We start from the raw sequence: 57671 nt of genomic DNA, 5'->3' as shown, positions 1-57671 counted from the left end.
AAGGCTATACCTTCCAAAGCCGCCCTACAAACATGTGCCTTGGTGTGATTATTAAGGTTGATGTTGACCAGTCTGGTTCCAATATCCTTATTGTTGAGCATACGCTCTGCTCCGTTTCCAAAAGGAATTAGACCTACTCCGTCAGAGCCCACCGGAATTTCTGAAGCCAAGGAGTTCATTTCCTCGTAAGAATCCACATCCAGATTGTTCAATAGCCAGCGGTACTGAATTCCAGCACCATTGATATTCAGTAATTTCCCTACTCTTGGATTCTGCTTGCTGTAGTTGACGTGGGCAAAATTATTCACCCTGGTGCTTTCCTTTCCCGATAGACTATCGGTAACCGCATAGACCACTCCGGAGGTACCTCCCGTGGCCGCAACTTCACCTGGATTGAACACATTAAGGGCCAAGGCATTATTGGGTTGATCCCCTGCCCTGTATAATATAGGTGTGCCTACTGCCAAGCCACTTTCTTCCGCTCCCTTGGCATCAACTTTGGATTGAAGCCCAAATGTATCCACAATATCCGGGATAAAGGACTTGGGAATACCATAATGCTCCAAAAGCAGATCTGCTACCGCATCTTCTTTGAAATCCCAAAGGATACCCTCCGATAATCCGGAAATAGTAGTATTGATAACATTGGAAAAACGAAAAGCTATATAATCTCCCGGCAGCATTAGTTTGTCTGCCATCTTATATAGTTCTGGTTCATTTTCCTTTACCCATTTTAATTTAGAAGCGGTAAAGTTTGCTGGGGAATTCAACAAATGGGACTTACAGATGTCCTCCCCAATGTCAACATAGGCCTTCCGTCCTATTTCCACTGCACGACTATCGCACCAAATAATAGATTTCCGTACGGGCTCTCCCTGCTTATCTACCAATACCAGTCCATGCATTTGATAGGCAATGCCTACCCCTGTGATCTGATCCTTATCAATTTGGTACTTTTGTTTTATTTTTTTAATGCCCTTACAAACATGTCCCCACCATTCTTTGGGATCCTGTTCTGCCCAGCCATTTTTCAACGCCAACATTTCCATTTCCGTTTCCGGCTCCTGTACTACCCCAACACTTTTTCCAGTAGCCATCTCCACCAAGGCCACTTTTATTGAAGAGCTACCAATATCCAATCCCAAATAATACATATATCCCAATATTTTAGAGGATAAATTTCCAATATGAAAATTTATGAAGATCCAATCAAATATATTAAAATCTATATCACCGTCTTCATTTTTTCCCACGAGGAGTAAAAATTCACAGCAATAAAACAAGACTATAAACCAGAAAATTTAATTGTAAAAATCTATTAAACAATTAGTTACATAATTTTCGTAAATGTGCGAAACTTTTCGAAAACGCTTTCGTAGAATTTGGGATTGCCGGTGAGCTTTAATCCTTTAACAGTATTGGATTTAGTCTTTAAAAACCTACCTTTTGAATTTATTTCTCCTTCTTGCCCACCAATCCTTTGGTGAACTCGTTCAAGGTTTCCACTTTTTCCTCGAAGTCGCCTTTTATTGTTTTCCTGAATTCATTTAAATTTTTCACCAGATCATCTATATTCTCAGGAATTACATCCTCAAAAAACTGTCTCAGTCGTTTGGCGGTTGTAGGCGACTTACCATTGGTGCTAATGGCTACTTTTACATTGCCCTTGGTCACTATTCCGCCCATGTAAAAATCACAAAAAGGCGGGTTATCTGCCACATTCACAAGAATATTCCTTTCCCGACAATCGTAATAAACCTGTTCATTGACCTCCACTTTATCTGTAGTGGCAATGACCATATGCCGCCCATCCAAGTACGATTTCCTATAGACATCCTTAGTTATTTTCACTTGATGCTTTTTGGCCAGTTGCAAAGTATCATCCAAGAATTCCGGTGCTACCATTTCGACCTGGGCATGGGGGCTTGATTTTAGCATAAAAGTCAGTTTTTCCAAACCAACATTACCCCCTCCTACAATAAGTATGTTTAGCTGAGATACCTTTAAAAAAATAGGGTACAATTCATTCCTTTCCATAGTTCCTTCAGTATTATTCATTTTAAATTGTTCAATACAATGGCTTTGACCTTTAAAACGGCGTTCTCCATAGTTAGTAAGCAATCCCTTCAAAGATAAGGCACAAAATCAAAGTCAATCTTATAATTTTGACAGATTTTATATCAGGAATCCGTCCTTTTGTTAATAGAGTGGAATATCCGGGATTTTTTTTTAATTCCATTGGCAAAAGCCCTACTTTCGATTTCCAAAATTAAACTCAACAAAATAAGGGCTATTTCACTATTACCTGCCTAAATATTAATAGTCTAATACGTGCTGATTACAACTCGACTAAAATGATGAACTACATTAAAATGAAAAATCAAATTCTATCCCTCTTGCTACTTAGCACCTGGATAATTAACGCACAAGAACCCGTAGATTACGTTAACCCCTTGGTGGGCACTGATTCCAAGCCGAGCATGTCCAACGGAAATACTTATCCGGCCATAGCCATGCCATGGGGTATGAACTTTTGGACCCCTCAAACTGGAAAAATGGGAGATGGCTGGGCCTATACTTATGCGGCCGATAAAATAAGAGGCTTTAAGCAGACCCACCAACCTTCCCCTTGGATGAACGACTACGGTCAGTTTGCCATTATGCCACTTACCGGAAAATTACGCTTTTCGGAAGACGATAGGGCCAGTTGGTATTCGCATAAATCCGAGATTGTAAAGCCTCATTACTATAGTGTTTATTTGGCCGATCATGATATCACCACTGAAATAACCCCTACCGAGAGAGCTGCCATGTTTAGGTTCACCTTTCCGCAAAATGATAATTCACATGTAGTAATCGATGCCTTGGACAAAGGTTCCTTTGTGAAAATTATCCCGGATGAACGCAAAATAATAGGATACACTACCAAGAACAGCGGTGGGGTACCTGATAATTTTAAAAACTATTTTGTGATGGTCTTTGATAAGGATTTCGAAGCCACCAAGACTTTTAGTGGAGAGCAACTTCTTGAAGGTCTGGATATTGAAACCGACCATGCAGGTGCCATCGTAAGTTTTAAGACAAAGAAGGGCGAAGTTGTGATTGCCAAAGTAGCCTCTTCTTTTATTAGCTTGGACCAGGCCGAATTGAATTTAAAGGAGCTTGGCACCGATAATTTCGACGCCCTAAAGGAAAAAGGACGGACTGCTTGGAACAAGGAGTTGGGAAGAATTAGGGTAGAAGGTGGTAGTATTGACCAATTCAGAACCTTTTATTCCTGTTTGTATAGATCATTATTGTTCCCCAGAAAGTTCTTCGAATATGACGCTAGCGGAAATGTAGTGCATTACAGCCCTTATAATGGAAAAGTATTGCCAGGTTATATGTTTACGGATACAGGGTTTTGGGACACCTTTAGGGCCCTTTTCCCCTTTCTCAACCTTATGTACCCCGAACTCAACTCCCAAATACAAGAGGGATTGGCCAATGCCTATAAAGAAGGTGGCTGGTTGCCTGAATGGGGAAGTCCTGGCTTAAGAAATGTCATGGTCGGTAACAATTCCGCTTCCGTTGTAGCAGATGCCTATTTAAAAATTGGGAACCACCAAAAATATGACATTGCAACCTTGTACGAGGCCTTGATCCATGGTGCCAATAATGCCGGTCCCCTAACAGCTGTTGGACGTGCAGGTGTAGACTATTACAACAAACTGGGTTATGTGCCTTATGATGTGGACATCAATGAAAATGCAGCAAGGACCTTGGAATATGCCTATGACGATTTTACGATCTATCAATTGGCAAAAGCCCTGAACAAGCCTAAAAAGGAAATCAACCTATACAAAAAACGCAGCCTAAACTATAAAAATCTTTTTGACCCAGAGACAAAATTGATGCGGGGGAAAAATGAGAACGGTGATTTTATGGATCCCTTTAATCCTTTTAAATGGGGGGACGCCTTTACCGAGGGCAATAGCTGGCATTACACTTGGTCCGTATTTCACGATATTCAAGGCTTGGCAGATTTAATGGGCGGTAACCTGGCCTTTGCCGCTAAACTGGATGAAGTTTTTTCACTACCTCCTGTTTTTGACGAGAGTTATTATGGCTTTGTAATCCACGAAATACGGGAAATGCAGGTGGCCAATATGGGGCAATATGCCCATGGCAACCAACCCATACAGCACATGCCCTATTTATATAATTTTGCAGGCCAACCTTGGAAGACCCAATATTGGGTGAGGGAAACTATGGATAGGATGTACACCCCAGCACCCGATGGCTATTGTGGCGATGAGGATAATGGCCAGACCTCGGCCTGGTATGTTTTTTCCGCTATGGGCTTCTATCCAGTATGCCCTGGAACAGATCAATATGTTTTGGGCGCACCCTTGTTCCAAAAAACAACCCTATTGCTGGAAAATGGCAAGGAAATCAATATCAATGCTCCAGACAACAGTGTCGACAACAAATATGTAAATAGTCTAAATGTGAACGGAAAAGCACATTCCAAAAACTGGTTGAGCCATAAGGAATTGACGCAGGGAGCGGTTTTGGATTTTGACATGACGGATACTCCCAATAAAACTAGGGGAACCCAGACATCCGATTTCCCATATTCCCTATCGAATGAAAAATAAAAGACACATTAAAATTGAAAGAGCATAAGGGTCAACTCAAAACTGTCTTCTACCAGGTATAGATAGACATTTTTAATTTAATATTTTTTTGAATTAGGATTTTTGGAAAAACTTAGCACCAAGTTAATTTCCGACCCATTTATGTTTTGTGTTTGTCCCGTCTTGAGAAATCAAAAACGGCGGCCCTTTTAAATAGCATTAATTGCAAAAGGACCGCCGTACCGATATCTCTCCCCTATAGCGGGGTACTGGATTTTTTATGATGTTCTTACCTGTCCATTGCCAAAGACATAGTATTTATTGGTAACCAATTGTTCCAAGCCCAATGGTCCCCTATGGTGCAATTTGTCCGTACTAATGGCCAATTCTGCACCCACTCCCATTTGGCCACCATCGGTAAACCTAGTGGAGGCATTGTGATACACAGCCGCACTGTCCACTTGGTTCATAAATTCCATGGCCAGGTCGTTATTTCTAGTCATGATGGTCGCCGAATGGCCTCCTGAATATTTATTGATCTTTTGCACTGCTCCGTCAAAATCCTCTGCAGCACCTACAACGCATTTCATCGCCAAAAATTCCTCATACCAGATAGATTCATCATCAATAATCGTTGAATCGGTAAGTACCTCAGCCACTTTTTCATCCACTAGAACAGAAACACCTTGGTCTTTCAGAATTGTTTCGAGTTCCTTAATTTTATTGGAGTAACCATCTATATTAACATCCACCAGTATTTTATCCAGTGCATTACAAGCCGAAATCTTATGGGTCTTTGCATTAAGGATTACCTCCAAACTTTGTGCCCAGTCGGCCTCTTTGTCTACATATAGGAAATTATTTCCCCTACCACTTACCAATACCGCACATTTGGCATGTTCCTTAACGAAAGAGATCAACCGTTCGCCTCCACGAGGAACGATCAAATCCAACTTTTCCGTAGGATTCCTCAAGAACTCTTGGGTTTCCTGCCTATTCATATGCAGTAGTTGGATCCAATCGGCTGCCAAACCATTTTCTTCCAAGGCCAAGTGCCAGCATTTCTCCAAGATAATATTACTATTAATAGCCTCTTTTCCTCCCTTCAACAAAATCCTATTATTGGCTTTAAAGGCTAAAACCGCAGCTTCAATGGTTACATCGGGTCTGGATTCATAAATAATCATTATGGTGCCAAAAGGAGCTGTTTTATTTTCAATTTTCAGTCCGTTTTCCAGGGCTTGTTCCGATTTTACTTTTCCAACCGGATCATCTTGCTGTAGAACCTCCTTGATAGCTGCTATCATTCCATCTACCTTTTTATCGTCCACAATCAGCCTATCGTACATGGCCCTGTCCTCTTTGTCAAAAAGATCAAGATCTTTCTGATTGGCGGCTATTATTTCTTTCCTTTTGCTATCCAAAATCTGCATCATGGATTGCAATACTTTATTTTTAATATCTGTATTTAATAATTTCATGCGATTAATTTTTCGTTAGCTTATGTTATACCGTAATCTTGGTTCCCACGCTCTTTCCTTCCACGATATCCAAAATAACCCGCTTTCGTTTACCATTGGCAATATAGGTCGGGATATTCTTTGAAGCGGTCTGCTTAGCTATGTTAAGCTTGGAACCCATGCCCCCTCGACCTTCTGCTTCACCTTTGTCTATGGTTTTAATATATTTTTCCACATTTTCGTCTACGCTTACATTCTTTATCACTTCCGTATCCTTATCATCGGGATGCCCTGTAAATAATCCGTCTGTATCGGTTAAAATTATCAGTTTATCCGCTTTTGTAAGTTCCGCAACAAGACTTGCCAATTCATCGTTATCAGAGAACATGGAGTTGGTCAAGGAAACAGCATCATCTTCATTGGCTATCGGCACTACACCTTCCGCCAATAGGCCTTCATAACAGTTGATCATATTATCGCGATGGCTTCCAGGGTTAAAATCCCTTTTTGTAGCCAAAACCTGGGCACACTTCATTCCATAATCCTGGAATATATTGTAATAGTGGCGCATCATTCTGGGTTGCCCAATGGCCGAATACACCTGTCGTCTGGTGGCCTTGTCCGTAATATGGCTCTCGCCCATGACTTCCATTCCGGCAATTACCGATCCTGATGAAACCAAAACCGACATTATATTGCGTTCGTACAATTCTGCTATTTGTTGTACCAAATGATCCAAGACAGGCTTAACTATCCTATTGTCTTTATTGGTCATTACATTGGTACCTACTTTTATAACTACTCTCTGTTTATACATATTATTTGTCTTTGCCTAGTTCAACTGCTCTGTTAAAAGCAGAATAGGCCGCTTCTTTTATCAGTTCCTTTACATTATTGTCTTCCATGGAATCCAATGCAGCCCTAGTGGTCCCTCCCTTGGAAGCTACTCTTTCCATCCAAGAATTGGGAGAAAGGTCGGATTGATTGAATAAATCTACTGCACCTTCAAATGTCTGACTGACCAACACCTTGCTATCATTGGCCGAAAAGCCCATTTTTAAGGCCGCCTCCATCATACTTTGCATAAAGTAAAAAACATAGGCCGGACCACTCCCGGAGATTCCCGTGGAGGCGTCTATGAATTTTTCCGAACTTACCAAAATAGATTTACCTGTTGTATCCAATAAATTTTCAATGGTCAATAATTCTATTCTTGATACTTCGCTGGAAGCCGTATAAGAGGTTACCCCCTTACCTATTTGTGCCGGAAGGTTCGGCATAGCCCGGACAATTTTATTGATCCCAAGCCCCTCTTGCATCGATTTTATAGTCACACCGGCCATAATTGATATAACAATTTGCCCGCCCTTGACCAAATTTTTCATTTTCTTAAATAAATCCTCACTATGGTAAGGTTTAACCGCAATAAAAATTAAATCTGCTTTGGGTACGCAATCCTCTAAATTTTCATGAACTTCAAAATGTAGGATCTTTTTTAAGGACAGAGTCTTTTCCTGGGAACTGTCCAAAATCATTAAATTTCTTTTCTTCAACAGTTTTGATTTCGACATAGATTCCGCATAGGTCAAGCCCATGTTTCCCGCCCCAATTACTAATACTTTCATGTATTGTTTTTAAGTTTATATTTAAATTACACCCCCAATTGTACAATAACCATGCGATTACCCCATTAAGATTATAGAGTTTTACTGTTGATCCTTCTTTGTCATAGATAAAATCTATACTCTGGCGATAACCTAAGCTATACTGAGGATTGGGATTTCCGAAAAAAACAAAAAAAATTAGGGATTTGGGCCTATAGACAAATAATGTACTCTTTTAAGACCTGACAAAATGGTGTCAAAACAAGACATGGCAGGGTGGGAAACAACCAAAACCAAATATTGAAATTTGCAATAGTCGCCAGCAATAGGTTTATTTATCCGGAATGGATAAAATATCATTTTTTGGAGGAATATAGCATTCACCCCCAAGCCCTAAATACTCATGAGATCTATACTATTTAATGCAGGAAGTAAATTTTCAACATAATTGCCTGCTCATTGAACTCATTGGAAACGCCATGGGGAATAGAGCCATCAAAATAAAGTAGATCTCCTTTTTCCAATAACACCTTGTCCTTTTTAAGCAGGTAATTAACCTTACCACCAAGTACATAGATGAGTTCATTGGCATTGGTTGAGATTGGCTTTCGATAAGCACCAGCAGCAACACTAACAATGTAAACCCTAATACTACTATCGGAAGAAGGAGTAGATAGTAGGTGCGTATACTCAAGATTAACGGAATCTTCCCTGTCTTCCTTTATCCCTGTTCCATTTTTGATTACGATGTAATCTCCAGTAACATTGGACGATAGGTCCAGCTCGGACAGATCTATACTAAGCGTCTGCATTATTTTTAATAGCACTGGTAAAGATGGCGTGGTTCTTAAATTTTCAATTTTAGAAATAAGCCCAGCGCTAACACCAGTTCTTTTTGCCACCTGTTGCAAGGTCAAATCCCTCTTCTGGCGGGCCAATTTTAATTGCCTACCTATGTTTATTAGAATGTCATCCATTTAGCTACTATTGGTCATTTGCAGGCATCAATTTGCCACAATGACATTTAATATAGCAAAAATAGACAATTAATTCAATTGAAAAACACTAAAAACAGCTGCGTGATCCGAAGGGAACATAACTGGGTGGTAATCGATTACTTTGGATTCCAAAACGTTCAAACCTTTTCCTTTATAATAAATATAGTCGATTCTATCCCTTAGTCCGTATTTGTCCGAAGAGGTGGCGGCTCTTGGAGTCCATGTAAACCCGGGATCCAGTAAAGGATTAATGTGCAATTCACGATAACTATCTTTAAATCCGGCAAGGTACATTTCCTTACTCTCTGGCCATTCCACTACCTTTCCACAATGGAGATCCTTGGTTTCCTTTATCCAATCAAGATGTGACCCCATATTAAAATCGCCTACCATAATTACAGGGGTTTCAGCTGTATTTTTTAGATACGGTGTTATACTTTTTAAAATTTCCTTTATTTCACCGTGGCGTGTATTTTTCTCATCCGCTATCAAGTCTTTTGGACTTTTGTTCTCTGTTATAATGCTTTTGCTATAATCAGGCAAATAATGCAGCCAGGTATCAAAAAAGATCAATTCTTTGGAAGTGCCCATATTTAATTTAACCCCACCAAAATTAAATGGCTTAAAAATTTTAATGGTTTCAGTAATAGGATAACGACTCATTATAGATAAGTTGGAACTTATCAGATAAAAGTAATAGCCCAAGGAATCAGCAATTATTTCCCCGGAGCCATAAGTTTCTATTAGTCCAACAATATCCGCATTGGTAGCCTTAATGGTTTCGATGACCCGTTGTACTCCTACCTCTTTGCCATATCTATGCCCTCCGTGCCAAATATTCCAGGTCATTACTTTAATATGTTGGGCATCTAAGTTTGTTTGGGTCGTTTCAGCAGTTTGTCGATATTGGTCATACAATTCTTTAGCGATTTCAGAGTCAATTGTCGTATCCCATGCCTTTATTTCATCTAAAAAGCCATTGAAGGCATTCCATTGTCCATAGGACCCATATTCCCATTTTTCATCGGAACCTCCGATAACTGTAGCCAATTCGGACTCCAATCCTTTTAGCTCCGGCATATTATATATGGCCACGTTCTTGCCATCAAAATACACCCAAAGCTCATCTTTATCACGATCGATACTAATTAAAATCTGATGCCAACGTCCATCGTTAATTCTTTGTCTTTCCGGAGTGGGCCTATAGTCATATCTATTCTTCCCATCGCTGAGATTTAAGGCCCAGGCTCCATTCTCCTGGGTATATATTTGCCAACCCATGCTAGAAAGCTCATCGGTATTTTTATTTCCAGCAATAACGGCCCCCATTTTGGCCTTGGCCAAGGTTTTTACCCAGATTTGAACACTAAAGGACGATTGTTCGGTAAGTACAGGAAAACTGTCTTTATTCAATTTTACAGGTCTCCTCAATGAGGCGTTTGCTGAAAGATCAAGAGCATAGCCGGACAACCCCTCTGCAAATTGAGACTGCTGAAGATCTACCATGTAAATCGCATCGTTTTTAGAAATGATTTTTTCCTCAAAGCCATTGTCATCAAAATCCATTTGAAGAACTGGTTGTTGCGATATTGCCAAATGGCCGATCAGGAAAATGATAAGAATGGGAGCAAACTTAACAATTTTACCATATAGCCCTCTAGGGCAGTGCGCCAAGGGCTTTAATTTATAATTATACATTAATATCCCTGAACTTTGGACCGACTTACAAGAAATTTGATTCATTTAAGTTTCTGATTTTATAATTTGATCTCATTTTATACTTTCTTCCTAAAGCCAATACTCCTATCACTAATCGATGCGGAAAGTCTTGGCGCATCGGGGTGGCCTTTTTCCATTGGGGTTGGACGTACGAATTGACTTTTGCGTCCTTCAATTGAAATTTTACCACTGGGATCCAGGGTTAAAAAAGCAAAAATAGAATCCTCGTACATGGCCCTACTACCATCGGAACCATAGCCTTCTCCGACATAAAAATAGGAAGCACTGTTCATTTGAAAATAATGGACGTTATTAATATAACTGTGATCGTCCACGTGATGGTGCCCACAAAAACAGGCAATAACTTTTTGGAAATCCGTTCTATTATTGGCATCGTTGATCACTTTCCTAACCTCAAACCTACTGGGAGAGGACCAACCGTCCCAAATTTCGTCAAAAGCCTGATGGGAAAATATTATCGTCTGTTTATCCGTTTTTTCCAAATCCTGCTTCAACCATTCAATTTGTTCTGGGTTTACCAAGCTTCTGTTCTGTTGATCAATATAAAAATTGGCATTGCCATAATCCTCATATTTCCCATCTTTCAGTATATAATTTCCATCCATTACCACAAAATGAAAGTCGCCCTTATCAAAGGAATAATAATTACTCTCCATCCCGAAAAAATCCATGGCTTCCTTCTTGGTAACCTTGTCCATATCATGGTTCCCCAGCACATGATATTTTTCACCCTTGTAGGTGTTCCAAAGATCCATACACTCCTGGGCTTCTTTCGTTGCAAAGCAAAAATCCCCTCCCTGAATAATAAAATCCAATTTTCGGGAAGATGCCTCCTTTATAAAGACCTGCAAACGCTCAAGACCGTCTGTACAAAAGCCGTGATGGACATCGGTTATAAAACCAATATTGACCTTATTTTTTTTGATGATTTCATTTTTAGGTGCAAAGGCGTAAGCCCCAACATTCCCCAATCCCATTGCCAAGGTTCCCAATCCCATCTTGGCCATAAAATTACGACGTCCTTTTTCTTGATTTTGCATTATATTCTTTCTTGATTGTTTAACCACTTACCTTATTGGATCTGGCAGCGGCACACTTGTTCAGCCATTCTTCCCCAAAGGGATCTATTCTGCCAAATCTGGAAATTTCAAATTCCGAAAAATCGAGGGGGTTTGGCCTTCCAGCTGCTATTTCAGCAATGCCGAGCCCTACCCCGCCTGCAACGGAAATCCCTGCACCACAACACCCTGAGGCCACCAAAAATCCCGTTGTCCCGGGCACAGGCCCCAATATTAATTGGGAATCCGGGGTGTAGCCAGAAAATCCCGCTATATAGTATTTTATTCCTATATCATAAAAAGCAGGAAAAAAACGGGCAAGTCGCTCTCCATTTTCAAATAGATCATTCATCCCTTCATCGGCACTAAAAACGAAATCCGTTATATCCTTAGGCACCATTTTAGGGGAAGTCACCAATGATTTCTTCTCACGTATCCCAAAAAGCAACCCCCCTCCTTCCGGGCGAACATAGGCCTGGGCATCCGGCAATAGGACCATGGGGGAATCCAAGGGGAAAATATCAGCGCGTTCGGTGATCCAATATTGACTCCTTACTGGGGCCATAGGCAAACCAACTCCCATTTCCATGGCAAATATCGGAGCCCAAACACCTGCTGCGTCCACCACAGTTTCTGCATATATTTCTCCTTCCCTTGTCTTTACACCTTTTACATTTCCACCCTCATGGATCAATCCAATAACTTCTACCCCCTGCCGAATCCCGACACCTCTATTTTTTGCGCATCTCGCAAAAAATGTCCCTAACATATAAGGGTCGCAATATGCTTCATTGGGCACAAACCCTATTTTCAGGGCCTCGTCCACCTTTAACCAAGGGGCTTTGATTTTAGCTTCTTCCTTAGTGACAAAATAAGCTTGCTGATCGTATTCCTTTGCGATCACCATAAGTTCTTCCAGGTCCTTCACCGTGGCTTCACTGGCCGCCACATGCATCATACCAACTACTTTGAAGTCGAGTGATTCCCCTAGTTCCTGCTCCATTTCCTTGGCCACCTTAAAGGTCTCCATTGTAAGCGGAATATAAGAACGCTTGGAACGTACCATGGTCATAAGTGCAGCTGCCCTACTCGTAGCGGCGTTGTTAAGTTCATTGCGCTCTAAAAGTATTACTCTTTTTTCTGGATTATTTTTGCTGTAGTAATAAGCAATGGCACAACCAAATATACCCCCTCCGATTATTACCAGATCTGTCGTTTTCATTGACTTATTCTTCATTTTCCAATATAATCCCCACTGCTTTTGTCGAATTACCTCTGTCCCTTTTTATTAAAATTCCTTTCCTTACCTTAGGACCTACCAACTATTCCTTGGTTTCAAAAATGGTCATCGGCACCTCTCCCGTCCAAGAAAGAGGAATATTTTTACAGCCAAACAGATAAGATATGGTCATAGCCGTATTAACAGAATTATTAGGTTCCGTTAACATTTCCCCCTTTCTTATTCCAGGGCCAGTTATGGCCCATGGCACTTCCAATTCCTGACGGGTTACACCCCCATGACCTTTTTCGGGTACACCGCCATGGTCTGTGAAGAACATAAAATGTGTATCCCCGTAGAGACCTTCATCCTTAAGTTTCTGTATAAACTTTCCAATATGCACATCTGCCTCTTCTATAGACGTAATATATTCCGGGGACATCCAACCATGATTATGTCCAGCATGATCCGTATGTACAGAGTAAAGAAAAACCATGATAGGATCCGACTTGTTATCAACGATAAAATCGAAAGCCTTTCCATAATTATTTTGGTATTCATCATTCCCTTCAAAACTTAATTCATCGATATAGTGAGGGTTGAACGAATTGATCAATTCGGCCCAATTGTAATAGAAGGCTGTCTTTACGTCTGGAATAGCTTCTTTCAATATTTTAAAAATGGAAGGATAATATCCGTCATCATCATTATCAATACTTGGTAAAATCACTTTTTCTTTTGTCCACCCATTACTTAATACACCATGCTGTTCCGGACCGCTTCCAGTAAGGTGGGAAGTCCAATTGGGCAGGGTCACCGAGGGCATAACATTTCTGGTGGTCAAGGACAGTACCCCGTCTGCCATAAGCGCATCCATATTTGGGTGTTTTGCTGCTTTATAGCCATCCACACTTATACCGTCCAAGCCAATGGCAACAACGCGTTTTGTAAGAACCCTATTTTCTAGAGCTACTTTTGAAGTATTACAGCTGCCCAACAACCAAATAAAACTCCAATAAATGATCAAATTTTGTTTCCTTATCATCTTCTATATTATTTAACTCGATAATCGAGATTAAAATGCTCCGACGCTTGCTTGCCCGAATCCATTTAGGCGGGCCTGCCCGTTCCATTCAGGTGGGCATCGAAATGTTATTAGTAGTCTCCTTCTGATGCCTCAAGGGCTTGCCCTGGGGCAAAAGACTTAAATCGATAATTATTCCCTGACTTCAATTGATATAAGGCATTAAAATTTTTATATCAGCGCCTCACAAATAATATTATCAGAGCACTAAAAAAACACATCACGGCAGTTACCACAAAAACTATATTTTGTTCTCCAGTAACATCTATCATATATCCTATAAAGGGCTCACCTGCCCCTGCAAAGGCATAGGCAAAGGTGTTCATAACCCCTACTCCCGTACCCGACCTTTTAACTCCCAACAAATCCGGACTCAGGGGCCAATAACAGGATTGTGGGCCATATACCAAAAATCCGGCCGCAAACATTAGCACTAAACCCCCAAGTAAATTTTCTTTGGGCACCAGATAAACCATTAATATGACCACACCTGCCAAACCCATTGAAAGCGCTATAGGTCTGGACCTATTGGAATTAAAGACCCTATCCGATAATTGTCCAAAAAAAATAGTGCCCAAGGCCATCCCCACTGGAAGGGCCAAAGCAATCCATAAATTGGCGTTTTCATTTAATTTTGTTCCCAAATAATAAAGCGGCACCCATACCAGAAGCCCGTATCTTGCCATATTTTGAAAGCCAATAGAGATACATGCCAATATGAATTTTTTGTTACAAAGAACCTTTTTGTACCGTTCCAAAGAGCTTTCATTTTCTTTGGGCAAAACAAAGGCCGTGTCACCTTTCACGGGTTTAAAACCAGCATCTTCCGGTTTATCCCTAACCACGAAATAAAAAACACCACAGCCCAAAAGAAGTAACAATACCGGCAATCTAAAAAGCCACCGCCAATCCACTCCATAAATGTCCAACATTATTATGGACAACAAATAAATGAGTACCGAGGAGCACCCAGCTGCAAACACGTAAAAACCAAAAGCTTTTCCTCTCTCCTTCCCACCCCACCAATTGGCTACCATGCGGCTCCCTGGAGCCCAGCCCAATGATTGTGAAAAGCCATTCAAGGCCCAGAATACTACGATCATCCAATAGGCGGTTGCAAAACTTGTAGCCCAGTTCATAAGTACCGAAAGGACGCCACCTATCACCATCATCCGGCGTGCACCAAACTTATCGGCCAAATTACCGTTAATAAATTGTCCTATTCCATAAGCCCAAAGCATGGCGGCACCAGCCCAGCCAATATATTGTTTCGCTACATTAAATTCAAGGGCTATACCTTGAATGGCCCAACCGAAATTCTGTCTGCCGGTATAGTAAAATAGGTAGCAGAACATAACTGCAAACAACATTTTCCATTGGTGCCTTCGAAAATTTTGATTTGTATTTTCTATAGGATTCATTTATGTTTTGGTTTTACCGAGACCCTAAACCAATGTTGTTTTTTTGCCTCCATTACGGCCTCTTCCAAATTTTCCAAGTTAAAGGGCGGACTCACAAGTTCACCAAAAGGGAAGTTCCTATGGTTTCGTTCCAAAAAGTCAATAGCTTCTTCCAAATGCCAAGGGGCATAATTATGAACACCCCTTACGGTAAGGCATTTTCTAATAATTTGCTCTGCCGTGATGTTCAATTCAGAATCTGGATGTACCAACCCGACAAGGACGTATTCCCCACCCGGCCTTAACAAACTTATTCCTTGGGGAATCAATTCCTTGACTCCGGCAACCTCAATTATGGCATCCGCTCCATCTCCAAGCCTGTCCAACAAAAACGCGGTTGCCTTTTGCATATCCCGGCCATCGACAGGGACTGCTCCAAATTTTCCAATAATGTCAAAACGATCCAAATTGATATCCGAACAATATATCTCGCTAACGCCCATTTCCTCTAAAAGTGCACAGGCATAGACCCCTAGAAGCCCCCCTCCCTGAACTACTACTTTTTTGGGTACTTTTTTTAATTGGGACACAGCATTTACCATTGTTGCAAGGGCGCAATTGGCAGGTGCCGCCATAGGGTTGCTGACGACCTCCGGAACCTTCACCAAATGTGTACCCCGTCTAATATGGATGATGTTGGAATAACAGCCATTTAAGCCACTACCCTTGTTGATGGATGCGTGGCCATACTTAAAAAGTTCATGGCATTTTTCCGGTAGTCCATAATCAGTACATGCAGCACATTTCCCGCAACTATCCGCAATGGTCCAGGTTACCCTATCCCCAATTTCAAAACCTTTCCTGTCATTAATGCGGATTATTTCACCAACTGCCTCATGACCGAGAATACACGGAACATCCTCTTTTCTTTTCCCTTCAATGGTATGTAGGTCCGAGCCGCATATGGTAGATAAAAGTACCTTGACCAAAACTTCACCGGAATTGAGGTTTAATTCGATTTCTTTTTCTTCGTAATTAAAGGACTTTCCGGCCTCCTCAAAAATCTGAAATTCAGTTTTTATTAGCTTATCTTCCTGCATTGGATACATCAATTTTTACATCTAGCATTATCATATGCGTCAGCAATTTTGTTATTATAATTTTTTAAAATGATCATTTTGTCAATTATCAATTTCAAACACTCTGGTTATTAGGAACACAATAAAGCCAATTGCCCAGTATTGGCCTAATCCCATATATTATTAAATGGTAAAAAAATAAACCATTGAATTATTGAGACCTTAGATTTTCCAGTCGCTTTAATTCATAATGTCACCAATACAATTCTGTACTTTTCCATGGTACAATATTTCTTTTTCCGATCTAAACCTTCTTGGATATTGGCAAAAAAAAACCGATAGCCCATGTCCCAAAATAAGATTCAACGCCTCACAAATAATACTATTATAGCGCTACAAAAGCACATCACCGCAGTTACCACAAAAACTATATTTTGTTGCCTAGTTGCGTCTACCATATACCCTATAAATGGCTCCCCTGCACCTGCAAAAACGGAGGCAAAAGCGTTCATAACCCCCACTCCCGTGCCAGACCTTTTAACACCCAATAAATCCGGGCTTAAGGGCCAAAAACAGGATCGCGGACCGTACACTAAAAATCCTGCTGCAAACAATAGAATCAATCCACCCAATACACTTTCTTTTGGAACCAGATATATCATCAAAATCACCAGGCCAGCCAAACCCATGGATATGGCTATAGGTTTTGATCGATTTGATCTAAAGACCCTATCGGATAGTTGTCCAAAGAAAATCGCCCCCAAGGCCATTCCCACCGGTAGCGCTAAGGCAATCCATAAATTTGAGGAATCTTGTAATTTACTGCCCAAATAATACAGCGGTACCCACACCAGAAGTCCATAACGGGCCATATTTTGAAAACCAATGGAGATACACGCCAGAATAAACTTCCTATTCCCCAAAACATTTTTGTAGCGGTCTATAGATCTTTCCATGACTTGGGGACCAACGGATGCAGCATCCTCCTTTATGGGGTTAAACCCAGCATCCTCCGGTTTATCCCTCGCTATAAAATAGAAAATGACACAGCCTAAAAGAAGTAATAAGACCGGTAATCTAAAAAGCCATTGCCAATCCAGTTCATATACATGAAGGATAATTATGGACAATAGATAAATTAGGATCGAAGAACATCCAGCGGCAAAAACATAAAACCCAAAAGCCTTGCCTCTTTCCTTACCTCCCCACCAATTAGCAATTAAGCGGCTCCCAGGTGCCCAGCCCAATGATTGGGCAAATCCGTTAAAAGCCCAAAAAATCACAATCATCCAATAGGCGGTTACAAAACTTATCCCCCAGTTCAAGAAAACGGAAAGAAGGCCACCAATGGCCATCATCTTCCGTGCGCCATACTTGTCGGCCAAATTGCCATTTATAAACTGTCCTATTCCATATGCCCAAAGCAATGCCGCTCCGGCCCAACCTATTTGCTGCTTAGTAACATTAAATTCGAGTGCCATACCCTGAATGGCCCATCCAAAATTCTGTCTGCCCGTGTAATAAAAGAGGTAGCAGAACATTGCTGTAAAGAGCATTTTCCATTGGTATTTTCGAAATTGTGAACTATAGTTGGTCCTGGAATCCATTTAGTTTTGAAAATTTAATGAGACCCTGAACGCCATGTGATTTTTAGGCTCAGGCCACAACTCCACACCTTCCTCAAAATAAATGGACTGCCCCACAAGGTTGCCAAACACTCCAATCTTGGACGATAGTATCGCGGTCATTATTTCGCTAGCATTTAAGCCTAAAGAAAATTCCTTTTCTATAAACATTAAAAATTTCCAAGCATCCTTAAAAACCGGAAACCTGGCCTGAATGAAGTTCTCTCCAGTCATTAAATTTGATAAAAAATAAGATTCCAAACATAAAATCGACGCTTTAGAAATACCTCGTTTAAAAAGGCAATTCTTCAGGTTCAATATAAGAACTAACAACGGTTAATCTGTGCTTTTAAGGTTCCACTTCATGGCCGCTAAACCCCCGCCGATGAAGGACATGATAACGAAAAAATAAAAAAGATTATTCCATCCGAAATACTCGTTAATGGCAACCACAATAAAACCAGAGAACATTTGTCCAACAGACCCCATTCCATTGATGATACCGGCTGCCATGGCCGCTCCTTTGGTACCGCCCACATCCATAGATCCAGCAGTGCATATAAGGGAATCAGGGCCGTAAGTGGCAATTCCTATAAGGGCTATACTGATGATAGTCGCTATTTTTCCGTAGGGAACCATAAAGGGATGGGCCAAGCAGGCAAGGCCCAGTCCCAACATCATTAAGGAAACCGTACTAAAACGATTCGATTTAAAAATTTTGTCTGAACTATAGCCTGCCAGAATAACCCCAAAAAAGCCGATCAGCTCATATACCGAAGACATATATCCTGCATCACTGACACCATAATGCAAAGCCTTTTCCAAATACACCGGTAACCAAAAAAGAAAGGCATATCTGGTCATTTTAAGGATCATATAGCAACTGGAATAGATCCAAAGCGAACTATTGCGTAATAACAGGCCTAAAATTTTAAGTTTCTCTGCCTTTGCCCCTCCTTCAAATTCGTACTTATTCTCTACAATTTTGGGAATCCCAACGTCTTCTGGATTGTTCCTAGTAAATAAGAGATAGAGAATGGCTATAATAAATAGAATCAGCGATGGAAAAATAAAACCCCTTTTCCAACCCAGATCCGACAAGAACTCCATATCGAAAGCGGCATAAGTGGCAAAGATGGTAGCTAGAAAACCGCCCGTAACATAACAGGTAGACCACCACGACATAACTATACCACGTTCCGTCCGTTTAAACCATGGGGTCATATTCTTTATTAAGCCGCTCCAACCGGTAGATTGACCATATCCGTTCAAGGCTATTAAGAATATAATCACTCCTGCAGAAAAGGTCATTCCAAGAAATAAGTTTCCAATGGCAGCGAGAAACAACCCCACTGTAACCACCTTTCTAGGTCCAAAAGTATCGGATAGGTACCCATTAACAAATTGTCCGATGGTATATATCAAACTATATACAAAAATAATGGATGCGTAGTCAGAGTTGTCCAGCCCCAAATCCGCCTCCATGGAACTCCAGGTGACCGATAAGTTCTTCCTTCCAAAATAAAACCCGGCATAGGCGAGCCAAGTAAGAACAAATATTCTCTTCCTCCAATATTTTTGATCTACGGTTAAACTCATTCTTAGATTTTATTGGTTGGCAGTACTTAAAATTTAAAGACAAATCAAAAGAAAGCCTGTTTTAGGGAGGCTTCAACCTCGACCCTTATATTCCGAACAGCGCCCGAATGCCCGCGGATAAGCAGGCAAAAACGGACAAAACATATTAATTAATCACAAACTACCTTAACAATTAATAATTCAGGGATCTCGCTAATCGAGGTTATACTTTTAAAAATCCTATTTTGGTTAAGTACTCCTTTAAAACTTTCAGGAAATCTTGAATATCCGTGTAGTCAATCTGTCCTATATTGGATATCCGGAAAGTATCATAATTATTAACCTTACCTGGATAGATGGTAAAACCTCTTTCAAAGAAAAAATCGTGCATTTCCTCAAAATCATATTGATCGCTCTTTGGCTCAATGATGGAGGTTATAATTTTGGAATGATATTCCCTATCTATTAAATATTCCAATCCCATTTCCGAAATTCCTTCCAATAAGGTCTCCCAAGATTTGGAATATCTGGCATATCGTTTTTCAATAGTTTCCTCCTTAGTTTCAATAATGGCCTGTTTTAAGGCATAAAACGTTTGTACTGGAGGCGTAAACCTTGTCTGATGGGTTTTTTCAAAATAGGCATACTGCGCATATAGATTTAAATACAGGTTCCTCATGGGGATGGCTTCTGTTGCAATCAAAGCCTTCTTATTACATATAGCAAACCCTATTCCTGCCATTCCCTGAATATTCTTATTGGAACTTGCTGCCAAATAATCAATATTCATGGCCTTCATATCTACGGGTATAGCTGCAAATCCGCTCATAGAATCCACTATAAAACTTATATTGTAGGTGGAACATAATTCTCCTACTGCAGTAATATCATTTAGGAGACCAGTAGTGGTTTCGTGATGGATCACTGCCAAATGGGTCAATCCTTTTTCTGCTTTTATCACCTCCTCTAAGGCCTTTAAATCTATTGGCTCAATGGAAGAGGATTCAAAAACTACGGTATCAATCTTATATATTTTGGTAATCTGGCACATGCGCTTGCCATAGGCTCCATTATCTATGATAAGGATACGTCCATCTTCTGGCACTACAGAGCTTAAGATGGCCTCTACTGTGGCTGTCCCGGAACCCCCGAAAAAAACAGTGGCATACTCCTTAGGGTCGCCCACAAATTTGGTGATCTCGGTGGCGCAGTATTCCATAAGGTCGCCAAACTCTTTTTCTCGCGGACAAATATCGGTAACCGCTTGGGCCAATTTAACAGTATCTGTAGTGGTTGCCGGACCAGGATTGAGCAACACATTTCTTTTTATTTGCATGTATTATTTTTTTCGATTAAAATTTTGACTAACTCAAATAATTATTGAAAATTCAAAAGACCTCCTTAGGCTATATCCCAAGGCAAGGAATAGGTTTTTATATAGGTATACCCTTTCATGGTCTCAATGACTCCTTCCTTATACCCTAGGCCAGAATCTTTTACCCCACCAAAGGGTGTCCATTCCAATCGGTAACTCGGCGCCTCGTTCACATTAACGGTACCCGTATCCAATTCCGTGATAACCCTTTGTATGGACGGCCAGTGATTGCTCACTACTCCACCAGACAGGCCATATGGGGTATCATTGGCTATTTCTATTGCCTCATCCAAGGTTTTAAAGCGAATGATAGGGGCTACTGGGCCAAAGGTCTCTTTGGCTACCACTTCGTGGGCATTTTGCACATGATCCAAAACGGTAGGGGCGTAAAGGGCTCCATCACGCTTATGTCCTGCCAATAATATTGCTCCATTATCAATAGCATCTTGGACACGCGATTCCATTTCCATGGCAGATTCCTCCGTAATAACGGTACCCATATCGTTTTCGGCATTATAGGGATCCCCATATTTCAAGGCCTTTACTCGAATCGCCAATTTAGCTGCATAGTCATCAGCGATGCTTTCGTGTACCAAAATCCTTCTGATCGCGGTACAGCGCTGAGCGGAATTTTTAAAAGTTCCGGACATGGTTACTTCCACGGCCTCATCTATATCTGCGTCCTCAAGTACCAACAATGCTGAACTGCCCCCTAGCTCCAAAACCAACTTCTTATAACCAGCTTTGGATGCAATAATTTTTCCCACCCTACTACCTCCCGTAAAGGAGACCATGGTAATTTCCGGATGAACAGTCATCATCTCTGCCGTTGCCTGAACATCGGCTCCATTAATAACATTCAACATATTTGGCGGTAAGCCACAATCCAGCGCCAATTGAGCAAAATAATAAGCCGATAAAGGGGTTTTTTCTGACGGCTTCAGAACCACCGTATTATTGGTGGCAATAGCCGGAGCTATTTTGTGCACCACTTGGTTCATAGGGTGATTGAAAGGGGTAATACAACTTATAAGTCCCAAGGGAACACGTGTAGTATAGATTCTTCTAGGTTTCCCATTTTTAGAAACATCGCAGGGAAACACTTGGGAGTCGTCATCCAAAGCCTTCATGGCAGAAAATCGCAGCACATCCGAAACCCTACTTGCTTCATAACGGGTATCCTTTAAACAAAGTCCGGTCTCATCGGTAATCATTTTACTTACCTCATCCACGCGCTCTTCCAAGGCATTTGCTATCTTATTCAAGATATCATAACGTTCATACCTGGTAAGGTTAATTTTAGTATTCTTGGTATCCGTCAACACCTTGTCCAAGGTTTTTGTATCCATGGATGACACTCTACCTACCTGTTTTTTGGTATATGGATTATAAATATCTATCCATTCCCCGCTAACTACTTGCTTTCCATTAACTATATTTCCAAATTCTATCATAGTATTGCTTTAAAGGGTTTAGTTGGAGAATCCGTTACTCAAGAAATGGAACAGGTCAAAATTCCTACTGGCCCCAGACGCTAATTTAGCACTGTATTCAGCGTTTAGCTTCTTATTGAATATCATAGGCACCTCTTGACAGTGTTCCCCGCCATGAGATCTTAAACCTTCCTTCACTTTATCCAACTCATGCCAATCAGGGGTCCTACCAATAGTGGTCGCCGAATCTGCCAATACCACCAAGTCTCCAATTCTATCGCCGGGAAGTTCATATTCTTCAACGGCTTCGGCATTGGTAAGTACCTTTTCTATTCCGTCCAGGGACAACAAATAGTCCTTGGCCGCCTGCAACTGGGATTTATCTTCCAAATACAAGGTACCATAACCTCCCAAGGCACCGTGATGTACTACATAAGGATCCGTAATAGGTAAAATAACCCTCGATTTAATATTTTGGGCGTCCAAAAGTTGTTCTATAAACTGCACTTTTGGACTGCCATCTAGATTGGTCTTGGCCTGCATACCGTGATCGGCGGTTACACCGATAATAGCTCCCAACTTGTCCAGTTCCCCTAGCCAAAGGTCTATTTTTGACAAGAAATCGTTTGCATCCGGACTTCCGGGAGCATATTTATGCTGCACAAAATCGGTTGTTGTTAAATACATAACATCAAAATGTTCGCGCTTTAACAATTTGGCACCGGCCTCTATACAGTACACTGAAATATAGGGATCATAGATACCTGGTCTTTCCTTGCCCATTAATCCTTGCTCTACGTTTTCAATCCCGTTTTCCTCCATAGTGGCCTGATTGGCAAATTCTGCCGAAAAGCAGATACCATCCAAATTGTGGGCCAACATTTTGCGCAACTTATCCTTGGCGGTCACCACAGCCACTTTTCTACCGTTTTTACTTAACTCTGATAAAATGGTTGGCACCTTCAGATACTTAGGGTCGTTCATCATTACCTCTTCCTGAAGCTCGGTATCCCAATAAAAATTCCCGCAAATTCCGTTCACCTTGGGCGTAACCCCGGTAACAATTGCCATATTGTTCGGATTTGTAAAGGATGGAATCACACTTTTTACCATTCCCATGGAACCTTCCTTAATAAACCTTTGCAAATTGGGCATTACCTCCTTGGCGCCTTCGTAATAAGGATAAGAGGTTCCATCCATACATATTCCAATAATGGTCTGCTTTTGCCTAGGGTAATTTCTGTCGTTAATATTCATGTTTTAAAAAGTCTTTGAGTTTCTCATTAATTTTGCACTAAAGTACAAAAATTTTACTAATAGGATAATTTTTATAATTAAAAATAAAAGATATATAGGCAGGAAGAGAGAAGTATACTTGTCCAACAAAAATCAATTTAATATCAGGAAGAACAACGACATTGAGATTATTATATCGTTAGTTAAACACTAAATTAATTATGTGAAATGAGCTTTTTTTTAAATAAAAAAATGGACGCTATTGACCAACAAGGTCTAAACAAAAGTCCCTATTTCATTAATGAAATAGGGACTTACAAAATTGTGTAGGTGTATAATTACTAATCTATCAATCCAAAAGCTCTGGGCAGCCATAAGGAAAGTTCAGGAATATAAGTAAGAATCAATAAAACCGTCGTCATAGCAGCCAATAATGGCAATAATGGTTTTATCACCTTGGTAACCGGCACCTTGGCCACCCCGCTACCCACAAATAATAGGGTTCCCACTGGAGGGGTACAAACCCCTATACACAAATTGAGGACGATTACCATCCCGAATTGAACCGGATGCATGCCCAAGGCCATAACAACCGGTAAGAATATTGGTGTAAAAATAAGTACTGCCGGAGTCATATCCATAAAGGTACCTACTACCAATAAGGTGATATTTATAAAAAGCAATACCAATAAGGGATTTTTAACCGATTCCAAAAGGAAGCCCGTTAATGACTGTGGAATGGACTCGAAAGAGAACAACCAGGACATGGCCATGGAAGTTGCAATTAAGAACATCACTATTGCAGTAGTTTTGGCGCTGCGAAGAAGAATAGGCCTAAAATCGGCAAACTTAAGTTCCTTATTGACAAAACCAAGTAAAACAGCATAGACTACCGCAATAGCCGCCGCTTCCGTAGCGGTAAAAATACCTGCTACAATACCTCCCACGACTATAACCAATAAGGTTAAACTTAAAAAAGCATTCCTAAAATCGCGGAACAGCTTTTTAAAACCCACCCTTTCTTCCTTGGGCAGGCCTTTTTTTCTAGCATAAAAATACACCATCATCATAATGGCCAGACCTACCAAAATACCGGGTATATACCCAGCAATAAACAGCGCAGCTACCGATGCGGTACCTCCACTGGCCAAGGCAAAGATTATTAAAACGTTGCTAGGCGGGATCAATAGTCCTGTAGTTGACGCACTAATATTAACAGCAGCACTAAATTCCCTCGGATAACCGTCTTTAGCCATCTTTTCTGTCAAAGTACTTCCAATGGCCGATGCAGCCGCAATAGCCGACCCAGATATGGCCCCAAACAACATGGCGGAAATTATATTAACATATGCCAATCCACCGGGCAAACTACCGATAAGTGATTTCGCAAAGTCGATCAAACGATTCGCAATACCTCCCCGATTCATAATTTCCCCTGCCAAAATAAAGAAGGGAATGGCCAATAAGGCAAAATTATCGATACCTGTGGTCATTCTTTGACTTACCGTTGTGATGGAAGGCATGAACGCTATATTGATCAATAATGTGATCGTTGTTGAAATCCCAATGGCATACGCCACCGGCACTCCGTAGGCCAACAAACCCATAAAACTAATAAACAATACTAGGATACTTATGGTTTCAATACTCATCGTTGTTGGCGTTAAAGGTTATTTTAATATGATAAACGGAAAAGAAAATGATCATAAGGCCACAAATAGGCACAATGGCGTACACATAGCCAAGTGGCACCAATAAAGCAGGGGATAACTGCCCTAACTTTAAAGTAGTGTAGACTAAATTACCTCCACCAATAACCATAATGACCAAGGCGAAAATTGCCATAATCACCTGTATTATCCGGTGTCTTCTTTTCTGCTTGTCCACGGGGAGCTTTGACAATAAAAAATCCATGGAAAGATGACCTTCCTTTTGTCCATTGATATAGGCCGCACCCAAAACCGTTAACCAGATCAATGAAAATCTAGCGAATTCCTCCGTAAAAGAGCTAGATTGTCCTACCACATACCGGGAGACCACCTGCCAAACCACATCAAGCACCAATAAACTAAATATAAGTACTAACAATCCCTCAATGGCCCTATTCAATATTTTATACGTCGTGTGCATTATTGATTGTTGATTTCTTCGATTATTTTTTTCATCTTTGGATCCTTGATCAATTCCTCCAAAATAGGCTTGGTCTTTTCAACAAAGGGAGTTTTATCCGGATTATAGATTTCCACATTTGCCTCTTTTAAGATTTTCATACCCTCCTCTACGTTTTCCTTCCAATATACTTTTTGTTTTTTCACGCTTTCAACTGCCGCATCTTGCAACCATCCTTTTTCAGTATCGCTCAGGGTATCCCAAAATTTGGTACCTACCACCACTACGTCCGGTACCATACTATGCTCGTCCAAGGTATAGAATTTGCAGACCTCGTAGTGATTGGAGGTTACAAAGGAAGGAACATTGTTTTCAGCACCATCCACCACTCGCTGTTGAAGAGCAGTATAAAGCTCCCCATAGGCCATAGGGGTAGCGGACCCCCCAAGATCATTTACCATATTAACGGCCATTTGATCGTTCATAACCCTGATCTTTTTTCCCTTTAAATCGTCTGGAGTTTTAATAAAGCCGTCCAAAGTATAAAAACTTCTACTGCCCGCATCATAAAAACACAGGCCACGCAGCAGATATTCGCTACCTCCTTCCAGAAGCTCCTGTCCCACTTTGCCCTCCAGGACATTGAACATATGTTCGCTGTCCCTAAACAAATATGGCACTCCCAAAACTCTATATTCCGGCGCAAAACTGGACATGGCGGCGGCACTTACCTTTGTCATGGCCACGCTGCCTATCTGCAACAATTCCAACACTTCCCTCTCCGTGCCTAATTGGCCATCAGGGAATATTTTAATCTGCAACTTCCCTCCAGATTTTTCCTTGAGTGCTGCTTGCATGGCTAGGATTCCCTTATGAACCGGATGGGTTATGGGTAAGGAATGGGCAAAGAATAAAGTCTTGTGATTAGTTATATCGGAGCAAGAGTTTAAGCCTAAACACGCCAAAACACTGATCGCAATCACCAATTTCCCCATTAGGGTTTTATAAACCTGCATATACATTTTTTTATATGTGCGTTAACGTTAACGAATACAAATATAGATTTTATATCCAAAACTTTAAATATAGTCTTTTTTTAAAATTTAACAACAATTATAGCCATTTACCTATAGCCTTCCCATTAATAATCCCTCAATTTTACATATTTATGAATATTTCTAAAGAAACATTTCCCTAATGCCTTTTTCCAGACCATAGAGCTCAGCCATTCCAATGCCCCTTCCTATTAGCGAATACCCAGAGTAAAACTCATCTTTCCTTTTTTTATCGTCCAACAAAACATGGCCATGATCCGGCCTGATGGGTATGGCTACCTCTCCCAATCCACAATCCTTTCTCCTTTTTTGTTCCTTTACAACCTCCAGCATTATCTTGGCCATAGGTAAGGAACCATCCAAATGCGCCGCTTCATAAAACCTGCCGTCTTCCTCCCTGGAAACATTTCTAAGATGCAAAAAATGAATTTTCGGTCCAAAATCTCTTATAATTTTAAGTAGGTCATTGGAAGCAACTGCACCCAAAGAACCCGAACAAAAGGTTAATCCGTTACTAGGGGAAGGAATACAATCCAAAATATATTGCAGATCTTCGTAGGTCGATGCAATGCGAGGAATACCAAATACCGGGAATGGAGGGTCGTCGGGATGCAAAGCCATTCTTATGCCCAGTTTTTCGGCCTCAGGTATAACCGCTTTTAAAAAATAAGCCAAATTTTCCCTAAGTACCGGCTTTTCAATTTTACTTACCTCCTCCAAGGTGGCCTTAAAATCGGAAAGGGGAATGGCAACCTTGGAGCCAGGCATCCCGGCCAATATAGCACTTTTCAGCAGCTTTCGCCCCTGCTGGTCCAAGGCATTGTAATACTTTCCGGCCTTATGGACCATTTCATCACCATAGACCTCGGCTGCCCTATCCCTTTGCAGGATATACAAATCAAAAGCAGCTATTGCCACGGGGTCGTACAATAAACTTATTGCCCCTGTTGGAAGCACATAATTCAAATGGGTACGGGTCCAATCTATCAATTGCATAAAATTATAGCAGACCACCTTAATATTGTTTTCTGCCAAATTCCGAAGGGTTTCAATATAATTCTTTACGAAGATGTCCCTTTCCGGTAAGCCGTATTTGATTGCCTTGTGTATATTAACGCTTTCCACCACGGACCATTCCAGTCCATTGTCCTCAATGTCCTTTTTGACACTTCTAATAGTTTCGGAGGACCAAACCTCACCAATAGGCACTTGATGGCAGGCGGTTACCACGCCCTCCACTCCGAGTTCCTTGATATCCCTGAGGGAAACTCCAAAACTGGGCCCGAACCACCTAAGTGTTTTCTTTAAATATTTCAATTATATGCGTTCTTAAAAAGTTATTACTTTGTAATAATGAGGACTTGCGGACAGTATTTGTATTACACTTAACATAAAACTCATGGCAATCCCTATATGTGCGAATACACACCCCTAACTCCTCTCAAGAGGGAATTTTATCTACCTTCGAATTATATAGTGTTGTGTTTTTTAACCTGAAAAAATCATACCCCTGAAAAGGAACTGAAACCGCCATCTATTTCGTAGATACTACCAGTAACAAAGGAAGAGGCATCACTGAGAAGATAATGTACCATTCCGTTAAGTTCGGATGCATCCCCAAAACGTCCCATAGGGGTATTGGAAATTATTTTATCCCCCCTATCCGTAAAGGAACCGTCCTCCTTGGTTAAAAGTCTTCTATTCTGATTTCCAATAAAAAAACCAGGAGCAATGGCATTCACCCTAATCTTATCACTGAATTTAGAGGCTAGCTCATTGGCCATCCACTTCGTAAAAATATCCACTCCGGCCTTGGCCATAGAATAACCCAATACTCTTGAAATGGTCTGTTTTGCCGCCATAGATGAAATGTTTACTATTGATCCATACCCTTGTTTTGCCATAATTTCACTTAGAACTATAGTTGGAATTACGGTGCCGAACAAATTTATATCCACTACTTTTTGGGTATCTCCCAACTCAATATCGTAAATCGTCTGATCTGGTTTTAAAGTGGCTCCCGGAATGTTACCCCCCGCCAAATTTACCAGTCCGTCCAATCTCTTAAACTTAGTGATTATAGTATTTTTTAATTCCTTTAATTGCCTTTCGTCCATCACATCCAATACGAACAAATGTGCACTGTCAGGGGCAATCGCATTTAGTTCCTTGCATTTTTCCTCCAATTTGTCAAGTGATCTGCCCAAAAGCAATGTTTTGGCTCCGTTTTCTACAAGATACTTGGCAATTGACCCTCCCAAAGTACCAGTTGCTCCGGATAAAGCATATATTTTATCTTCAATCGAAAAAAGTTTACTCATCAATTCTAATTTTATTATTCCATTTCAACAAAGCCCAAATATAATACATGGGGACCATAATAATCACAATATCTAATATTTACGCTAGGTAAAATACACAAAGGTTCACATAGCTACGCAAATCCCGATAAGTCCTAAAGCTAAATGTACTCCCTATTTTTTGGCCATTTTATAACCTTCAATCGTCGTATAATATTTGGTAATCATATTGGGTACCTCCCAGTTGGGCAATTTACCATCTTCCAGATAACGCAAATAATTTCGGGTTACTTGGGCAAAATGTGCCTCATGACCTATTTTAAATTCTTCTGGAATATTGATCTTCCACATGTCTTCTGATACTTTTTCCGCTTTAGTTCCCGCAAATTTGGAGTTTATATGCTGTTCTATTGCATCAGCCATGACATTATCAAAATTTTCCCCTCCCTTGGATTTGATATATAAGGTTGGCTTATAATTTTCCTCCTCACCCTGTTTAATGATAAGGTCACTTTTTGTCCCCCTCATAATACTATAATGGGTATCCCCTGTACCTTCAGGAGCTTCATAATTCCATATCACAGAAACTTTGGCATACTTGTCCTTAATTTTATATAGCATTTCCCCATTGCAATACACCTTAAGTTGATCACCTTCCACATCCTTTTGAAGGTAGTCGGGAAAACTGTCCAGTCCGGTTACCCTTGAAAATTCTTCCAAGGTCAACACCGTTGGCCAACGCTTTGCTTCCACCATTTCTACATCCGTACGGTCAATAATCTTGTCCGGAAAAAGTTCCCATTGCACTAAATCTACCAAGTGGGTGGTTACATCTACAATTCCCTCACCTTCTTCATTAACATCAAAAAACCATGCCGGCCTTACCAATGGTTGGCCTGAAACGTACTTGAAGAAATGATGTACACTTTCTTTTATAATGGCCGGTTCTTCCGCGCTTCCCTCCAGCACTTGACCAAAGATCTCCGGCAACATGGAAAACTGCCTTTGCATTCCGGTCGTAACCTCAAAACGCTCTGTCATAATATCATAGATCATGACCCCTTTTTCATTTGCTATTTTGAAGGCCTCCTCCAATTTCTGGAATCCCTCTGGGTTGATCACCAATGGTTTATCGGCATAAACGTTTAACCCAGCTTTTACTGCAGCCAAAATATAGTCTATCTTCTTGGAGTTTTTTCCTGCCACAACCATGACATTGCCAGGTTTTTGGGCAATCATTTCTTCTAAATAATCAGCGCCAAAATAACTATCCACCTTCCAATGTGTAGGGTTTTCGGATCTGGTATTATAGGATTCAATTTTGTTCAAAAAATCATTTACTTCCGGCCCTTCAGGGGCAAAAACATAGATGGTGGAATCCACCCCCTTATACATCGTTTTTTGAACCAGAGCAGCATGAAAATGTCCTGGGTCCAAGGTCATTAGTCTAACTTGCCCTGGATTATCGTCCATAGTGGATTTCACTTCTTTTTTACTTTCCCCGCAACCTAGACATAAGACTGCCAATAGGGCTAAAACATTATACTTCATTTATTGGATTTATTACGGATAATAACAAGCCCTCCATTGTTCAACCTATTATTGACCAAAGGAGGGATTATTTTTTACAATGTTAAATATATAACATGTTTACTAAACTTTCACAAAGTCGGTACCATAAGGCTTTCTTTGTTCCCTGTGCAACATGGCGTTGGCTTCATCATCGTTAATAAACATTTCCTTCTCGTTGTCCCATTCCAATTTTCTATCAAATTGCATGGCGATATCACTGATCAAACAAGTTACGCAGGCCTTGTGTCCTTTTTCAATGGGTGAAATCGGAGCTTTCCTTGTTTTAATGCAATCCAACCAGTTACCGTGTTGATCATCGATCTTCTCCAAATGGGTCTCGTTATCTCCGATTACCGATTCCAATATTTTAGGATCCGAGGCATTAAGGGCTTTGGCGCTCTTTTCCTGATCCACAGGATCGGAGGCTGAAGCTTGATAAGCCCCACGCGATACAAAGATCCATCCGTCCGTACCCTCATAACGTATTCCGTTGGTATAACCTCCACTGGTATACACTGTAATATCGTTGTCGTATTCGTGTTTCACAAAGAAATCACCATGCACGTTCCAGAGACCCGATTTTGGAAACTCTGCCAAAGCCTCTACGGATTTTGGTCCCGTTAGCTCCGTATCCATTCCCCATGCTGCGGAATCATAATGGTGCTGTCCCCAACCTGTTATCATACCTGCTCCATAGCTTCTAAGACGAAGCCAGCCCGGCCTACTATAGCCCTGCTGTGGATGAACACCTATTTCGGTATAGGGAACTTCTGGTGTTGACCCCAACCACATGTCAAAGTTTAAATTTTTAGGAACCGGCATTGCTGGTGCTTCAGGTCCTGCCGGATCCCCTGGAAGCCCAATTTTCACCGTATGGATTTTACCTATGCGGCCATTTCTTACCAGCTCGGCAGCTACCCTAAATTGGGGCATGGCCCTCTGCTGGGTTCCCACCTGCAGAATAACGCCCGTTTTCTGAACGGCATCGCGCAACTGCTGGCCTTCCCTTACCGTAAGGGAGGTTGGCTTTTGAAGGTATATATCCTTTCCGGCCAAGGCAGCTTCCATAGCCGGCTGGGAATGCCAGTGGTCCGGGGTACTAATAACCACCGCATCAATGTCCTTATTAAGTAACATTTCACGATAGTCGTCGTAGATTTTGGTGTCCATATATTTATCCTTCCCTGTCTTCTCCTTATAGAACTTGTCTACCAATACCTTGGCATCGGCAGCCCTATTGGAATCCAGGTCACAAACGGCAATATAACGGGATTGGTCAAATCTGATAGTATCGTGAATATCATGATCACGGGCAATTCTTCCACAACCAATTTGCCCGATATTGATCTTATTGCTCGGTGCATTTTTTCCAAATACGCTTGCCGGTACTATGGTTGGAAATCCAACTACGGCCGCGGTGGTCAATAAGGAGTTATTAATGAACTTTCTTCTTTGCATCTTTTTTGGTTTTAAATTACAAATTATTTGGCTGAAAACCTGGGTATTCACCCCTGTCCTCGGGTTTATTCTATTACAATTCTAGGCATTTCTGCAAAACTCTTCCAATAAGATTCAGCTTCCTCGGCAGTAAGTTTGCCATCAAAAACCACCATTCTATACTTTAATCGATAATCTTTATCAGGTTCTATTTTCCATTCTTCATGTCGAATTGGACAAAACTCGAAAAACATATCTCCCCTTCCTCCGTTGCCATCAATAGGCCAAACACGCATTGGTTCCGGATGAGCTCTATTCTCCGGGTAACTCAAAAACAAAACACCATTGGTACCCTTGCCGTCCGCCGATTCTCCGGTAACCATACACCAACGGGCGTTGGTCCCATCGGCCGTAAGGCGATCGTTGCCTTCAGAGGTAAGCACTGTACAATTATCCTTGTGCCAACGTTCGGTAAACCGCATCCCAAGACCACCTCCATATCGATATGCTTCAAAAAGAATACCGTTTTCCAGTGGCGAATTAAAATTGGATGTATAATCTACCATATACCTATCTGGGCGGCCCAGGTCCCACACCTTCACCTCCAAGTCCTCGTTCAACGCTATGCGTTTATCCATGGAAGCATTTAGGTTGATATGCTCTTGACGGGCACTAAAACCACCATATACGGCTCCAGAATTAGTGTCGTTAAAATCCTTAAAAAGGACCGTTCCCTGTTGCTCCACCAAATTCCAAAAATCTACCCTTTCACCTTCTATTTGGGTATGTGTCCATGGTCCCCAAATACCATAATGATGATAATGATCAGGGGGTTGAATACGGCTAATGGTATCACCGGAAGGAGAAAGTAAAGGGTGAATATACCCGGATTTTTTGAAAATGGAATCTACTCCCTGTGGAGGATAGGTCATACCGTACCTATAAGTAAGTAAGGGCACATTAGCTTTCAACAATTGTAGATTCCCATTGTTCTTTTCCATTTTTATGCCACCCGAGCCCTCGTTGAAACTCGCTTTCCTTACTATTTCATAAGCACCTTCATGGCTAGAGTCGTAAACAAACCAGAGCGTTTTTTTATCGTTATCAATTTGAAATGGAATCTGTTCCCCGTTAGAGGTCAACGCCAAATTATCTTGGCCGTTCATATCTTCGAGCCCTATGGCTTCCACTTTTAATGAAATTGGCGAAGATTGAAAAATTCCATCATCCTCCACTATTTTGAAACTATACTTCTCGTTATCATTACAGGATATTAGGAAAACTAAAAAACATGCGAAGAGAATATGTCTCATTAAAATAGGTTTGGATGATGAAATTTACAAAAAACTAATTAACTCAATTCAACTAATATTATTCAGGGATAGTGGTCAAGGGCGGAATGTTATTCTGCGCACCCGGATATCCTTCGTTTTGGTTTATTACCCCTTGGGTATTGGCATTTATCGCCGAGGCCGGAATTGGCCATAGCACGTGATATGGACTCATGGTATATTCATCTCCGTGAATAGTTTTTACACCTTTGTTGTAAAAGTCCGTAACCTCCATTATCCGATCGTACCAAAAATTATCCGTAGAGAAATTAGCCAAACTGTAGGTCTTACCATTATAGGCTGTTTTACCGGTCTTTGCAAAAATGTAAGCAATACGCGTCAGTTCTGTTTTCCTATTCTCCTCATAATACAATTCCCGTGCACGTTCGTCCAAAATGTAGTCTATATCCACATCTGCAGCCGTAATCTCATCGGCCTCTGCCCTTCTTCTAACCACATTAATGTCCTCAGCGGCAAGCCCTAAATTTCCTTTCCAAAAGTATGCCTCAGCCCTTAAGAGATAGGTTTCAGCCACACGGTACACATACCAATCGCCATGCCCTCCGGCCGGTTTTACATTCAGGGGATCCGGAACAAAAAATTTGTAATGTGGAAAACCATACCAGTTTCTTATGGTATCCGAACATAGCGGAGTCCCATTGGGCAAATAAAGCTCCAGATTTTTCCCGTAATAGGAATTTCCAGAACTTTGCAAACTAGGTGCATTGTAAACCAAATCCTCCATATCATACCAATTGCCCAATTTGTGACGTTGATCGTTATTGGCATTTTTCCATACCTCTTTGGTGCTGTAATGTGTACCTCTATTTCTACCTATTCCCCTGCCAATGGCAGTCACCTGATCTATATCTATCCCAGGGGCATCGGACATTCCGTTCTGACCATCTGGTGTGTTGATAAACCGCCACCAAAGGGGCACCGCTTGTCTTTGGATACTTGTACCACCAGCATAATCCCCATTATCCTCATATCCCAATCGATCTATAACCACCAATATTCCTTCAGTATTTCCAGGGATACTTTTGTTTTCCACACGGTGCAAATCCCAAGTAACATCTTTTGATGCGTTACCGGCATCTATCCCAAACCGATCCGTGGTTAAAGTATGCGTACTACCTTCGATTATTTGGGAAGAAGATGCTATGGCAGCATCAAAATCACCGAGGGCAAGATTAACCTTGGTCAACAAATGCAAAACTGCATCCCTATTAATATCACCATTGTTTGCCACTTCATTTACCAAGGGGACAGCTATATTAAGATCTTCCTGCATTTTTCTAAGAATGGTCTCCCTGGCTGTAGAAACAAAGTCTAACCTAGCCGAGGTAATCTCCTCCAAGATCAAAGGAATATCCCCAAACTGCTGTGTCAATCTGTAGTATCGATAAGCCCTATGAAAAAGGGCACGACCTAAAATATCATTTTTTTGAGCATCACTTTCAAAGGTAGCATCATCCAATCTTCCTATTACGGTATTGGCATACTTGATGCCTTTGTAGAATTCCTCCCAAAACCATCCAATTCGATTAAAATTGGCAGAGTTTAGATTGGCATCCGGTAGTATTAAAAGATTTAAATCCTGGGCAGGACCTGATTTATCCGTTGTACCTTCTACCGAAACTTCGGAAAAGATGTTCTCAGTAATCATTGGAGCCCCATCTCCATAGTACTCTGCCCTCAAATTCCTCATTGCTTGGGACAAAAGACTATTTAATCCTTCCGGAGTATCCAAGGCGTTAGTTGGTGTAAAGAATGATTGCGGATCGGCATCCAAAAATTCTTCCTCACAACCCGTGAGGGTTATGGCAACAATTAGGGTAAAGCTTAAAAAGGCTTTTCGATAGTTGTATATTATATTTCTCATTGCTATTATTTTTTTATTAAAGACTTAAATCAATTCCAAAGGTGAAAAACCTGGGTGTCGGCAAACTCGAATCGTTGGTACCGTTAGAATTTCTTCCATCAATATTAGTAGGTTCCGGATCGTAAAAGTCCCAATGCGGTGCATAAACGGCCACATTTCTAGCGTTTGCATATAACCTAAGACTTTGTAATGACAACTTTTCAAGAATAGATTTCGGAAACCTATAAGCCACTGTAATATTACTCAACCTAATAAACGAAGCATCCCTCCAAATGGCAAAGTTGGAACTACCATCACTTGAAAACAATCTGGCATAATCATTTATAGGATTGTCAGGAGTCCAGTATGGTGTTTGAATAGAATTGGTACGGTCTATAAAACCATTTCTGTTTTTTGCTTCATTAAATATTCTTTTTTGCCCCCAATTGGAATAAACCTCAAAGGAAAAATCGAAATTCTTCAACATGGTAAACCTGTTGGACATGGCCCAACTGAATCGCGGTGATCTATGGCCCTGAAAAACATTATCCTCCACGGTGAAGTCTCCGCTATTATCCACATCCCTAATTTTCCAATCACCGGGAAAAACACCGTATTCGGCAGCTTCAGCGGCCTCATTTGTCTGCCAAATCCCTATGGCTTCCTGACCCCAAATTACATCCGTTGCTTCACCAATAAAGCGTTGATTTGTAATATCGTCCAGTTCCTCCCCATTTTCATCCAGATCACCGTACAATTTCCTGATCTTATTCCTGTTCAATGAGAAATTAAAATTGGTATTCCATTGAAAATTCTCCCTATTGATATTTTCCGTGGCCAGGGTAAACTCCAACCCTTTATTTTCTATCTCCCCCAAATTGGTGGTCACATTATTAAAACCTATAATATTTGGCAATTGTCTTGTAACAATCAGATCATTGGTGATATTCTGGTAGGCCTCAATGGAACCTTCAACAATTCCGTTGGCCAAACTAAAGTCCAATCCTAAATTGGTCGCCTTGGTACGTTCCCATCTTAACTCGGTATTTTCTTGGGTTCCGTTATCAAAAGTTGGCACGGTTATAACATTTCCACCGGCATCAACATTTAGATATTTATTGGCATTAAGCCTGGATAAGGCCGTAAACCTACCTATATCACGGTTCCCATTTTCCCCGTAAGACAATCTAAGTTTAAGGAAGTTAACAAATTCAGAATTAAAAAAAGATTCATTGGAAATGGTCCAAGCCCCCGCGATGGATGGGAAATATGCTCGCTTATTGGTTTCTCCAAAAGCGGAATATCCATCCCTACGCATTGTCAGGGTAAGCAGATAACGGGAATCATAATTATAGTTCAATCGTGTCATTACGGCATCACCCGTACTGGTTTCATCCTCACTGTCCACAGTTTGCACAGTACCTAATTCCAAAGCACTATAACCTAAGGCATCACTGGGCTCAAAGGTATTTGCCCTAGACCGGGTGAAATAACTTTGATATTTTTCGCCGTACACCAAAAACATCAAATTAAAAGAATGCTTGTCAATGGTCTTGTCCCAACGCAAAATGTTGTCCAACTGCCATTCATTTATCTTGGTCACTTGTCTAACGGCTGATCCTACCACGTTCTGTGGACTAGCTGCCAGGGCATGGTTGTAATACTCCTGGAATTCCAGACGGTTGGTATAGCCCAATTCATAAGAAAAGCCCAATGGCAACTTCACCTTGGCATAAACCCTTGAATTAAATGTATGATCCAAGTCTATACGATCATTAAATTTCTGGCCTAAAAATGCATTAACGGCACCAGCTCCATTATCGTCCTGAGGGCTTAGACGGATATTCCCCTCATCATCGAATTCGGATCCCCAAGGCGAGGACCTTTCGATTTGGCCGCGATCTGCGGCAATAAAACCTTCATTACGCTTGGCAAATTGGGTATTCATCCCAACCGTTAACCAATCGGTTATTTTGGCATCCAAATTTAAGCGCGAACGTAAAGCTTCAAACTTTTCACCATCCACAATACCTTCGTTGGAAGTACGGCCAATGGACCAATAGTAGTTCAACCCACCATTTCGTCCGGATATACTTGTGTTGATATCGTTACGAAATCCAGTCTGCATAATTCGGTCGTACCAGTTAATACTGTTACCGGCCAAATAGTTTTCTATTTCCACATCCTGAAATCCGATCCTATTTAACCAAGCCCTTGTAGGGTCTCCGGCAGACCCGTCATAGGCCAACCACTGATCCAAAGTCACCCCTGCCGGTAAATTATTGGGGTTGTTATATCTTCCTGGATCATCTATGGTATTCTGGGGATTAATACTTTTAAATACTTCGGTTCTCCAGTCTGCATAACCCTGGGCATCATAAGGTCTTTCCTAATAGGCATCCGTTGCTATCCCAACACTGGTATTAATATTAATCGTCGGCTTATCGCTAGTACCCCTTTTGGTGGTAACTAAAATTACCCCACTGGCACCCCTTGCTCCATATACCGCTGCGGAACTGGCATCCTTCATTACATCCAGTTTATCGATATCCGATGGAGCAATATCGGATAGGTCTCCGTTATAAATCATTCCGTCCACTACAATCAATGGACTGGAACCCGCAGAAAGACTATTGTTCCCACGAATCCTAATCTGGCTGGTGCCTTTTGGGGAGGCAGAAAGTCCGATACTAAGACCAGCAACATTACCTCTCAACACATCGGTAACCGAGTTCGTAGATTGATCGGAAAGCGCATCGGCATCCACTTGTGAAATAGCCCCGGTAAGATCTTTCTTCTTCACGGCACCGTAGCCAACAAGCACCACTTCATCCAAGGTAGAAGCCGTGGCCTGCATAGTGACATTTATTACAGAATCACCATTTATGGGCACTTCTTGGGTTTCGAAGCCAACATAACTAATAGTCAATGTGGCGTTCGGATTGTCCACCTCAAAGCTAAAGTTCCCATCAAAATCGGAAACCACGCCGTTGGTCGTTCCCTTTTCAACAATGGATGCACCAGGCAAGGGAAGGCCCAGATCATCAATCACGGTTCCCGAAACCGTGAAGCCATCTTGCGCATAGACAGAAGCCGAAAATAAGGTGCACAGCAGCGTCATAAGTATTAGAGCGCTGCACCTAACTTTTTTAAATAAATTTCTCATACATAATTTTTTAAAGTTGGTAGTTATTGAATTTAAGTAACACCGTGATGAGTCAAATCACAGCTTTATTCCGAACAAATCTAATTAATTGCATTTTATTACGCAACCGATTGCGTAATAAATATTGCCTTATTTCACAACTAATCTTCAAAATGTGCAATTTATACCTATAATTATTACTTATTCTATATTTTTTGATGAAATTATCATTGTAATTTTAATTAATACATTTTATTATGTAATATTGTTTCGAAACCCGTGCAACAATTTTCAGGGATGAACCCATGAGCAAAAAAATAACCATATACGATCTGGCCAAAACGCTAGGTGTTTCGGCCGGAACGGTAAGCCGGAGTCTTAACGACCATCCATCCATAAGTCAAAAAACCAAGCAAAAGGTTATTGCCATGGCTAATGAGTTGGGCTATAAGACCAATAAATTTGCGGTAAACCTCAGCAAACAAAAATCCAATACCATAGGGGTAATAGTCCCCAAACTCAATTCCATATTTATGTCCACCGTATTGGCTGGAATAGAAAAAACAGTCAATGAGGCCGGCTACAATTTGATTATCAGTCAGTCTTTGGAGTCCATGGAAAAGGAGAAACTAAATGCAAAAACGCTCTACGATAGCGGAGTAGATGCTCTCTTGGTATCTTTGGCCTACGACACTTCCAATTTTGACCACTTTGCGCATTACATTCGCAACAAAATCCCCCTTATTTTTATTGACAGGGTACACAATTTACCTAATTGTTCCACGATAATCATCAATAACAGGCTGGCCGGATTTGAAGCTACGGAACATTTAATAGCCTTAGGCTGCAAAAACTTACTTTACGTTGGGGGAAACATAAAACGTAACGTATATTTGGACAGGTTGGAAGGATTTAAGGAGGCTATGGCAAAACACCAACTGGATTTTGACCAGACCCATTTCTTGGAAACCGATCTAAGTCCGGATGACGTGGATTCCGTGATTCAGTATATAAGAAATATGGAAAATCCGGTAGACGGCCTTTTTGTGTCAAGTGATAACTTTGCCGCCCATATCATGAAGGCATTAAAAAGAGAGAATTATAAAATTCCACAGGACATAAAAATAGTCGGTTTTAACAATGACCCGATATCGGATTTGGTTACCCCTACTTTAACCACCATAAATTACCCTGGATATGAAATGGGAGTTTTGGCCGGACAAAGCGTAATAAGTCAGCTAAATGGGAGTATCAACCTGCAGCCCGCCAACTCCATAAACCTTAGACATCAATTAATAAAGAGAGAATCCACATTTAAATAATTATTTTCAATGAATAAAGCAGTTTACACCCTACTAACATTTCTTTTTGTTAGCTCAACTTTCGCCCAAGGTCTAAAAGAATTTCCAATAACCGAACAATGGCTCGCCAAAATAGAATCTTTGGCTCCGTCCACCCCAACAGTTAGGGCGGATGTAAAAAAAATCCTTGTTTTTTCCCAGCATACCGGGTTTTACCACTGGACAATTCCGCATAACGACGAAATGCTTAAAATTTTAGCCAGAAAATCGGGTGCTTTTGAGGTTACCATTGCCCGGGATATTGATAGCTTCGACGCAAAGAATTTAAAACAGTACGATGCCGTAATTCTAAACAATTCCAACCCAGCGGGTCCAAAACGCGACCTATTCTGGGATCTATTAAAGAAGAACAGCAGTTTGGACGATAATACTATTGCCAGTATGGCGGCAGAATATGAAGAAAATCTCATGAATTATGTGACCAAAGGAGGCGGATTAATGATAATGCATGGGGCTATCACCGTTCAAAACAATTCCGTTAAATTCAGCAAAATGGTCGGTGGCAGTTTTGACTACCATCCAAAACAACAGGAAATGCACTTAAAAGAGGTCAATACCGACCATCCTATGGTACAAGCATTCAAAGGCAAGGGGTTCACCCACGTCGATGAACCTTATTTTTTTAACAATGCCTATTCCGATTACAATTTTAGACCTCTCCTATATATTGAGGCCGATAAATTGGAAGGTGTTAAAAAGGAGGTCAGCGATAACACCATCTATGTAGCCTGGATAAAGCGATATGGCAAGGGAAGGGTTTTCTACAGTTCCCCATCGCATAATGCACAAAGCATGGAAAATCCGGATTTACTTCAATTTTTCTTGGATGGAATACAGTATGTAGTGGGAGATCTTAAATGTGACGACAGTCCCATTGGGAAACTGTAATACATTTCTTATCCCTAATGGTCTATACAAAAAATGCGCATCTGAAACGATGCGCATTTTTTGTATAAACCCTAAATCGAGTGCTTTTGAATAGCCTTATTTATTAAAATCGAAAAAGTTTTTGGCGTTATAGTAGGATATATCGGATACAATTTTTCCCAATAATTTTTCATCTGCCGGCAACTCACCGTTTACAACATCATTCCCTATTAGGTTGCACAAGATCCTTCTAAAGTATTCATGCCTAGGAAAAGACAAAAAGCTTCTAGAATCTGTCAACATTCCCACAAAACAGCTTAACAGCCCCATATTGGACAGGGTGTTCATCTGCTTCTCCATTCCGTCCTTTTGATCTAGGAACCACCATCCAGAACCAAACTGAACCTTTCCCCTAACGCTACCATCATTAAAATTACCCACCATGGTCGCTATTACTTCATTATCGGAGGGGTTAAGGTTGTATATTACGGTTTTGGCAAGTTGATCCGTTCCGTCCAATTCATTTAAGAAACCGCTCAACGCACGTGCCTGTGAAAAATCACCTATAGAATCGAACCCGGTATCAGGACCCAATTTGGACAACAACCTCTTATTATTGTCCCGAATAGCTCCTATATGGAATTGTTGCACCCATCCTTTTTTGTGATAACATCTTCCCAAAAATAGCAACACTTGTGCCTTGAAATATTGGACTTCTTCCACAACAAGAGTTTTACCATCCAAAGCTTTTTTAAACAAACTTTCGGCATTATAGGTACCTTCCTTAAAATAATAGAGTTGTTCCAATCCATGATCCGCAAGCCTACCGCCCTGTTCATGAAAATAGTTTATCCTATTTTCCAAGGCGGCCAATAAGTCGTTATAGGACTCTATATTCATGTTGGACGCCTCGCCCAATTTCTGCAAATAGGCAACATAAGTCCCTCCCTGTTCTATGGCAAAGGTCTTATCTGGACGGAATGTCGGAAAAACTTTTGGCGAAATCCCTTTTTGCTTAAGGCTTTTATGAAACTGAAGGGGGTCTATAGATTCGTCCGTAGTACATAAAGACTCTACATTTTGCTGTTGCAAAAGTCCCAAGGTGTGGTGGGAAGTTTGCTGCAGCATTGCCGAAGTATGTTCATATATTTCCTCTGCATTATCCGGCCCCAACAATTCCTGAACCCCAAAATAACGCTGCAATTCCAAATGGGTCCAATGATACAAAGGGTTTCTCACTGTATAGGGCACAGTTTCCGCCCATTTCAAAAATTTTTCTCTGTCGGTTGCATTCCCGGTTATAAAATGCTCATCTATCCCAAAAGCGCGCATGGCACGCCATTTATAGTGGTCTCCTGCCAACCAAGCTTGACTGATATTCCCGAAAACCCTGTTATCATCAATTTCTTGGGGAGGCAGGTGGTTGTGATAGTCTATAATGGGCAATTTTTTTGCAAAATTGTGATATAAAGTTTTCGCAAAATCACTCTGCAATAGGAAATCATCATTTATGAAAGTCTTCATCTTACTACCGAATTTATTTTTAATTCTTAATATACCTAATATTTCCCTAAAGGTAGTTCTACTATCTAAGGTTATTTTCCAATACGTTCATACAATTCCTCTTCGGTATACTCCATACCGTCCTTTGAATTAACATTCCGTAGCTCCTTAATCTTTTCCGGCTTTAAACCTTTTGGTTGAATTGAAAATGCATTGGTCACATAGGATATTATATCCGAGATGTCCTTATCGGAAAGATTTTTATTATACTTAAGTCCAGGCATTTGATGATTATTATCATAAACTTCACCATTAATTTTGAGAGGACCTTTAAGGCCGTGAAGAATAATAAGCCCCAGTTGCTCCAAATGGGTAGAAATATACTCGGACCCTACCAGAGGTGGTGCCAATCCGTGAATACCCTCTCCGCTGCTAGAATGACAGGAGGCGCATATTTGTCGAAAAAGTATGGCTCCATTGGTCCTAGAATCTGCCCTAGCAACCCTAGTAGAATAAATATAATTGGGTTTATCATTTTTTTGCCGATCGAAACTTTCCGACGTCAATACGCTTAGGTCAGTATTTTTTAGGTCCGCCATCTGATCAACCTGCATCTTTAAAGCGGACATGACCCCTTCGGAACCACTTAGGATTGCCTCTTGAACTATAACATTATTACTGTACTTAAGGGACAAATCGTATATGAAAGGAAAAAACACTTCTTTATCCTCAGTGGCCCAGATTCCCAGAGTTGTGGAAAGATAAAGATCCAACATGGGTTCATTCCTTTTTATTAGGTCAGCAAAAAGAACCTTTGCCTTGGGAACATTTATTTCTGAAGCGAAATCCTCTAAAAGGACAATGGCATGTGATGCGACTTCCAGTCCCTCATTTTGGGCCAGTTGCTGCAGGAAGTCGAACGTAAGAGCATTTAGCCCTTTTAAGGTATATAGCGCGTGTATTTGTGCCAAAGGACTTTTATTGTCCAAAGCCATTGATTCGAGTTCAGGTAAAACACCCTTATCATTTTTATGTATCAAATATTGCTGTGCCTTATCTCGGATCCATCCGTTGGAATCTTTTAACGACGCCAACAATTGTGGTGCGGAAAAAGCCTCCAGATCCGGAATATCCCTCGCCGGTTTGTCTTTGCTCCGTACTCGTAATATCCTTCCGTAATCAAGTATGGTGTCCAATTTTTTCTCTGCTGATATCTTCTTCAAATAAGGGCTCAAAAATGCATAATGCTGAATTACACCACGGTGCATATCCACAACATACATGTTTCCATCGGGCCCATTGAATAAATTCACTGGCCGGAAACCTTCATCCGTAGAGGCCAAAAACTCTTTTCCTTGATACGCCTGTTTAGCTTCAACCCGATCCCCATAAAAGGTTAGGATGTTTCTTTTTATCAAATTGGCCTCAGGAATGCAAACAAAGACATTTTGATCATAATCACTGGGGAACATTCCTCCCCTGTATACCAATGGCCCGCAGGCCGCTGTGACATTAACCAACAGACTGTCCTGGTTTAAAACCCCTTCTTCATAACCCCGGTTCACAGAAGCAGTATGCAAGGAATATACGCGTTGATCTTCTGTCAAAGTTTCATCCACTCCCTTTTTGGGAACAAAATATTTATTACGGACCAAACGATTGGGCAGTATGTGATCCCCTAATAACTGGGTGGAATTATTATTGTAATAAAGCCTTCCAAAATTATCATGGGAGATACCCCACTGTCCTCGCTGCGTAGTAGGCTCCTTTTTCCAGACACCATCCTTGCGCTGATATCTAAAATTGGATTTGGCATTGTAGATCCAGTTGTCCAAATTCATCATTAAACCATTGGGCTGATGTTCAGGATTTCCCACAGTAGCATAAAGCGAATCTACCAATACCCGGTTTCCCGGTCTATCATTCTCAATTTCAACAAACCAAAGATTAGGGGATTCCGCATATAGTAAGCCCCCATAAACAAGGGCCAACGCCCTTGGCATTACCAAACTATCCAAAAACGTTTCGGCGTGATCCATAATTCCGTCATTATCACGATCTTCCAATATTTTAATGGACCCGCTAGGCAAATCTTCGCCATCCCCCTCCAAATTAAGCATGAATCCGTTCATTTCAGCTACCCAAATACGCCCTTTAGAATCAAAATCTATAGCCACAGGAGCTGTCAAAAGAGGTTCGGACGCTACCATTTCCAGTTCAAAACCTTCTTCTACCTTATAATCTTCTAATGAAATCTGTGGTTCATGGAAGGAGGGTTTACATGATAAAACGATAAGCGAAATGGAAAGGGATAAACAAAATGATAATCTCATTAATAGTAGTAGTTTGTATTCTGAAATTTTGACAAGGCCACTAAATTAATACAGAGGCATTTAAAATACTAATGGATTAATATAAATTTGACAAAATACGTACAAATAGAACAATAAAATGTTTTATTCCTACATTATTACTTTCTACCACAACCCTTGGAACAAACTCCAATTTATAATAAAGAAGGGCAATACTATTTACCTCTCCTCCAGCAGCATATGCTTATAGCCATAACATTCCCTGAAGAACCTAGTCCTCCAATTCCTTTAGCAATTCCATAATTTTCCTATCGGTTAAGGGTTTGGCTACAAAATCACTTACTATATCATACTCTTTGGCCCGTTCAATATCCCTAAAATCTATGGATGAGCTCAAAATATAAACCCTCGTGCCTTGCACCTTTGGCAGTTTACTAAACTCATCCAAAAACTCCCAGCCATCCATTATGGGCATGTTCAAATCCAAAAATATTACCTCTGGCAGTCCTTCTCCAGATTCAAGTAGAGGAATTATTACCTCTAGGGCTTCTTTCCCGTTTTGACAGACAATAATACTGGAGGCAAAGCCATTATTTCTCAAAAGAACTTTTGAGCCGAAAACAAAAATAGGGTCATCATCTATAATACAGGCAGTATTGACACTCATTCACTATAAAATTTATGTTGTCCTCTTATCCTTATGGCAAAAACAAGACAATCTTTTTACCCTATAGAATAAATTGGTTTCTAATATAATGAATATTTCTTCATTATTCAATCTTACAACTAATAACAAATTGTTATTACAAAAAAGAAAGTCTTTTTTAATTTGGCCAAAAGTACTGCAGACTTTTTCCGAAGCAATTAATCCCTGTTAAATAACCCTAAAATAAGTAGTAAACTTTGTCCCCACATTTACCTCACTTTCAACCTCAATTTTACCGCCCATGGTCTCAATTTGGTTTTTACTGATAAAAAGCCCTATACCCCTTGATTCAGGGTGATTGTGAAAAGTTTTATACATTCCAAATAGCTTGGAACCATATCGCTTCAAATCAATCCCAAGGCCATTGTCGGCAACACTTAAATAAGCGTATTGGCCCTTAATCCCACTGCTTATTTCTAGCTCCACCCTCCTATCGGGAGATCGATATTTAATAGCGTTCGTAATTAAATTAAGGATAATACTTTCCAAATAGGCATGTACGGCCAGAACATTAATAGTAGATTCTACCTCTAATTGAATTTTTGCATTGTTTTTCTTTACAAAGTGATCAATCGTCTTTAAAGCCTTCTGAACATTTTTTAATAAATTTTGGGAGCTCAGGGTAGAACTGACTTTTGAATTTATCTCAACAATCTCATTTAACTGGTAGATGGTTTCGTTCATATTATCCGAAACCACCTTAATATTGCGGTAGTATTCATTCTCAATTATTTTGGGATCATCCTGTAATGCCAAATCCAAAAGCATGGAAATATTACTGGTATGGGATCTTAAATTATGCGATACGATATGCGCAAAATTTATTAGGCGGTTATTATGTTCCGTAAGATTCTCTGTCAATTGCTTCTTGTCAGAAATATCCTGAATCTGAGCCACAAGATGGGTAAACTGACCCTCATCGTTTTTAACTGCTGCTATGGCCGCATTTACCCATACATGGCCACCACTTTTGTGCACGCAACGTTTTTCCAACTTAAACGACCCTTTTTCCCCACTTTGTATTTCCTCCAACATGCCCTCAAGCCTATCTATATCCTCTGGATGAGCCAAATCAAAAATTGTTTTTTTTACAATTTCCTTCTCTGCATACCCTAGTATTTCACAAATTCTGGGATTTGCTGCCCGTAATCTTCCCTTCAAATCAATAACCAACATTCCTATGGCCGCATGTTTAAAAGACCTTCTATACTCCTCTTCCTTGATCGCCAACTCTTTTGTTGCCTTTGTCTTCTCGTCTATGTCCTGGAAAAAACCGTAAAGTCGGGTACAGACTCCATCCACCATTTCCGGAATTCCAATCGTTCTGGACCAAAACACCCTTTGGCTCGTAGTCACCACTTGAAGTTCAATATCAAATCCTTCACCCTTTTCAATGGCAGTCGCTATAACTTCTTTTATTGTAGCCCGATGTTGCCCTTCATTAAAATATAGATAAACCTCCTCTAAGGTCGGGATGTAATCTTCTGGAACACCCACCATTTTCTTTATGGTAGGACTCCAATGAACAGTATTGGTTATAAAATCCAGCTCCCAGATTCCAATGCGTACAGCATCATTGATACGCCGTATAATATCTGCATTATGGGCCAATAAAAGTTCATTTTTCTTACGCTCGGTTACATCCTGAACCTGGGATACAAAATGAATGATATTCCCTTGATCATTATGTATGGCGGACATAGATATGTTGGCCCAAATTATGGAACCATTTTTATGGTGGAACCTGTGCTCCAAATTAATATATTTATGCTTGCCTTGAAATAATTCCTCAATAAGCGATCTGTTTAACTTTAAGTCCTCCTCATGGGCAATATTAGCAAGATCCAAAGATTGTAATTCAGCCTCACTGTAGCCAAAAATATTGCAAAAACTCTTGTTTGCTCTTAACAGTTTATTTTCACCATCTATCAGCGCCATACCCATAACCGCATGGTTAAAGGTCTGTCTAAACTGCTCCTCCCGAATCCTGATTTCTAGCTGAACTTTTTTAATTTGATCAATATCCTGTATAAGTCCGTACAACTTTGCACACTCGTTGCCCCGGTGCTCTGAAACACCTATAACCCTGACCCATTTAACCTTTCCGTTCTGCGTTTTTAATTGCAATTGTTCATCAAATTCCATGGGGTTTTCCATAGCCTGTGAAACAACTGTTTTTATGCGTTCACGACTTTCACCCTGCAAATAAAAATCTATACCAGCTTCCAATGTTGGCCTATAATCTTCTGACACCTCGTGTATTTGCCTATTAACTTTACTCCAAAAAATATTATTTTCCTTTAGATCAACTTCACAATATCCAATTTTTGCAGTTTCACTTGAGCGTTCAAGAAGATCTTTATACTTCTTCAACAATATTTCATTGACTTTACGATCGGTTATATCATAATGAATTCCGGACACAATTTCAGGAAGGTCGTTTGCACCATACCGGGTGATCTCTCCACGACTTAAGACCCACACCAAATGCCCCATTTTATGGAGCATTCTAAATTCTATCTCATAAATTCCTTTCTCCTTAACATGTTTTTCAAGGGTTCTGTTTATTTGGTCAACATCTTCTGGATGAACAAGGCTCAAAAAAGTATCGTAAGTCAATGGATCCAATTCATCCAAGGTATAACCAATAATGTCAGCCCACTTATCATTACATACCACACTACCAGAAATAAGATTGCCTTCCCAAATCCCTAGATTGGCACCTTTTACAACATTCTTAAAGTATTCCTTCTCAACTCTTAACTGCCTTTCCCTTTCTTTATACTTATGTATACAGACGGCCATTCCCATAAGACCTTGACCGTCTCCCGAGTTCTCGGATACCATATTCCCCCTAAGATTGAACCACAAGGAATGCCCCTTTTGGTGATTTATTCTTACTTCTACGTTAAATGGGAAAGTGGCTTTATTGGTGATATGCTTTTGACAGGCATCTTGCATGATCATTATATCATCACTATGAACCAAGGACAAAAAATCGATTGTAATAGGGTCCTGCCCCGTCTTTGGGGAAAAGCCGAGAAATTGGGATAGTTTATTACTTATACCACCAGCTTCTGGATTATTTATGTTCCAAAACCATAAGCCGTCCATTAAACTTTCCTCGGAAAAACTGAAAAAATTACGTTCTTTTTTCAGTAGATCGTCAAATGCATTTTGCAACACAGTATTATTGTTTCTCGGCATAAAGACCTCCCCAAATTAAAGTATAAACATCATTAAACATTCTCTACACGATAAAATTACATTGAACTTTAGCGTGAAAGACTTACAAACTTATTTCATCTTAACTTGAACAAATATTACATGGTCTTGTACATGCCATTCGTTCCCTATCAAATCGCAACTATGAAGGAGAGGGGGGAATACCTTGAAGTCGTAACATATTTACGTATTGCTGTCGCCCCAATATATTATGGCCACAAGCATTGTACGGTTAAACATAACCGAAAGAACCGTAAAATAAAAACGATTTCAAAACTGAAAACTTATATTTTACCTAAAATTTTAATCAATTTAATGAATTTTCTGCAATTACGCTTCCAACTATCTTATATTGAGCTTACTAAAAATGAAATATAAAGCACTTCATAAAAATGGTCAAATAATCAATTGGATCAACCTAAAGCCAATATTTCTTATAGCTTAAAGACCATAAAGATACTTATAGGGCACAAAAGAAAATTTTGTATAAAAGTGAACATTCCCAAAATATGGAACACCTTCATAAACAACCCTTAAATGTCCCCTTTATATTTCCAATTGTCCTTTAGAATCTTATTTATGCGGAATTCCTACTCGCATTAATATTTCCATATAAGGACCTAATTACTATTTTTTCATATAGCTCCTTATATTCTGTATCCCTGCTCATTTGCTGGAGGGCAAACTGTTGAATGACCAATAAGGGCAATACAATATTTTCCCTAATTTTAACCGATTCACGCGAAACCGACTCTTTCTCCATCAAAACCTTGGAATCTGAAATAAGTAATAACATTTCTTTGGAAAGCAAATATTCCTCATATAGAATGTTCCAGAAATCACCATATTCCTTATCATCCTTCATATAACTGGTAAGTTCAAAATAACACTTGGCAAGGGACATCATACTATTGAGCATCAGCGCTTTAAACAACGGAACTTCTTTGAATAGATTTTTCAAATCGTCCAATTTTCCTTGATCCTTTAAAATCTTAATAGCAGTTCCGATACCAAAATAGCCTGGGACATTCTGTTTAAGCTGACTCCAAGAACCTACAAATGAAATAGCTCTTAAATCCGTGAGCTCCAGTTTTTTCTTATGCCCCCTTTTTCCTGGCCTACTTCCAATATTTGCCTTTTGGTAATATTTTAGGGTACTCTTGTTTTCCAAATAAGCAATAAACTTGTCATGTTGTTTTAAAGCATCGTATTTCTCGAAACTTAGATCCGACAAGGCTTCCATTAGTTCTCTTGATTCCTTTGAAATAACATTCTCTTTTCCAAACAAATTATTGGAAAGGCCTGCTGTCAATAATTGCTCAGAATTGTGGATAAACTGCTCCTTAGTCCCATAAGTACTGGTTATGGTCTGCCCCTGAATGGTTAATTGAATTTCATTATTGGCAATATCTTTCGTTTGTGCAGCGTAAAACCTATGGGTTTTTCCTCCTCCACGTGCCGGTGGTCCTCCACGACCATCAAAAAATATAGCCTTAATATCATTCTGATCACATACAGCGGAAAGTTTCTCCTTGGTTTTGAATATTTCCCAATTCGCTTTTACATATCCACCGTCCTTGGTACCATCTGAAAACCCTAACATTATGGTCTGCTTATTCTGGCGTTGGCCCACATGTTTTATATACTCCGGAATGTCAAACAGTTCATTCATCGTATTTTCAGAACTTTCCATTCCTTTCATGGTTTCGAACAACGGAATAATATCGAAGGTTATCTTATCAGATTCCCAACCGCACCATCTAAAAAGACCATACACAAAAAGCACGGAAAAAACATCCTCGGAATTACTTATAACATAACGGTTACATCCCTCTTCGCCATTTTTCTCCTGAATACCCCTTAATTGTAGAATATTCTGTATGGTTTCCTTTACTATATCCTCGTCATAGTTCTGCACTTGTAGATCGATGTCCTTATGGAGTAGAATATCTATTAATTCCTGTTTATCCAATTCCCCAATATTTTCTGAAACAAATCCATTCGCCTTTAGAATAGCTTCAACCACTTGTGTGTGTACACTATGGTCTTGCCTAATATCCAAGGTGGCAAAATGTGTCCTAAAAATTTTTACCTTATCTATAAGTTGGTCCAAATCCTTTAGGTAAAGCTTGTGGTATTTTTCAACCAGCACCGACCTAATTTCCAGAAGGGGTTCAATAATTTCGTCGTAGCGCAGTATCTTGCTAGCATCGAACATAGTATTGTACAAGCGCCCCCTTAAATTGGAAATCACATCTTGAAGATCCCTAAAGGTCAATTTTTGTTGCAAATTTTTTACATCGTGATAGTAACATTTCATTAAGGTAATTCGCAACTCATCAGCAACATCCTTGGTAATATTGGATGTAACAAAAGGGTTCCCATCCCTATCCCCTCCGGGCCAGAACCCTAATTTCATGATATTGTGATTGTTGAAATCCATATTGCCAATATTATCCTTGATATAGGCATATAATTCCCCAACAGCATCATAATACACATTTCTTAGAATATAAATTATGTTTTTTGCCTCATCCAAAGGAGTGGGCTTTTTGGCATTGATCAAAGAGGTTAGCCCCAATTGCTGAAGCACCAGATCAATGTCATTGATTTTGTTTTCTAAAATTAGACTCCGTAAATTACTTATGATATCCAAGACTGCCGGAGTATAAAACTGTGTGGGGTGTGCCGTTAAAACAATACGGGCACTGAATGTAGACAGTTTTTCCGATATTTGGTCCCAACTTTTATTTTTGTCCACCAACTGAAAATAATCCCCAATAGTCAGGGAACTACTGTGTTTCTGAAGCTTTGGGAAAGCAGCATCCTCAACACTGTCATACAATACCACCTGTCTTTCTACATACTGAATAATCCTGAACATAAAATCTATCCTATCCTTTTCCGAATCTATATTGGCGTAGTTTTGAAAAAAAGCATCCAAAATTTCCTGCGGATTCTTCCCTGATTTCAATCCCTTTTCGGACTGATGCAGTAGTAGAGGAATGAGCATTCCTACATTTTCAATATTTTGGTACGGTAAATTGAGGAACAAGCTATTGTATATATTAAACTTGTTCTGGACCGATTTTTTAAATTCGTCTAATCTCTCTGATTGAAGCATACTTCTCTAATTACATTCTACATAAACATCCCCTATAAAAATAGGAACATGAATTTCAAACCTTAAATATCGGCATATTTTTAGATTTGAAAGAGGAATTATGTGCCAAACATCAAAATTTATTGGGGACACCTCATAATCAACAGACTTCACAACAAAAATTTCCATAGCGGAAGCTAACAAGGTACATTTACAGTGTAATAAAAAAAAGTAATTTTTTCATTTTCATATAGTGTTCTCGTAAAAGAGCTTTGTCGGACTGGCAAGGCTCTTTTTAGTTTGGGCTAGTTAACACCTATTTTGTCACAAAAAAAATTATTTAAGATTTCCTTGACCTATAAATACGTCTTCAATTATTTCCATAATGGGATTTATGCAAACCTTTGCATATATAAATATCACCCTATCTTTCCCATTATCAATATTTTATTGTTTTTTTGATAAGGACCTTCTCCCATTATCTTTTATGATTCCCTAAAAGTTTAAGCTTATTGATCAACTACATGAAAACAAATAAGAAATTATTGTACACCCTCCTTCCATTAATATTATGGACCACAATTTTACCTGCCCAAAATAAAATTGAAGTTGATTACGTAAACCCACTTATTGGCACACCATCTGCCGGTTTTATGGAAGGCAGGGACGGTGGCGGTACTATGCCCTGTGTGGGAACCCCATTTGCTATGACCAATTTTGTAGCCCAGACACGTGAGAACAAGATAAGTGAAATGCCATACGTTTATGAGGACAATACCATTCAAGGTTTTATGGCAACACATCAACCCACGGTATGGATGGGCGATTATGGTTACGTATCCGTTATGCCTCAGCTGGGTAAACTAAAGCTTCTCCCCAAAGACAGGGCCCTTCCCTTTAACCATAAAGAGGAGATATCAAAACCGAATTACTACAGTGTTTCCATGGGCAATAAGGGACAAAAAATAAAAGGAGAAATAGCAGCTGCCTCTCGCTGTGGCATCTTTCAATTTACCTTTCCAAAATCGGATGAATCCCATATCATTATCCAGGGGATCAATATTACCGAAAACAAGAAGGCTTTTCACGGTTATATCAATATTGATGAAAATAAAAAGGAGATTACGGGGTATAACCCAGAACGCATGTCTTCCCATTTGGGACCTGAGCTTAAAAACTTTAAGGGCTACTTTATAATTCAATTCGACAAATCCTTTGAACGTTTTGGAACATGGAATTCTTTTAGAACCGAACCGGACATTATTGAAATGGGCAGAGAACAGACCGGCGCAAGAATGGGTGGATATATCAGTTTTAAAACAGAAAAAAACGAAAAGGTCAAGGTTAAAATTGCCACTTCCTTTATAAGTTTGGAACAGGCCCGAGAAAATTTATCCAAGGAAATACCGGATTGGGACTTTAACGCAGTAGTGAAAAACACCAAGGACATTTGGCAGGAAAATCTATCAAGAATAACCGTTAATGGGGCTACCGAAGATCAAAAAAGTATTTTCTATACCGCCTTATTCCACACCATGTTGTTCCCTAGAGAGTTTTCCGAGTACGGACGCTACTACAGTCCGTTCGATGACAAGGTCCATGAAGGGGTTTCTTATAACGACTACTCCCTTTGGGATACTTTTAGGGCTCTGCATCCCCTATTACATTTTACACATCCCGAAAGGGTAAGCCCCATGGTTCAGTCATTATTGCAGATGTACCAGGAAGGAGGCTGGTTGCCAAAATGGCCTAATCCCACCTATACCAATATCATGACTGGCACCCATGCCGATGCCGTAATTGCAGATGCTTATATAAAGGGCTTTAGGGATTACGACCTGAATCTAGCTTACGAAGCTGTTAGAAAAAATGCAATGCACCCGCCTTACAGAGACACAGAAAAGGCTTGGGGAGATAGGGATGAAGGTACCTTATATGAGGCCAGGGGCGGACTCACCTATTATCATTCCTTAGGATATGTAGCTGCGGATAAAACTAGGGAATCCGTTACTAGAACTATCGAGTTTGGAATTGATGATTATAGTATTGCCCAAATGGCCAAGGACCTGGGAAAAATGGAAGACTATGAGCGATTAATGGGATGGAGCAAGAATTACAAAAACCTCTACAACAAGGAAACGGGATTCTTAAACGCCCGATTGTACAATGGGGATTGGGACAAAAATGAACAAGAAGGTTTTACCGAAGGAGGTAGATGGACCTATTTATTCGGCGCCATGCACGATATTGAAGGAAGCATTGAACTCTTTGGCGGAAAGGAAAAGTTTGCTGCCAAATTAAATGAAAACTTTGATGGGCAGCACTACAGGCACGATAACGAACCTGGGCATCACTATGCCTACCTATTTAACTATGCCGGGCAACCCTGGAAAACCCAAGAGCTTATACGTAAGCATACCTCAACCATAAATTATAGGAATCATCCTCTGGGAATCAACGGAAACGATGATTGCGGACAAATGTCGGCCTGGTATGTTTTTGGAGTTATGGGATTTTATCCAGTCACCCCCGGAACCGAAATTTTTGCCATTGGAGCACCACAATTTCCCGAATTCACCCTCAGATTACTCAAGGATGGAGTACCAAAATCCTTTAAAATAATTGCCAACAACCTTTCTGAAACCAACAAATACATTCAATCGCTTACTTTGGATGGAAAGGTGGTAGAGGAACCCTTTATTACCTATACCCAAATAATGAACGGTAATGTCCTCGAATTTGAAATGGGAAACAGTCCAAACCCAACTGCCTTCAAAAACAATTAGAAACGGAAGTAGCCTTATTTAAATTTTTAAATATTCCAAAAAGTACAAAGAGGATGGTTTCCACATTTTAAAACCATCCTCTATATATTTTATTAATTATGTCTTTTATTCTCCAGATATATGTCTTAACCAAGCCATTATTTCTTGGGTATGGAGATGGTAATCGCTTATTTCTAACGGAAGGCCTTTTTGCTCCCTCAATTGCGAACAAAAATCCTGAACTTCTTTCGAGGAATCAAAAGCAGTGCTTTTGACTAATTTTTCAGATAAAAATGAAGCTATCAAAGCCATTTCCGAGGTATTGAATTCAGGATGGTATTGTACCCCAAAAAATGATCCATTCTTATAGTCAAAAGTCATGCCCTGCACCTTGGAATGTGCGTTGCTGGCCAAAATAATAGCATTTTCAGGTGCTTCTGCCACCTCGTCATAATGAATACACAGGGCAGTAAATGGCGTTTTTCGATGTTTAAAAAAAGGGCTTTCCTTTCCAGAAGCAGTTACTTCTATAGGCTTGGATATCCCAAACTCCAATCCATTAGGACTTAATGCCACCTTTCCCCCAGCCACTACTGTGGCCACCTGCATCCCCCAACAGCTGCCGTAGAACGGCACGCCGCTTTCAAAAATCCCATCGGCAAAATTAAGTTGCCCAAGAACATCCGGAATATCATCAAGGACACTTAAAGAACTCCCTGTCCATAAAACACCATCATACCGCTTCAATTCCGCAACTGTTGGCAATCCGCCTGTACCATCTGCAGGAAAAGCAAAATCGGTCTTAGCCTTAGGGACCAAAACCCTTAGCATTTCCTGAAACGTCAGATGATAGGGTTTAATCCCAGCAGCTCCCCGCTGCAGACGTGTCTGTTCGTTATTACCTTCTACTATTAATAATTTCACGCTTATAGTCCGTTTATATCTCCAGACACCGCGGCCCTAAAAAGTTGCTCCAAATCTTTTGCATTAACAGGTTTTGCATTGGAAGGCGTTGATGGGTCCTTATAGGCCATTTCCCCGATCTCCCTGGCATTGTCCCCATTAATGTCAATTTCCTTAAGCGTATGCGGAATATTCAAAGTTTTTCTAAGGCCAATTATATAATCGATAAAAGCATCGGCACCTTCCTTTTCCAGTCCAAGAACTTTGCTTAAATGCACCATTCTATCCTCAATAGCCGCCTTATTCTGTTTAAGGGCATAAGGCAATATTATGGCATTGAGCAGGCCATGCTGTTTATTGTACAATGCTCCCAATTGATGGGCAACGGAATGCACGGAGCCCAATCCTTTTTGAAAGGCGGTTGCGCCCATGGATGCTGCTACCAACATTTGTCCCCTGGCTTCCAAATTTTTTCCGTCCTTAACTGCTATTGGCAAAAACTTGACAATAATTCGGATAGCTTCAATGGCAATACCGTCGGCCATAGGGTGGTACCCTGGAGCACAATAGGCCTCAATGGCATGCACCATAGCATCTACCCCTGTCCAAGCCGTAATATGTGGTGGCAGGCCCAAAGTAAGTTCAGGATCCGATATCACGATTGCCGGTAACATTTTGGGGTGAAAAATGATTTTCTTGGTATGCAGTTTTTCATCCAATATCACTGAAGCCCTTCCCACTTCGGAACCAGTACCAGCCGTGGTAGGGACTGCAATTATTGGAGCAATTCCGGCAGGATCTGCATAACTCCAGTTATCGCCCACATCTTCAAAATCCCAAAGGGACCTTGTTTGGCCGGACATAAAGGCTATAGTCTTGGCTGCATCAATGGCGGAACCACCTCCAAAGGCAATGACTCCATCATGCTTGTTTTTCAAATAATGGGCCACCCCGTCCATCACATTTTTTTCGGTTGGATTTCCCTGTACATCACTGTATAACGTGAAACTCAACCCATCCCTTTTTAGAATGTTTACGGTATTTTCAACAATATCCAGTTTTACCAAGCCTTCATCGGTAACAAATAAAGGGTTGTTGATTCCCAATTTTTTGCATGCCTGCGATATTTCGTTTATTCTACCATTTCCAAACCAGATGGTGGTAGGATAATTCCAATTTGTATTTGCTAATTGCATTAATTCTTATTTTTTAAATTTTATAAACTGATCTAAAATTTTTTACTTCCCTTTTCGAAAATTGAATGATTTTACCCGGGTAACATGGTCGTATCCCATTTTTGACAATGTAACGCCCTTGCCGGAATTTTTAACGCCCGTCCAAGCCAGTGCAGGATCCAAATAATCGCAACGGTTCATAAAAACGGTACCGGTCTCAATTTTCCTCCCCAGATCAATAGCCCTATCCATATCGTTTGCCCAAAGGGAAGCGGTAAGTCCATATTGGGAATCATTCATTAAACTTAATGCCTCCTCATCATTCTTCACCTTCATAATCCCAACTACGGGTCCAAAACTCTCCTCGGTCATTACCTCCATACTGTGATCCACATTGACCAGTACATGCGGAGATAAATAAGGCGTATCTTTTTTGGATGCTGCAAACAAAGATTCGGCCACCAAGGATTTTGCCCCTTTACCCAGGGCCTGCTCTATTTGTTTTCTGACATAATTGGCCGCATCTGTCTTTACCATTGGTCCCAAATTGGTTTCGGCATCCAAAGGATTCCCTAATTTGTATTGCTTGGTAAGAGCTACAAATCCATCAACAAACCTGTCGTAAAGCGTTTCATGAACATAAATCCTTTCAATACCACAACAGGACTGCCCACTGTTAAAAAAAGCCCCATCCACCAAATTTTCTACACTATTTTCCAAATGGGCATCGGCCATGACATAGGCAGGATCCTTTCCTCCCAATTCCAAACCACAGGGTATAAATTTGTTTGTCAAGGAATTCTGAACGGCTACTCCACCTTGTACGGAGCCTGTAAAGTACACTCCGTCTATTCTGGAATCGGCAATTAACTGGGCGGTATTTTTATGGTTCAGCTGCAGTATCTGAAATACTCCTTTTGGCAGTCCAGCCTTGGTTGCTGCCTTGGCATAACGTTCCGCCACCAATGGTGTCTGGAACGAATGCTTTAAAACAACTACGTTGCCCGCCATTAAAGCTGGAACAATAGCATTTACAGAGGTCAAGAATGGATAGTTCCAAGGACTCAGCACACTAACCACACCGATTGGAACACGCTCTACCCATCTTTTATCCGGATTCTCGGCATCTACAACTTTATAGTCGCCCAAAGCCTCTTCCGCTATTCCTATCATATAATGGGCACGGTCTGCAAAACCCTTTATCTCTCCGGGGGATTGACCCACGGGCCTCCCCATTTGCCAGGTTATTTCGAGGGCGATATCATTCTTATCCTCAACAATGGCTTCAACGAATGCTGTTATGTATTCCGCACGTTCGACAATGGAAAGATCGGACCAAATCGGAAATGCATTTTCAGCCAAATTTAAGGCCTGTTCAATATCCTTTGGACCGTGCTCTTCGGCAGAATAATAAATAGTGCCGTCTATAG

At 40.5% G+C, this 57671-nt stretch carries 41 protein-coding genes (2 of these 41 cut by a window edge); 4 read left to right on the top strand and 37 right to left on the bottom strand.

Features of this window, described 5'->3' with window-relative positions; translation table 11 throughout:
- Both MWU84_RS08765 and MWU84_RS08760 read right to left on the bottom strand, forming a co-directional pair.
- Positions 1–1154, bottom strand: the 5' portion of a protein-coding gene (locus tag MWU84_RS08765) for an FGGY family carbohydrate kinase (RefSeq protein ID WP_246900770.1). It extends 325 nt beyond the left edge of the window; 1154 of the gene's 1479 nt are visible here — the first part of the coding sequence; the start codon lies at positions 1152–1154; the stop codon falls past the left edge of the window.
- Positions 1155–1452: 298 nt separating this feature from the next.
- Positions 1453–2037: a bifunctional precorrin-2 dehydrogenase/sirohydrochlorin ferrochelatase gene (locus tag MWU84_RS08760; protein WP_246900768.1), complete on the bottom strand. Its 585-nt coding sequence runs from the start codon at positions 2035–2037 to the stop codon at positions 1453–1455.
- Between the two features lie 335 nt (positions 2038–2372).
- On the opposite strand from MWU84_RS08760, the gene MWU84_RS08755 reads away from it, so the two are divergent.
- On the top strand, positions 2373–4640 hold the full coding sequence (locus tag MWU84_RS08755) for a GH92 family glycosyl hydrolase (RefSeq protein WP_246900710.1): 2268 nt from the start codon (positions 2373–2375) through the stop codon (positions 4638–4640).
- 257 nt (positions 4641–4897) lie between these two features.
- Here the strand turns inward: MWU84_RS08755 and MWU84_RS08750 are convergent, their stop codons facing one another.
- The 27 genes from MWU84_RS08750 to MWU84_RS08620 form a co-directional block, all read right to left on the bottom strand.
- Positions 4898–6100 carry a glutamate-5-semialdehyde dehydrogenase gene (locus MWU84_RS08750; RefSeq protein WP_246900708.1) on the bottom strand — a complete coding sequence of 401 codons (1203 nt, stop codon included), beginning with the start codon at positions 6098–6100 and terminating at the stop codon, positions 4898–4900.
- Positions 6101–6125: 25 nt separating this feature from the next.
- A complete protein-coding gene (gene proB, locus MWU84_RS08745; protein WP_246900705.1) occupies positions 6126–6896 on the bottom strand; it encodes a glutamate 5-kinase in 771 nt (256 codons plus the stop codon).
- 1 nt (position 6897) lies between these two features.
- Positions 6898–7704 (bottom strand): pyrroline-5-carboxylate reductase, encoded by an 807-nt coding sequence (proC, locus tag MWU84_RS08740; protein ID WP_246900702.1) that lies wholly within the window; start codon positions 7702–7704, stop codon positions 6898–6900.
- A gap of 398 nt (positions 7705–8102) precedes the next feature.
- Positions 8103–8660 (bottom strand): XRE family transcriptional regulator, encoded by a 558-nt coding sequence (locus MWU84_RS08735; RefSeq protein ID WP_246900700.1) that lies wholly within the window; start codon positions 8658–8660, stop codon positions 8103–8105.
- A gap of 69 nt (positions 8661–8729) precedes the next feature.
- Positions 8730–10424 (bottom strand): endonuclease/exonuclease/phosphatase family protein, encoded by a 1695-nt coding sequence (locus MWU84_RS08730; protein WP_246900698.1) that lies wholly within the window; start codon positions 10422–10424, stop codon positions 8730–8732.
- Between the two features lie 32 nt (positions 10425–10456).
- The gene (locus MWU84_RS08725) at positions 10457–11461 is read right to left on the bottom strand and encodes a metallophosphoesterase (protein ID WP_246900696.1); all 1005 of its coding nucleotides are present in this window, start codon (positions 11459–11461) and stop codon (positions 10457–10459) included.
- Between the two features lie 19 nt (positions 11462–11480).
- On the bottom strand, positions 11481–12701 hold the full coding sequence (locus tag MWU84_RS08720; RefSeq protein ID WP_246900694.1) for an FAD-binding oxidoreductase: 1221 nt from the start codon (positions 12699–12701) through the stop codon (positions 11481–11483).
- Between the two features lie 100 nt (positions 12702–12801).
- Positions 12802–13743: an alkaline phosphatase gene (locus MWU84_RS08715; protein WP_246900691.1), complete on the bottom strand. Its 942-nt coding sequence runs from the start codon at positions 13741–13743 to the stop codon at positions 12802–12804.
- A 215-nt stretch (positions 13744–13958) separates the two neighbouring features.
- Positions 13959–15203, bottom strand: a complete 1245-nt coding sequence (locus tag MWU84_RS08710) for an MFS transporter (RefSeq protein WP_246900689.1) — start codon at positions 15201–15203, stop codon at positions 13959–13961.
- A complete protein-coding gene (locus MWU84_RS08705) occupies positions 15200–16282 on the bottom strand; it encodes a zinc-binding dehydrogenase (protein WP_246900687.1) in 1083 nt (360 codons plus the stop codon). Before MWU84_RS08705 ends, MWU84_RS08710 begins: the two co-directional genes overlap by 4 nt.
- A gap of 341 nt (positions 16283–16623) precedes the next feature.
- Complete coding sequence (locus MWU84_RS08700) at positions 16624–17868, bottom strand: MFS transporter (RefSeq protein ID WP_246900685.1); 1245 nt, start codon at positions 17866–17868, stop codon at positions 16624–16626.
- Positions 17869–18120, bottom strand: coding sequence for a hypothetical protein (locus MWU84_RS08695; RefSeq protein ID WP_246900683.1), 252 nt, complete (start codon positions 18118–18120; stop codon positions 17869–17871).
- A gap of 102 nt (positions 18121–18222) precedes the next feature.
- Positions 18223–19485, bottom strand: a complete 1263-nt coding sequence (locus MWU84_RS08690; protein WP_246900681.1) for an MFS transporter — start codon at positions 19483–19485, stop codon at positions 18223–18225.
- A 202-nt stretch (positions 19486–19687) separates the two neighbouring features.
- Positions 19688–20800 carry a 2-aminoethylphosphonate aminotransferase gene (locus MWU84_RS08685; protein WP_246900678.1) on the bottom strand — a complete coding sequence of 371 codons (1113 nt, stop codon included), beginning with the start codon at positions 20798–20800 and terminating at the stop codon, positions 19688–19690.
- Positions 20801–20865: 65 nt separating this feature from the next.
- Complete coding sequence (locus MWU84_RS08680) at positions 20866–22293, bottom strand: aldehyde dehydrogenase family protein (protein ID WP_246900676.1); 1428 nt, start codon at positions 22291–22293, stop codon at positions 20866–20868.
- An 18-nt stretch (positions 22294–22311) separates the two neighbouring features.
- Positions 22312–23529: a phosphonoacetate hydrolase gene (gene phnA, locus MWU84_RS08675; RefSeq protein ID WP_246900674.1), complete on the bottom strand. Its 1218-nt coding sequence runs from the start codon at positions 23527–23529 to the stop codon at positions 22312–22314.
- Between the two features lie 320 nt (positions 23530–23849).
- Positions 23850–25160, bottom strand: coding sequence for a TRAP transporter large permease (locus MWU84_RS08670; protein ID WP_246900673.1), 1311 nt, complete (start codon positions 25158–25160; stop codon positions 23850–23852).
- Positions 25150–25638: a TRAP transporter small permease gene (locus tag MWU84_RS08665; protein WP_246900671.1), complete on the bottom strand. Its 489-nt coding sequence runs from the start codon at positions 25636–25638 to the stop codon at positions 25150–25152. Before MWU84_RS08665 ends, MWU84_RS08670 begins: the two co-directional genes overlap by 11 nt.
- On the bottom strand, positions 25638–26633 hold the full coding sequence (locus MWU84_RS08660) for a TRAP transporter substrate-binding protein (RefSeq protein ID WP_246900669.1): 996 nt from the start codon (positions 26631–26633) through the stop codon (positions 25638–25640). Before MWU84_RS08660 ends, MWU84_RS08665 begins: the two co-directional genes overlap by 1 nt.
- Positions 26634–26795: 162 nt before the next feature.
- Positions 26796–27989, bottom strand: coding sequence for a mannonate dehydratase (gene uxuA / locus MWU84_RS08655; RefSeq protein ID WP_246900667.1), 1194 nt, complete (start codon positions 27987–27989; stop codon positions 26796–26798).
- A gap of 185 nt (positions 27990–28174) precedes the next feature.
- Positions 28175–28993: an SDR family oxidoreductase gene (locus MWU84_RS08650; protein ID WP_246900665.1), complete on the bottom strand. Its 819-nt coding sequence runs from the start codon at positions 28991–28993 to the stop codon at positions 28175–28177.
- A gap of 153 nt (positions 28994–29146) precedes the next feature.
- Complete coding sequence (locus tag MWU84_RS08645; protein ID WP_246900663.1) at positions 29147–30523, bottom strand: putative oxidoreductase C-terminal domain-containing protein; 1377 nt, start codon at positions 30521–30523, stop codon at positions 29147–29149.
- A 102-nt stretch (positions 30524–30625) separates the two neighbouring features.
- Positions 30626–32002 (bottom strand): Gfo/Idh/MocA family oxidoreductase, encoded by a 1377-nt coding sequence (locus tag MWU84_RS08640; RefSeq protein ID WP_246900661.1) that lies wholly within the window; start codon positions 32000–32002, stop codon positions 30626–30628.
- Positions 32003–32067: 65 nt separating this feature from the next.
- Positions 32068–33294 (bottom strand): PmoA family protein, encoded by a 1227-nt coding sequence (locus tag MWU84_RS08635; protein ID WP_246900659.1) that lies wholly within the window; start codon positions 33292–33294, stop codon positions 32068–32070.
- Positions 33295–33352: 58 nt separating this feature from the next.
- Positions 33353–35197: a RagB/SusD family nutrient uptake outer membrane protein gene (locus MWU84_RS08630; protein WP_246900657.1), complete on the bottom strand. Its 1845-nt coding sequence runs from the start codon at positions 35195–35197 to the stop codon at positions 33353–33355.
- Between the two features lie 16 nt (positions 35198–35213).
- The gene (locus MWU84_RS08625; protein ID WP_348647858.1) at positions 35214–37490 is read right to left on the bottom strand and encodes a SusC/RagA family TonB-linked outer membrane protein; all 2277 of its coding nucleotides are present in this window, start codon (positions 37488–37490) and stop codon (positions 35214–35216) included.
- Between the two features lie 75 nt (positions 37491–37565).
- Entirely contained in the window at positions 37566–38342 is a 777-nt protein-coding gene (locus MWU84_RS08620) for a carboxypeptidase-like regulatory domain-containing protein (protein WP_246900653.1), read from the bottom strand.
- 284 nt (positions 38343–38626) lie between these two features.
- On the opposite strand from MWU84_RS08620, the gene MWU84_RS08615 reads away from it, so the two are divergent.
- Entirely contained in the window at positions 38627–39643 is a 1017-nt protein-coding gene (locus MWU84_RS08615) for a LacI family DNA-binding transcriptional regulator (RefSeq protein ID WP_246900651.1), read from the top strand.
- Between the two features lie 9 nt (positions 39644–39652).
- Positions 39653–40570, top strand: a complete 918-nt coding sequence (locus MWU84_RS08610) for a ThuA domain-containing protein (RefSeq protein ID WP_246900649.1) — start codon at positions 39653–39655, stop codon at positions 40568–40570.
- A 96-nt stretch (positions 40571–40666) separates the two neighbouring features.
- Here MWU84_RS08610 and uxaC read toward each other — a convergent pair whose 3' ends face one another.
- The 5 genes from uxaC to MWU84_RS08585 all read right to left on the bottom strand — a co-directional run bounded on the left by uxaC (position 40667) and on the right by MWU84_RS08585 (position 51419).
- Positions 40667–42073 carry a glucuronate isomerase gene (gene uxaC / locus MWU84_RS08605; RefSeq protein WP_246900647.1) on the bottom strand — a complete coding sequence of 469 codons (1407 nt, stop codon included), beginning with the start codon at positions 42071–42073 and terminating at the stop codon, positions 40667–40669.
- 71 nt (positions 42074–42144) lie between these two features.
- A complete protein-coding gene (locus tag MWU84_RS08600) occupies positions 42145–44385 on the bottom strand; it encodes a c-type cytochrome (RefSeq protein WP_246900645.1) in 2241 nt (746 codons plus the stop codon).
- Positions 44386–44635: 250 nt separating this feature from the next.
- Positions 44636–45031: a response regulator gene (locus MWU84_RS08595; RefSeq protein WP_246900643.1), complete on the bottom strand. Its 396-nt coding sequence runs from the start codon at positions 45029–45031 to the stop codon at positions 44636–44638.
- 207 nt (positions 45032–45238) lie between these two features.
- Positions 45239–48277, bottom strand: a complete 3039-nt coding sequence (locus tag MWU84_RS08590; protein ID WP_246900641.1) for a PAS domain S-box protein — start codon at positions 48275–48277, stop codon at positions 45239–45241.
- 595 nt (positions 48278–48872) lie between these two features.
- Positions 48873–51419 carry a phosphoenolpyruvate carboxylase gene (locus MWU84_RS08585; protein ID WP_246900639.1) on the bottom strand — a complete coding sequence of 849 codons (2547 nt, stop codon included), beginning with the start codon at positions 51417–51419 and terminating at the stop codon, positions 48873–48875.
- 503 nt (positions 51420–51922) lie between these two features.
- Between MWU84_RS08585 and MWU84_RS08580 the strand changes: the two genes are divergently transcribed.
- A complete protein-coding gene (locus tag MWU84_RS08580) occupies positions 51923–54184 on the top strand; it encodes a GH92 family glycosyl hydrolase (RefSeq protein WP_246900637.1) in 2262 nt (753 codons plus the stop codon).
- Positions 54185–54289: 105 nt separating this feature from the next.
- On the opposite strand, the gene MWU84_RS08575 is transcribed toward MWU84_RS08580, so the two are convergent.
- The 3 genes in view from MWU84_RS08575 to MWU84_RS08565 are tightly spaced (at most 42 nt apart) and all read right to left on the bottom strand, a layout consistent with a single transcriptional unit that may run on beyond the window.
- Complete coding sequence (locus MWU84_RS08575) at positions 54290–55087, bottom strand: type 1 glutamine amidotransferase (RefSeq protein WP_246900635.1); 798 nt, start codon at positions 55085–55087, stop codon at positions 54290–54292.
- Positions 55088–55089: 2 nt separating this feature from the next.
- On the bottom strand, positions 55090–56262 hold the full coding sequence (locus MWU84_RS08570) for an iron-containing alcohol dehydrogenase (RefSeq protein ID WP_246900633.1): 1173 nt from the start codon (positions 56260–56262) through the stop codon (positions 55090–55092).
- 42 nt (positions 56263–56304) lie between these two features.
- A protein-coding gene (locus MWU84_RS08565; RefSeq protein ID WP_246900631.1) for an aldehyde dehydrogenase family protein crosses the window boundary here: on the bottom strand, positions 56305–57671 show its 3' portion. It continues 19 nt past the right edge of the window; 1367 of the gene's 1386 nt are visible here — the last part of the coding sequence; its start codon lies off the right edge, out of view; it ends in the stop codon at positions 56305–56307.

It is taken from the genome of Arenibacter sp. F20364 (genome assembly GCF_023015905.1).
In the GTDB taxonomy this organism is placed as follows: domain Bacteria; phylum Bacteroidota; class Bacteroidia; order Flavobacteriales; family Flavobacteriaceae; genus Arenibacter.
The sequence above is the reverse complement of the archived record's forward strand: the minus strand, read 5'-3'. Positions and strand labels throughout refer to the sequence as shown.

Excerpts from the sequence above, each read along its gene's own strand:
- MWU84_RS08645 (WP_246900663.1), bottom strand. The coding sequence starts at position 30,523 with ATGAAGTATAATGTTTTAGCCCTATTGGCAGTCTTATGTCTAGGTTGC.
- MWU84_RS08665 (WP_246900671.1), bottom strand. The coding sequence starts at position 25,638 with ATGCACACGACGTATAAAATATTGAATAGGGCCATTGAGGGATTGTTA.
- MWU84_RS08715 (WP_246900691.1), bottom strand. The coding sequence starts at position 13,743 with ATGATAAGGAAACAAAATTTGATCATTTATTGGAGTTTTATTTGGTTG.
- MWU84_RS08760 (WP_246900768.1), bottom strand. The coding sequence starts at position 2,037 with ATGGAAAGGAATGAATTGTACCCTATTTTTTTAAAGGTATCTCAGCTA.
- MWU84_RS08730 (WP_246900698.1), bottom strand. The coding sequence starts at position 10,424 with ATGAATCAAATTTCTTGTAAGTCGGTCCAAAGTTCAGGGATATTAATG.
- MWU84_RS08755 (WP_246900710.1), top strand. The coding sequence starts at position 2,373 with ATGAAAAATCAAATTCTATCCCTCTTGCTACTTAGCACCTGGATAATT.
- MWU84_RS08580 (WP_246900637.1), top strand. The coding sequence starts at position 51,923 with ATGAAAACAAATAAGAAATTATTGTACACCCTCCTTCCATTAATATTA.
- phnA (WP_246900674.1), bottom strand. The coding sequence starts at position 23,529 with ATGAATATTAACGACAGAAATTACCCTAGGCAAAAGCAGACCATTATT.
- MWU84_RS08650 (WP_246900665.1), bottom strand. The coding sequence starts at position 28,993 with ATGAGTAAACTTTTTTCGATTGAAGATAAAATATATGCTTTATCCGGA.
- MWU84_RS08660 (WP_246900669.1), bottom strand. The coding sequence starts at position 26,633 with ATGCAGGTTTATAAAACCCTAATGGGGAAATTGGTGATTGCGATCAGT.
- MWU84_RS08595 (WP_246900643.1), bottom strand. The coding sequence starts at position 45,031 with ATGAGTGTCAATACTGCCTGTATTATAGATGATGACCCTATTTTTGTT.
- MWU84_RS08630 (WP_246900657.1), bottom strand. The coding sequence starts at position 35,197 with ATGAGAAATATAATATACAACTATCGAAAAGCCTTTTTAAGCTTTACC.
- MWU84_RS08735 (WP_246900700.1), bottom strand. The coding sequence starts at position 8,660 with ATGGATGACATTCTAATAAACATAGGTAGGCAATTAAAATTGGCCCGC.
- MWU84_RS08610 (WP_246900649.1), top strand. The coding sequence starts at position 39,653 with ATGAATAAAGCAGTTTACACCCTACTAACATTTCTTTTTGTTAGCTCA.
- MWU84_RS08685 (WP_246900678.1), bottom strand. The coding sequence starts at position 20,800 with ATGCAAATAAAAAGAAATGTGTTGCTCAATCCTGGTCCGGCAACCACT.
- MWU84_RS08705 (WP_246900687.1), bottom strand. The coding sequence starts at position 16,282 with ATGCAGGAAGATAAGCTAATAAAAACTGAATTTCAGATTTTTGAGGAG.
- MWU84_RS08620 (WP_246900653.1), bottom strand. The coding sequence starts at position 38,342 with ATGAGAAATTTATTTAAAAAAGTTAGGTGCAGCGCTCTAATACTTATG.
- MWU84_RS08670 (WP_246900673.1), bottom strand. The coding sequence starts at position 25,160 with ATGAGTATTGAAACCATAAGTATCCTAGTATTGTTTATTAGTTTTATG.
- MWU84_RS08600 (WP_246900645.1), bottom strand. The coding sequence starts at position 44,385 with ATGAGATTATCATTTTGTTTATCCCTTTCCATTTCGCTTATCGTTTTA.
- MWU84_RS08710 (WP_246900689.1), bottom strand. The coding sequence starts at position 15,203 with ATGAATCCTATAGAAAATACAAATCAAAATTTTCGAAGGCACCAATGG.
- MWU84_RS08635 (WP_246900659.1), bottom strand. The coding sequence starts at position 33,294 with ATGAGACATATTCTCTTCGCATGTTTTTTAGTTTTCCTAATATCCTGT.
- MWU84_RS08750 (WP_246900708.1), bottom strand. The coding sequence starts at position 6,100 with ATGAAATTATTAAATACAGATATTAAAAATAAAGTATTGCAATCCATG.
- proB (WP_246900705.1), bottom strand. The coding sequence starts at position 6,896 with ATGTATAAACAGAGAGTAGTTATAAAAGTAGGTACCAATGTAATGACC.
- MWU84_RS08570 (WP_246900633.1), bottom strand. The coding sequence starts at position 56,262 with ATGCAATTAGCAAATACAAATTGGAATTATCCTACCACCATCTGGTTT.
- uxaC (WP_246900647.1), bottom strand. The coding sequence starts at position 42,073 with ATGAAGACTTTCATAAATGATGATTTCCTATTGCAGAGTGATTTTGCG.
- MWU84_RS08680 (WP_246900676.1), bottom strand. The coding sequence starts at position 22,293 with ATGATAGAATTTGGAAATATAGTTAATGGAAAGCAAGTAGTTAGCGGG.
- MWU84_RS08640 (WP_246900661.1), bottom strand. The coding sequence starts at position 32,002 with ATGCAAAGAAGAAAGTTCATTAATAACTCCTTATTGACCACCGCGGCC.
- MWU84_RS08690 (WP_246900681.1), bottom strand. The coding sequence starts at position 19,485 with ATGAGTTTAACCGTAGATCAAAAATATTGGAGGAAGAGAATATTTGTT.
- MWU84_RS08700 (WP_246900685.1), bottom strand. The coding sequence starts at position 17,868 with ATGGATTCCAGGACCAACTATAGTTCACAATTTCGAAAATACCAATGG.
- MWU84_RS08720 (WP_246900694.1), bottom strand. The coding sequence starts at position 12,701 with ATGAAAACGACAGATCTGGTAATAATCGGAGGGGGTATATTTGGTTGT.
- MWU84_RS08615 (WP_246900651.1), top strand. The coding sequence starts at position 38,627 with ATGAGCAAAAAAATAACCATATACGATCTGGCCAAAACGCTAGGTGTT.
- MWU84_RS08590 (WP_246900641.1), bottom strand. The coding sequence starts at position 48,277 with ATGCCGAGAAACAATAATACTGTGTTGCAAAATGCATTTGACGATCTA.
- MWU84_RS08585 (WP_246900639.1), bottom strand. The coding sequence starts at position 51,419 with ATGCTTCAATCAGAGAGATTAGACGAATTTAAAAAATCGGTCCAGAAC.
- MWU84_RS08695 (WP_246900683.1), bottom strand. The coding sequence starts at position 18,120 with ATGACTGGAGAGAACTTCATTCAGGCCAGGTTTCCGGTTTTTAAGGAT.
- MWU84_RS08725 (WP_246900696.1), bottom strand. The coding sequence starts at position 11,461 with ATGCAAAATCAAGAAAAAGGACGTCGTAATTTTATGGCCAAGATGGGA.
- proC (WP_246900702.1), bottom strand. The coding sequence starts at position 7,704 with ATGAAAGTATTAGTAATTGGGGCGGGAAACATGGGCTTGACCTATGCG.